Genomic DNA, 57,671 nt, shown 5'->3' on the forward strand with positions numbered 1-57,671 from the left:
CAGCAGGTTCAGCATGATGGGCGGCGAGGTCGAGGCGCCCGGCGAGGCGCCCAGCAGCGCGGCGATGGTGTTGTCCTTGTCGGTCACGACTTCGGTGCCGAACTGCAGGATCGGGCCTTTCTCGGGATCGCGCTTGATGACCTGGACGCGTTCGCCGGCCGTCACCAGGCGCCAGTCCTCGGGCTTGGCCTGCGGGAAGTACTTGAGCAGCTGGGCGTGGCGGTCGGCGTCGGTCAGTTGCGCCTGGTTGATCAGGTACTTGACCAGGTCCAGGTTCTCCAGGCCCACGTCCACCATGCTGGCGACGTTGTTGTGGTTGACCGACGAGAACAGGTCGAACGACGAGCCTTGCTTGAGGAACTTGGTCGTGGCCAGCGCGAACGGTCCGAACAGCACCACCGGCTTGCCGTCGAGCTTGCGCGCATCCAGGTGCGGCACCGACATCGGCGGCGAATCGGTGTCGGCCATGCCGTAGGCCTTGACCTCATGGCGGCCGGCGATGGCGGGTGCGTCGAAGGCCAGGAACTGGCCGCCCACCGGGAAGCCGGCGTAGTTCTTCGATTCCGGGATGCCCGACAGCTGCAGCACCTTGAGCGAGGCGCCGCCCGCGCCGATGAAGACGAAGCGCGACTTCACCGTGCGTTCCTGGTTGGTCTTCAGGTCCTTGACCGTGACGTTCCAGGTCTTGTCGTCGTTCTGGCGCAGCGCGGTGACCTCATGCTGCAGTTGCAGCTTGAAGTTGGGGTTGCGTTGCAGGCCCTGGGTCAGCTGGTTGGTGATGACGCCGAAGTTGACGTCGGTGCCCAGCGGCATGTAGGTGGCGGCGACCTTCTGGCTGGCGTCGCGGCCTTCCATCAGCAGCGGCGCCCACTGGCGGATCCGCGCCGCGTCGGTCGAGTATTCCATGCCGTAGAACAGCGGGCTCTTGACCAGCGCATCGCGGCGCTTGCGCAGGTATTCGATGCGGTCATCGCCCCACACGAAGCTCATGTGGCCGGTCGGGTTGATGAAGTCCGACGGCTGGCCCAGGCGGCCGGTCTTGACCTGGTGGGCCCAGAACTGGCGCGAGACCTCGAACTGCTCGGCGATGTTGATGGCGCGCTTGATGTCGACGGAACCGTCGGGCATTTCGGGGGTGTAGTTCAGCTCGGCGAAGCCCGAGTGGCCGGTGCCCGCGTTGTTCCAGCCATTGGAGCTTTCCAGCGCGACGCCGTCCAGGCGTTCGAACAGCTCGACGCGCCAGTCCGGCTGCAATTCCTGCAGGTAGGTGGCGAGCGTCACGCTCATGATGCCGCCGCCGACGAGCACGGCGTCCAGGGGCTTGTCGTTGTCGGCTGCCGGGACCGAACGTTGGTGCAGGGGCCAGTACAGGAACAGGGCGGCCGCGACCACCACCGTCACCACCAGGCTGCCCACGATTTTGAGAAACTTTCTCATGGGTATTAGACCTTACGGTTCAAAGGATTATGTTGTTGTCGTTGTAGGAACTACGGAGAAAACGGGCGAGGGCACCTCCGGGGCGATCAAACACGCAAACAGCGATCACGCGTCCAAGGCGGCAAGCCGGGGCGGGGGAGGTTGCGAACAGGGTTGGGTGGGCGCCTGACCGGCCCCGGCTCCCGGCCAAGCGGCCGGGCATCCCTGGGGCGGGAGCCTGTGTCAGGTCTTGCGTGCAGGCCCTAGACTAGACGAAGCGGCTTCGTCCTGCCGCAATACCCGGGTCGCGGGCATTGGTTTTGGCGCAATACGCGTTGCGCCGTGATTGTAAACACATTGGCGCCACCGGTCCCTGGCGCGACCGGATCCGCGCCGTGGGGCTATGGTGCTTCCCATTCAGGTTCCATTAATATTGGCGCGCCCGCGGTCCGGATCCTGGCCGGGGAATCCGGAGTCCATCCTTGAACCGACTATTGATCAGCGCTGTCCTGGCCGCCGTGGCGGCGTCGCCCGTCCTTGCCGGCGAACGCTGGGTGGTCTATGCCGGCGGCGACAAGCCGAACCGCATCTTCGTCACCGTCGACGAGAGCTATCTCGACGCCGTGCCCCGGGCCGAGAAGACCTACAAGCTGGAAACCCTGACGGTGCTGGAGAACGCCAAGTCGCCGGACTGGGTGTCGTCCAACATGATCATCGACTGCGGCCGGCAGACGCTCGAGGAAAAGCTGATCCAGCTGTCGCCGCGCGGCGGCAAGCTGGCCACCGCGCCCGACCAGCCGGCCCGGCCGCCGAAGAACGCCGTGGGCCAGGCGCTGATCGACTTCGCCTGCGACATGGGGCCCAAGAGCGGCGCCCAGCGCGTGGCGGCGCGCAAGGCCGACAACCGGTCGCGCGGCTGGATGTACCTGGGCCCGCTCAATACCGGCGAGATCGGCGACCTGGCCTGGAACACGATGTGGACCGACGGCACCCGGCCCGCCAGCAAGCCGCGCTCGGACGCCGAGCTGGAACGCGAGATGAAGGATCTGGAGGCGCGTCGCAAGAAAGCCCTGGCCGACGCGGGCGCCCAGGCCGACAAGAGCGTGGAGCAGGACAAGCAGGCCAGCCGCCAGATCGCCACCGTCCAGGATCCGCAGGCGCGCGCCGATGCCCGCCGCAAGCGGGAAATGTCTGCCGTGCGGCGCACGATGGATGCCTGGATCGGCCAGCCCGAGGCCGAACTGCTGCGGGTCTGGGGGCCACCCACCGGCACTACGGAAAAGAGCGGCAACCGCATGCTGCAGTACTACCGCACGGAAGCGCGCTCGACCTCGGCAAGCGGCAGCGGCAGTTGCCCGCCCGGGCAGACCCTGCAGCTGACGCATGGCCCCAACGCGCCGCCGCGCTGCGCCCCGTCGGCCGGTACCCAGAGCTATCAGTACACCTATGAGTGCACGCTGAGTTTCGAGCTGCAGGGCGGCATGATCATCGACTACTTCACCAAGGACCGCCGCACGCCCAACGACCCGTATACCCACTGCAGCCACATCTTCGGGCGTTTCGACTGATTCCTGACCGGCCGCGGTGACCGGTCTTGCCGGCTCACCTGGCCCGGCAAGGCGTCAGGCGGCGGCACGCGCCGGACGCCGGCTGGCGTGCGGCAACCGACCGCCACCAGGGCGATCCCGGATGCGGGGCGTCCAGGTCCAGCCGCTCGCCCATTTCGGGCGTGGCCAATGGCACGCCGCGTTCGGCGGCCAGCGCGGCGATGCGCTCGAACGGCTCCTGCCAGGCATGCATGGCCAGGTCGAAGGTGCCGTTGTGGATCGGCAGCAGCCAGCGGCCGCGCAGGTCCAGGTGGGCCTGCAGGGTTTCTTCGGGCTGCATGTGCACGTAGGCCCAGCGCTTGTCGTAGGCGCCGGTTTCCATCAGCGTCAGATCGAATGGGCCGAACGCGTCGCCGATGGCCTTGAAGCCGTCGAAGTAGCCGCTGTCGCCGCTGAAGAACACCCGCATCCCGCCATCGTCGATCACCCACGAGGCCCACAGGCTGCGATCGCTGTCGGTCAGGCCGCGGCCGGAGAAATGCTGGGCCGGGGTGGCCGTCAGGCGCAGGCCGTCGACCTCGGTGGACTGCCACCAGTCGAGCTGCTCGACCTTGGCCGGGTCGACGCCCCAGGTGATCAGTTGGTCGCCCACGCCCAGCGGCGCGATGAAGCGGCCGGTCCGGGCGGCCAGCCGGGTGACGGCGGCGCGGTCCAGGTGGTCATAGTGGTTGTGGGAAAGGATCACGCCGGCGATCGGCGGCAGGTCGTCAAGCGCGATGGGCGGCGCGTGAAAGCGCGCCGGGCCGGCCCATTGCACCGGCGAGGCGCGCTTGGAGAACACCGGATCGGTGATCCAGTAGCGGCCGCGCAGCTTGAGCAGAATGGTCGAATGCCCCAGCCGAAACAGGCTGCGGTCGGGCGCGGCGCCGAGTTCGGCGCGGGTCAGCGGGCGTACCGGGATCGGCTGGTCGGGCACCGTGTTCGAGGGCTTGCGGAACAGCACCGCCCAGGTGAGCTTGAGCCCTTGCCAGAATCCCATCGGCGGGCGCGGCCGGGCGTTGTGGAACCGGCCGTCGCGGTGATGCGCGGACGGCGGGGTGGGGGAGGCGTCGGGCGAGGGGAGATTCACGGCGGGATTCCTGGCGGCGAAGGCAATGACGGACCGGGATGGCGTCAAAAGTATACTGAGCAGTGTAGTTTCCTTTTTTCTGAAAGTACACTGGTGAGTGTAAAATTTTCGCTATCCCTCTGATTTAGGACGTTCCCATGGCAGAAGTTCCGCAGCGGCTCACCGACAGGAAGCGCGAGGCCATCCTGCGCGCCGCGGTTGAGGAATTCCGCACGGCGGGTTACGAGGCGACCAGCATGGACCGCATCGCCGCCGCCGCCGGCGTCTCCAAGCGCACGGTCTACAACCATTTCCCCAGCAAGGACGAACTGTTTGGGCTGATGCTCGAGGACCTGTGGAACCGCAGCATCGCCAACGACGGCGTGGCCTATCACGCCGACCAGCCGCTGGCGGCGCAGCTGCGGCAGCTGCTGATGCGCAAGCTCGAACTGCTGGGCGATCCCAATTTCATCGACCTGGCGCGCGTCGCCATGGCCGAGATCATCCACACGCCGGAACGGGCCCAGGCCATCGTCTGCCGCATGGGCGCGAAGGAGGGCGGCGAGGTCGCCTGGATCCGCGCGGCCATCGCCGACGGCCGCCTGGCCGACGTCGATCCGGAATTCGCCGGGCATCAATTGCAGGGGCTGGTCAAGAGCTTCGCCTTCTGGCCGCAGGTCACGCTGGGCCTGCCGCCGCTGCAACCGGCCGAACGCGAGCGGGTGGTGGATTCGGCGGTGGCGATGTTCCTGGGGTGCTACGGACGCGGCGTGTGAGCCAGGCGCCGGACGGTCGCGCCGACGCCGCCTGACGCCCCGCGGCGGCGCCAGGCCGGGGCTCTGTTATTGTTGGCGGGACGGCGCATCGCGCCACGCCCGACCCGCAAGACCCCGCCGCCCATGCCCGGGCAATCCGACGAGGCCTTATCGCTTGAAGACCAAGAACTATCTGTTCGGCATCATCGTTTCGTTCGTGCTGGCCGGCCTGCTGGCCGCCCTGGGCCTGATCGCCGTGTTCAGCGACAACTTCGGCTGGGGCATGGTGGCGTTGCTGTCGTATGGGGTCTTGTACGGCGGGCCGCTGGCGATCGTGCTGGCGCTGACCTGGATCGTGTACCTGGTGCGCGATCGCGGCCAGGTGCCCGGACGCATCCATGCGCTGTTGTTCCTGCCCACGCTGCTGGCCCTGATGATCGTGCCGGTCAACGAGGAGATCCGCCAGGGCCGCTCCAACCGCTTCCGCGACGCCAATCCGGCCATCGCCGAAAGCCACGTCAACTTCAGCGGGCGCACCATCTGGCTGGACTACCGCGCGGCGTCGTCCTCGTCGGGCGGCGGCTCGCCCTACATGGAACCGGCTTCCGCGGACAATATCCAGTTCTCGCGCTTTGTCCGCTATCCCACGGCCAACACCGTGGCCGCGGGCGACTTTCCCTACGACGGCGCGCGCCTGAAGGCGGACGTCAGCCGCTATGCCTATTCCAGCAGCGACGGCGCGCCGGCCACGACGCTGCCGCTGCGGCAGTTGCCGGCGCCTTCCCTGGCCGCGCTGCGGCCGGCGTTCCGCTACGGCGATGCCGGGCTGCTGCTGTATCAATATTTCCATTACGCCGACCACGTCGAGGTGGCGCCCGGCCTCGCGCGATTCGCCGCGACCACCGAGGATGAGATGACGGCGGCCCGCATCGCGGGGCTGACGATCGTCAGCCTGGAAAACTACACGCCGCAGACCATCGCGCGGCTGGAGGTCAATGGCCAGACGCTGGACCTGGCGTACGCGGCCCGCAGCCTGGCGGGGCAGCGGTGCGATCCGGTGCGGGGCGGCAGCCCGGCCATGCTCGACCTGCAGCAGGCGCTGCGGGTGCGTTGGCAGACGCTGGAAGAACCGGCGCGCTGGCATGAGGCGAGCGTGACGGTGCCGGCATTCAGCGCGGCCAGTCAGGCCGATCCCGACAAGGGGCTGATGCGCGTGCGCCTGTATGTCCTGCCCGATGGCGCGGTGGCCGCCGAGCGTTTCCGCGAGATCCGCCTGCGCGGCGGCGAGCTGGCGATCCGCGCCACGGGACTGCCGGCGGCGGCGCAGCCGCATGCGGCCTGCGGCGGCGCGTATGGCGGCGCGTATGCCGGCTACAACCCGCAGACGGTCAAATTGTTGGCCAACTGAGCCGCGGGCGGCGTGACGATCACGGCCGCCACCAGGCCTGCGCCACGGGCGACAGGACGACGAACGCGGCCAGGTTCAACGCCACCGTCGCCCAGAACTGGATCCGGAAACGCCGCTTGATGGTCTTGTGCCGCAGCCAGCGCTGCGCCAGCAGCGCGCCGGGCCAGCCGCCGGCCAGCGCCAGCGCATGCAGCGTGCGCTCGGAAATCCGCCACTGGCCGGCGCGCGCCTGCGCCTTGTCCCAGGTGTAGAACGCGATGGTAATGAGGCTGAGCGAGAGATACGCCAGCCCCACCCACAACGGCACCTGCAGCAGGTAGGTGGCCAGGCCGTAGGCCGCGAGGCAGGCAAGCAGGAACAGCGCGGTGTGCATGGAAGGCTCCTGGCGTGGCGGTGGCGGAACCGGCATGGTATTCCAGTTCGCCGCCGCCAGCGGATCCGGCAATATCCGCCGGTCAGCGAAAACAAAAAAAGCTCCTTTTACAGGGGCTTTTTTTATTTTGTCCGACACGCTTCTCGCGGCCGCGTCGCGCACTGGCGCTTATTAATACGCCACTCGGTGCATCCATTATTTCGAATATCCAAAGAAAAAACCCAAAGCCGGAAATCGAAAAAATAGCCTCCATAATCGCCGCGCGAGTTCAGGCATTAACGATTGATACGCCAGATCATTATTCGCCCGTCGGCTGGAGAACGCGATGCAAGCAGCGAAGTCGTTCACGCTCGTCCCTCGGCGCCTGACCGTCCTGGTCGGCGCGGCATTATTCGGCGGCTGGCCCGGCACGGGCGTCCAGGCCGCTTGCGTCACCACCGGTTCAGCGACCACCTGCAACACCGCCGCGCCCAATCCGGCCACGGCGCCGATCGGGCAGGGGCCGTCCACGGCGGCCGGCGCGTCGGTCACGATGCAGCCCAACGCCAGGCTCGAAGTCAATAACGCCAATGCCGTCAGCCTGGGCGACAACGCCGCCATCACGGTGGCGGCCGGCGCGGTCATTTCCAATCTCGCCACGTCGGGCGCGGGCTTGTGGAGCGCGGGCAACAACACGGTGGAATTCGGTTCCAACGGCACGCTGACCATCGCCCAGGGCGGCAAGGTCCAGGCCCTGGGCACGCAGGCCAACGCCGAGGCCGTCAACGTCATGGGCGCGGGCAACACCATCATCAACCGCGGCCTGATCTCCGGCGGCAATGCCGCCGCCATCTGGTTCGAGGACCGCACGCGCGGCGCGGCCAACACCGTCGACAACTACGGCACGATCCAGGCCGGCAACGGCACCAGCAGCAACGTGATCGGCAACAGCGGCAGCGGCAACGTCAATTTCATCAACCGCAGCGGCGCGGTGGTCAACGGCAGCCTGACCTTCGCCAGCGGCGATGACTCGCTCACGCTGTATCCGGGGTCGATCATCACCGGCGGCTTCAATGGCGGCGGCGGCACCAACAGCCTGACGCTGACCGGCGAGGCCGGCTCCAGCGACACCTTGCCCGGCACCATCCGCAACTTCCAGTCGCTGATCAAGACCGGCGATGGCAAATGGACGTTGTCCGGCTCGGTCGGCAGCAACGGCGGCGGCACGCCGCTGGCGGTGCAGGTGCAGGACGGCACGCTGGCCCTGACCGGCGACAACACGGGCTTCAACGGCTCGGTGCGGGTCGATGCGGCCGGCACGCTGGAAGCGCGCGCGCAAAGCCTGCCGCCGAGCGTGACCAACAATGGCCTGGTGCTGTTCAACCAGCCGGACAACGGCACCTACGCCGGCACGATCAGCGGCACCGGCGCGGTCAACAAGATTGCCGCGGGCATCCTGACGCTGACCGGCGCCAACACCTACCAGGGCGGCACGCGCATACAGGGCGGCACCGTCGCGATCAGCGCCGACGGCGCGCTGGGCGCGAGCACGGGCGGGGTGACGCTGGATGGCGGCGCGCTGGCGTTCACCAACAGCTTCAGCCTGGCGGGCAGCCGCAATGTCAGCGTCACCGCCAACAACGGCACGCTCAGCGCCAATGCGGGCGTGACCGGCACCGTGACGCAAGCCATCACCGGCGCGGGCGCGCTGACCAAGGACGGCGCCGGCACCGTGGTGCTGACCAGCAACGCCAACAGCTGGGCGGGCGCCACCACCATCGCCGCCGGCACGCTGCAACTGGGCAACGGCGGCGCGTCGGGCAACCTGCCGGGCGCCGCCGCCATCACCAACAACGGCACGTTGGCCTTCAACCGCAGCGACCTGTTCACCTTCGGCAACCTGATCACGGGCAGCGGCGGCATCCGCCAGATGGGATCGGGCACCACCGTCCTGACGGCCAACAACAGCTACGCCGGACCGACCTCGGTGACGGCCGGCGCGCTCTACGTCAACGGTACGCAGAGCGGCACTGGCGCGGCGACCGTGGGCAACGGCGCCACCCTGGGCGGCACCGGTACGCTGGGCGGCAGCGTCACGGTGCAGACCGGCGGCACGCTGGCGCCGGGCGGCGTCGGCGCGGCGCCCGGCACGCTCACCATCGGCGGCGACCTGACCCTGCAGAACGGCTCGGCGCTGGCGTATTCGTTCGGCCAGGCGGGCGTGGTCGGCGGACCGTTCAACGACCTGACCAATGTCGGCGGCAATCTCGCCCTGGGCGGCACGCTCAACGTGCAGACTTCGGTGGGCGGCTCGTTCGACCCCGGCGTCTACCGGGTCATCAACTACGCCGGCGCGCTCAGCGGCACGCTGGCGCTGGGCGCGGTGCCGTCGCCGGGCAACTATTTCATCCAGACCTCGGTGGACAAGCAGGTCAACCTGGTCAACACCAACGGCCTGACGCTGAACTACTGGGACGGCGCCAGCCCGCTGAACAAGAACAACAACACCATCGACGGCGGGCCGGGCATCTGGACGGCCAACGGCGCGCTCACCAACGACAACTGGACCGGCATGACCGGCGCGCTCAACGCGCCCTGGAGCCAGAGCGCGTTCGCCGTGTTCATGGGGCAGGGCGACACCGTCAGGGTGGACAGCACCACCAATGGCGCGATCCTGGCGCAGGGCATGCAGTTCGCGGCCGATGGCTACACGCTGGTGAACAATGCGGTGGGGGACGCGCTGACCCTGGTGGGCGTGCCGGCCGCGGGCGGCGGCCCCAACGAAGCCGTGATCCGCGTGGGCAACGGGGTGGCCGAGGGCGGCGGCTACACAGCCACGATCGGCGCCACGCTGGCGGGCGCGGCCAAGCTGGTCAAGACCGACCTGGGCACGCTGGTGCTGTCGGGCGTCAACACCTATACCGGCGGCACGGCCATCAACGGCGGCGTGCTGCAGGTCAGCCAGGACAGCAACCTGGGCGCGGCGGGCACGGGCCTGACGCTGGATGGGGGTACGCTGCGCGCCGCCGCCAGCTTCAGCTCGAACCGCGCCACCGAGTTGCGCGCCGGCGGCGGGCGCTTCGACATGGCGGGCGGGTCCACCTTGACGCTGACCAGCCCGGTGACGGGCGCGGGCGCCTTGACCCTGCTGGGCACCGGGACGCTGGCGCTGGCGGGCGATGCGACCTACGCGGGCGGCACCACCATCACCAGCGGCACGCTGCAGCTGGGCACGGGCGCGGGCGGGTCGACCACCGGCGGCATCCTGGGCAACGTGGCCAACAGCGGCACGCTGGCGTTCAACCGCAGCAATACGTACACCTTTGGCGGCGTCGTCAGTGGCACCGGCGGCGTCACGCAGATCGGGACCGGGACCACCGTCCTGACGGCCGACAACACCTACACGGGCGGCACCACGATCTCGGCCGGCACCTTGCAGCTGGGCGCCGGCGGCGCCACCGGCGCCACCGGCGGCATTGTCGGCAACGTGGTCAACAACGGCGGGCTGGTCTTCAACCGCGGCAATGGTTACGCCTTCGGCGGCGCCGTCAGCGGCGCCGGCACGGTCACGCAGCAGGGCGCCGGCACCACCGTGCTCAGCGCCAACAACAGCTACACGGGCGCGACCACCGTCAACGCCGGCGGCCTGTTCGTCAACGGCGACCAGAGCGCGGCCACCGGCGCCACCACCGTCAACAACAGCGCGACGCTGGGCGGCAAGGGCGTGATCGGCGGCGACGTGACGCTGACCGGCAACAGCATCCTCTCGCCGGGCGACAACAGCACCGCGCCAGGCACGCTGACCATCCAGGGCAACCTGACGCTGGGCAGCGGCACCTCGCTGAACTATGGCTTCGGCCAGGCCAACGTGGCGGGCGGACCGTTCAACGACCTGACCAACGTGGCCGGCAACGTCAGCCTGGGCGGCCAGCTCAACGTCTCGCTGTCGCCGGGCGGGCGCTTCGACCCGGGCATCTACCGCATCATCAATTACGGCGGCGCGTTGACCAACCCCGCGGGCCTGACCCTGGGCACCTTGCCGGCCGGCTCCAACCCCGCCAACTACTTCGTGCAGACCTCGGTGGACAAGCAGGTCAACCTGGTCAACACCAATGGCCTGACGCTGAACTACTGGGACGGCGACGCCGGCCCCAAGAACAACGGCCAGGTCAATGGCGGCTCGGGCACCTGGGTGGCGCCGGGCGGCGTCAACGACAACTGGACTGACGCGGGCGGCGCGCTCAACGCGCCCTGGAGCCAGGGCGCGTTCGCCGTCTTCACCGGCCAGAGCGGCACGGTGCTGGTGGACAGCGCCACCAACGGCCAGATCAACGTGCAGGGCATGCAGTTCGCCACCGACGGCTACCTGCTGCAAGGCAATGCCGCCGGCGACAAGCTGACGCTGACCGGCGCGCCGGTTGCCGGCGGCGGGCCGGCCGAAGCGATCATCCGCGTCGGCGCGGGCTCGGCCGATGGCGCCGGCTACACCGCGACGATCGCGGCCGTGCTCGATGGCGCGGCCAGGCTGGTCAAGACCGACCTGGGCACACTGGTGTTGTCGGGGGTCAACACCTATGCCGGCGGCACCGCCATCAACGGCGGCGTGCTGCAGGTGTCGCAGGACGCCAACCTGGGCGCCGCCGGCACGGCGCTGTCGCTGGATGGCGGCACGCTGCGCGCCGCCGGCAGCTTCGCCACGGCGCGCGCCGCCACGCTGGGCGCGGGCGGCGGCAGCTTCGAGGTCACGGGCGCCAACGTGCTGACGCTGAACAGCGCCGTCAACGGCGCCGGCGCCCTGGGCAAGCTGGGCACGGGCACGCTGGTCCTGGGCGCGGACAACGGCTACACCGGCGGCACCACGATCTCCGCGGGCACGCTGCAGCTGGGCGCGGGCGGCGCCACCGGCAGCCTCCTGGGCAATGTGACCAACAACGGCACGCTGGCCTTCAACCGCGGCAATACCTATACCTATGCGGGCGTGGTCAGCGGCACGGGCGGCGTGACGCAGCTGGGCAGCGGCGCCACGGTGCTGACGGGCGCCAACACCTATACCGGCGGCACCACCATCTCGGCCGGCACGCTGCAGCTGGGCGCGGGCGGCGCGAGCGGCAGCATCGTCGGCGACGTGACCAACAATGGCGCGCTGGTCTTCAACCGCAGCGACACCTATACCTTCGGCGGCCTCGTCAGCGGCACCGGCTCGGTCAGCCAGAACGGCGGCGGCGCCACCATCCTGACGGCCAACAACACCTACAACGGCGGCACCACGATCTCCGCCGGCACGCTGCAATTGGGCGCGGGCGGCGCGACCGGCGGCATCGTCGGCGACGTGGCCAACAACGGCGCGCTGGTCTTCAACCGCAGCGACACCTACACCTTTGGCGGCCTCATCAGCGGCAGCGGCAACGTCACCCAGGCCGGCGCCGGCACCACCATCCTGACGGCCGACAACACCTATGCCGGCGCCACCCGCATCACCGCCGGCACGCTGCAGCTGGGCAACGGCGGCGCCAGCGGCAACGTGGCGGGGCCCATCGTCAACGCCGGGACGCTGGCGGTGAACCGCAACGACACGTTCGCGCTGGCGGGCCCGATCACCGGCACCGGCAAGTTCGTGCAGCAGGGCACGGGCACCACTGTCTTCACCGGCAACAACACCTATAGCGGCGGCACCGCCATCACCGCGGGCGTGCTGCAACTGGGCAATGGCGGCACCAGCGGCTCGCTGACCGGCGACGTGGTCAACGACGGCGTGCTAGTGGTCGAGCGCAGCGACCAGGTGCTGCTGAACGGCATCCTCTCCGGCACCGGCGCTTTCGTGCAGAACGGCGGCGGGCAGACCGTGCTGAGCGGCAACAACAGCTATACGGGCCTGACCCAGGTGCTGGCCGGCTCGCTGTTCGTGAACGGCAACCAGAGCGCCGCCACCGGCAACACCTTCGTGGCCACCGGCGCCACCCTGGGGGGCACCGGCACCCTTGGCGGCAGCGCCTTCGTGGCCGGCACGCTCTCGCCCGGCGACACCACCGGCGCGCCGGGCACGCTGACGATCAACGGCGATCTCACCCTGGGCAATACGGCCACGCTGTCCTACAACTTCGGCCAGGCCGGCACCGTGGGCGGTCCGCTCAACGACCTGACCATCGTCAAGGGCAACCTGACGCTGGACGGCACGCTCAACGTCGCCACGCCGCCGGGCGGCAGCTTCGATCCGGGCGTCTACCGGGTCATCAGCTACGACGGCGCCCTGACCAACAACGGCCTGACCATCGGCACGATTCCGTCGCCGTCGTTCTCGCTGCAGACCGCGATCGACAAGCAGGTGAACCTGGTCAATACCGCCGGGCTGACCCTGAACTTCTGGGACGGCGCCGCCGCCGCGGGCAAGAACAACGGCACGGTCGATGGCGGCAACGGCACCTGGCAGAATTCGACCGGCAACGACAACTGGACCAATTCACTGGGCGTGCCCAACGCGGCCTACGCCGACGCGACCTTCGGCATCTTCATGGCGGCGCCCGGCACGGTCACGGTGGACAACAGCCTGGGCCAGGTGCGCAGCGGCGGCATGCAATTCGCCAGCAACGGTTACCGGCTGATCGGCGGCGCCATCGAACTGGTGCCCGACGCCGGCGGCGGCACGACCCTACGCGTGGGCGATGGCAGCAGCCTGGGCGCCGGCTACACCACGACCCTCGACGCGGTGCTGACCGGCGCCTCGCGGCTGGTCAAGACCGATCTCGGCACGCTGGTCCTGAATGCCGCTAACACCTACGGCGGCGGCACCGCGATCAATGGCGGCACGCTGCAGATCGCGGCCGACACGGCGCTGGGCGCGGCGGGCGCCGCGCTCGGCATGGACGGCGGCACGCTGCGCACCACGCAGAGCCTGACGCAGTCGCGTCCGATCACGCTGGGCGCGATGGGCGGCGGCCTGGAGCCGCTGGCGGGCACCACGCTGACCGTGGCCAGCGACATCGGCGGCGCCGGATCGCTGACCAAGCTGGGCGGGGGCACCGTCATCCTGACGGGCAACAACAGCTACGGCAGCGGCACCGTCGTCAAGGACGGCGTCACCGTCATCAAGGCGGGCACGCTGCAGGTCGGCGACGGCGGCACCCGCGGCAACATCATGGGGATCGTCAGCAACGACGGCGTGCTGGCCTTCAACCGCTCGGACCGCTATGTCCAGGCCGACGTGATCAACGGCGGCGGGCAGGTGATCCAGCAGGGCAGCGGCACCACCGTGTTCAACGCCATCAACGGCTATACCGGCGGCACCACCGTGGCGGCCGGCGGGCTGGCGGTGGGCGACGCTGGCCACGCGGGCGCGGCCATCAACAGCGGCGGTCCGGTGACGGTGCAGGCCGGGGCCCGCTTCGGCGGCTACGGCAGCGTCAAGGGCAACGTCACCAACGCCGGCACGCTGGCCGTGGCCGACGCGTTTCCCGGCCTGGGCGGCGGCGCGGGCGGCTGCGCCATCACCGGCAACCTGGTCAACAGCGGCGTGGTCGACCTGGGCGGCGCGGCGCCGGGCAACGTGTTGACGGTGACCGGCAACTACCAGGGCCAGTCCGGCGTGGTGGCGCTCAACACCTTCCTGGGCGCCGACAATTCGCCAACCGACAAGCTGGTGCTGAGCGGCGGCGCCGCCAGCGGCAGCACCACGCTGCGCATCACCAACAAGGGCGGCCTGGGCGCGAAGACGAGCGGCGACGGCATCCAGGTGGTGCAGGCGTTGAACGGCGCGACCACCACGCCGGGCGCCTTCACCAGCGGCGGCGTCTATGCCGGCGCCTATTCGTACCAGCTGTTCCGCGGCGGCGTCGCGGCCGGCAACGAGCAGAGCTGGTACCTGCGCTCGGAACTGGCCAACGGCCCCGACCCGACGCCCACCTACCGGCCCGGCGTGTCGATCTACACGGAAGTGCCTTCGCTGGCGCGCGAGCTGGCGGTGCAGCAGATCGGCACGTTCCACGACCGCCAGGGCAACCAGGACCTGCTGGGCGGAACCGGCGGCCTGCCGTCCGGCTGGGCGCGCACCTGGGGCGATCACTTCTCCGAGCGGCGCGATGGCACCGTGCGGCAGTCGTTCAGCGGCAATATCTTCGGCATGCAGGCGGGGCAGGACCTCTACGCCCGCCGCACCGACAGCGGCCACCAGGACCGCTATGGCCTGTTCCTGGGCTACGCCCGCGCCGATGGCGACGTCAAGGGGTTCGCGATGGGGCAGGAGGGCTACGGCGCCGGCAAGCTGGCCATCGACGCCTACAGCCTGGGCGGCTACTGGACCCACGTCGGCCCCGGCGGCTGGTACACCGACACCGTCATCATGGGCAGCCACCTGAAGGTCAAGCCCGGGTCGCGCGCGGGGGATACCGCGTCCACCGACGGCAAGGCCTTCACGGCGTCGGTCGAAGCGGGGCTGCCGATCGCGCTCAGGCCCGACCTGAGCCTCGAACCGCAGGCCCAGCTGATCTACCAGAACACGCGGATCGACGCGGTGCGCGATTCGGCCTCGGAGGTCTCGTTCGCGCCCCGGAACGCGCTGATCGGACGGGTCGGGGCGCGTCTGCAGGGCGAGTACCAGGCGGGCGGCGCCACCTGGAAACCCTATCTGCGCGCCGACCTGCTGCATACGCTGGGCGGCAACGACAGCGTCAGCTTCGGCGGCGGCACCACCAGCAAGTCGGCCATGGGCGGCACGCAGGCGCGCCTGGGACTGGGCATGTCGGTCAAGGCCAGCGAGCGCGTCAGCGTCTATGCGTCGACGGGCTATGGCTTCAATCTGGGCGGCGAGCGGCGCGAGATGGTGCAGGGCAATGTGGGAGTGCAGATCCGCTGGTAGGCGCGGTCCGGCCGCGGGGAAGGGGTGGCGCCGACCATCGTCGGCCCGCCTCGGCCGGGCGGCGCGGCATGCTTGCGCCGGGGTACCTTCTTGGATAATATTGACAATCATTTTTATTTGACCGTCAAGACGTTCACTTGCAGGCCGGGTTTGGGCGGACTGAATCGTGACTGCCGCCAATCTTCCGACCTCGACCCTCAAGACCCTCTACGCCGAGCATCATGGCTGGCTGCGGTCCTGGCTGCGCCGCAAACTGGGCTGCCCCGAACAGGCGGCGGACCTGGCCCAGGACACCTTCCTGCGCGTCCTCACATCCAAAGCCTCGCTGGTCGAACTGGCCGAGCCGCGCGCCTACCTGACCACCACGGCGTCGCGGCTGGTGCTGGACCGCGCGCGGCGGGAACGGGTCGAGCGGGCCTACCTCGAAGCCATGTCGCTGGCCGCGGCCGCGCTGCCGCGCTGGGCGCCGTCGCCCGAGGCCGTGATGAGCGCGGTGCAGGCGGTGGAACAGCTCGCCGCTGCGCTGTCCACGCTGGCGCCCAAGGGGCGCGAGGCCTTTCTGCTGCACTACCTGGAAGACGAAAGCCAGCCGGCCGTGGCGCAACGGCTGGGCATTTCCGTGCGGATGGTGCAGAAGTACCTGGCGCAGGGCCTGCTGCGCTGCCATCAAGTCGTCGCGCCGTGAGCGCCGGCCGCGCGGCCTGTCCCGCGGAGGGCGCGGCGGCATGAGCGCGCGCTCCGCCATTCCCGATGCCATCGCCGAAGAGGCCGCCCTGTGGGTGGTGCGCCTGAGCGCGGGCGACGCCGCCGAGCGCGCCGCGGCGCAGGCCGGACTGGACGCCTGGATGCGGCAGAGTCCCGCCCACGAGGCGGCGGTGAGCCATCTGCGGCAGGTGGTCGATTCCATGCAGGGGCTGCGCGGCGAGGACGCGGCGGCGGCCGGCGCGGCGCGGGCGGGGTTCGAGGCGGCGTTCGTCCATGCCGGCAGGAAGCGCGCCAGGCGCCTGCTGCTGTCGGTCGGGGCCTTCCTGCTGGCCGCCACGGTCGCCTGGACCGCGCTGCAAGGCGATTCGCTGCCGTACCTGATGGCCGATGCCCGTTCCGCGACCGGCGAATGGCGTTCCCAGCTGCTCGAGGACGGCACGCAGGTGACCCTGGCGAGCAACAGCGCTATCAACTTGCGCTTCGACACGCGGCGCCGGGAATTGGAGCTGGTGCGGGGCGAAGTCCTGGTGAACGTGGCCAAGGACGCCTCGCGTCCGTTCGTCGTCTCCACGCCGGAGGCCCGCCTGACCGCGCTGGGCACGCGCTATGTGGTCGAGCGGCGCGAGGGCGTGACGATCCTGACGGTCATCGAATCCCGCGTGCGCGTGGAGACGGCGGGCGGCGGGGAGGGCGCCCGCGCGGCGGCCCCGGGCGGCGCGGCGGCCACCCCGGCGCTGGTGGTCGAGGCGGGTCAGCGGGTGGTGATCGCGCGATCCGGCGCCGGCAAGGTCGAGACCATCGATCCGCGCGAGATCGCCGATGCCTGGAAGCATCACCATCTGGTGGTGCGGGACCGGCCCCTGACCGACGTGCTCGATGAGCTCGGCCGCTACCGGCCGGGCCGGATCTTCTACGACCGCGCGGCGCTGGCGGGCGTGCGGATGGTGGTGGTGCTGCCGCTGGACGACACCGACCGGGCGTTGCGGCTGTTGCAGGAGAGCGTGCCCGGGCTGACGCTGACGTCCCTGACCCCGTACCTGGTCTGGGTCGGCCGCGGCGCGCCCGTCGCGGCGCGCTAGCCCCGGAGAAATATTTTTCGCACGCGGTTCGTGTTTTGCAATCTGGCGCGTCATGTCCTGTGAAGACGACGGCCAGGGGCGTCTTCTCCGCTCTCGACCGCCCCGGGCGTTCCACCCAAGGACACGAAATCATGCACAAGCCGTACCCGGCGGGCTCACGCCACCGCTTCCTTTTCCCATCGCCTCGCCACGCCGGCGCGGCCTGGGGGCTACGGCTGGCGTTGGCCGGCCTGGCCTGCGCGTCGATCGCGCCGGCCCAGGCGCAGCAGCAGTCGCGCCAGCAGTACGACATTCCCGCCGGGCCGCTGATGGACGCGCTGAGCCGCTACGCCCAGGAGTCCGGCGTCGTGCTGTCGCTGATGGCGGACCAGGTCGCCAACCTGCAGAGCCGCGGGCTGCACGGCAGCTACGGCGTGGACGAGGGCTTCGCGGCGCTGCTCAGCGGCACCGGCCTGGATGCCCGGCGCGGCGAGTCCGGCTATACCTTGGTCGTCCGGCCGGCGCTGAAAGGGGCGACCGAACTGCCCGCCGTGACCGTGACAGGCAGCCAGCTGGAAGGCGGCGCGGACCAGGCCTATCGCGCCAGCAGCGCCAGCGTCGGGGTGCTGGGGCAGCGGTCCCTGAAGGACACGCCGTACAGCATCGACGTGATCACGCGGGATCTGCTGGACAATCGCCAGGCGACTTCGCTGACGGACGCGCTCAAGGGCGATGCCTCGGTGTCGATGCTGGCCAACGACATCAGCGGCCTGGCCTCGCAGGTGTCGGTGCGCGGCATCGGGCTGGACCTGGTCAACGGCCGCAAGATCGACGGCCTGAACGTCTTCAGCTGGAGCAGCGAGCTGCCGCTGGAACACTTCGAGAGCGTGCAGATCCTGAAAGGCGCGACCGGCTTTCTCTACGGCTTTGCGCAACCCGGCGGCGTGGTCAATTACGTCAGTAAGCGGCCGACCGCCGAGACCCGCCTGGCCCTGACGACCCAGGTCACCGATAGCGGAACCGTGCTGCTGCACGGCGACGCCGGCGGCCGGTTCGGCGGCGAGGACCGCTTTGGCTACCGCGTCAACCTGGTGGACGAGCAGGGCGACACGTATGTGGACGGCGGCAGCATTCGCCGTCGTTCGGGCTCGGTCGCGCTGGACTGGCGCATCACCCCGGACCTGGTCTGGAGCGTCGACGCGCTCAAGCAGGACCGCAAGGTCAAGGGCTCCGCCGGCTGGGGCCTGTATCCGAACGCGAGCGGCCAGACGGGCGACTATGCGCCGGCGGCCGTGCTGGACCCCATCAAGGGCAACAAGCCGATCTATTCGCCGTTCACCGGCTACGAAACCAAAAGCGACACCATCGGCACCGACCTGGCCTGGCACGTTGCGCCCAAGTGGGACGTCAAGCTGGCCTACCGCCAGTCGAAGATGGACCGGATCTACGAGAACGGCGCGCTCTACGCCAACGCGCAGGGCGACTACACCGAGGAAATGTACGCCGGCACCGACCGCTACAAGACCGCCGAAAGCCAGGCCCTGGTCACGGGGGGCTTCGCCACCGGGCCGATCGAGCACGAGATCGCGCTGGGGGCCAGCTATGGCAAGACCCGGGGCTACACCTCCAGCGTGTCCGGCTATGAAGTGCTGGGCTCGGGCAATATCTACCATCCGCCCCGGTTCGCCAATCCGCACCTGCATGCCGCGCCCGTCGACACGCAGACCAGCGAGGTCACGCAGCGCTCGGTGTTCGCGTCGGACACGCTGCACCTGGGGCAGGACTGGGACCTCATCGCCGGCCTGCGACGCAGCAACATCAAGGACCGCTACGCCGGCTACGACAGTTCGGCGCTGTCGCCGACCTATGCGCTGGTGTTCCGCCCGCTGTCCCAGCTGTCCCTGTATGGCAGCTATATCGAATCGCTGGAGCAGGGCGCCATCGCACCGATTTCCGCCGCCAACGCCTACCAGTCGTTCCCGCCGCTCAAGAGCCGCCAGGTCGAGGTCGGCGCCAAGCTCGATGGAGAGGACTGGAGCGCCACCGCGGCGCTGTTCCAGATCAAGCGCGGGCTGACCTACACCGATGCCAACAACGTCTTCACCCAGGACGGGCGCTCGCGCTATGACGGCCTGGAACTGTCGGGCAAGGCGCGCCTGAGCCGGCAGTGGGTGGTCAACGCCAGCGCCTTGTTCCTGCGCAGCAAGGTGACGCAGGGCGTGGCCGATCTGATTGGCAACCGCATCGACGGCGTGCCGCGCCAGCAGTTCGCGGCCTACGCCGAATACACGATTCCCGAGACGCAATGGACCTTGACGGCCGGCGGCCAGTACTACGGCTCGCGTTTCGTCGATGCCGGCAACACCGTGTCGCTGCCGTCCTACACGCTGTTCGATGCCGGCGTGCGCTACGTCACGCGGCTGGGCGCCACCCGCGTCACCGTGCGCCTGAACGTCGACAACCTGGCGAACAAGGCCTATTGGATGACGAGCGCGGGCACCTTGCTGCAGGGCATGCCGCGCGTGGCCAAGCTGTCGGCGCAATTCGAGTATTGAGTGCGCGGGCGGGCGGAGCTCGGCTATCATGGGCGGCGCCGCGGGCAGGGCCCGCGGTTCCCGCCAGGAGATGACGATGTTCCCCACGGAAGTCCTGATTGCCTACCTGTTCGCCTGCGGCATCATCGTGGTGTCGCCCGGACCTGACAACATCCTGGCATTGAGCCGCGGACTGAGCCAAGGCGGCGTGGCGGCGGCGGTGTCGTCATTGGGCGCCGCGGGCGGCATCATGGTGCACACGCTGGCCGCGACCTTCGGCCTGTCCCTGCTGATGCAGACCTCCGACATGCTGTTCTGGAGCATCAAGCTGGCCGGCGCCGCCTATCTCATCTACCTGGGCGTGAAGGCGCTGCGCGCCCGGGATCTCGTCACGATCCGCAAGTCCGACCATCTGCCGTTGCGCAAGGTCCTGGCGGTCGGTTTCCTTTCCAATGTCCTCAATCCCAAGCCCGGCCTGTTCGTGCTGGCGTTCCTGCCGCAGTTCGTCGACAGCGCGCGCGGCCCGGTCCAGGTCCAGATGCTGGTCTATGGCGGCATCTTCGCCGTCCTGACGCTGATGGTGTTTTCGCTGGTCGGCGCCTTCGCGGCCAGGCTGTCGGGCTGGCTGGTGTCCCGTCCCGCCGTCGCCGCGCGGCTCAACACCGGCGCCGGGCTGACGCTGATCGGCGCCGGGGTGCTGGTGCTGACGCTGCGTTCCGGCTCCCAGCGCTGATGTGACTTGGTCAATGATGATGAGGCGAGGAGGGCGGTATGGGTGAGGGCGTGGTTGGCAAGGTCGCGAAGTGGCTGTTGGCGGCGGTCTGTTGTCTGGGGTTCGGCCTGTCGGCCGCGTTGGCCGGCCCCATCGTTTCCACCCAGGATGGAAAAATCGAGGGAATCGGGCGGGGGGACGTCGAGCAGTTCCTGGGCATTCCCTTTGCCGCGCCGCCGGTGGGGCCCTTGCGCTGGGCCGCGCCCGCGCCGGTGACGCCGTGGACGGGCTTGCGGCCCGCGACGGAGTACGCCAGCAAGTGCGTCCAGAATGGCTGGGTTGCGCCCATCCGCCAATACCGCAACGAGGACTGCCTCTATCTGAATGTCTATCGCCCGGCGGCGCCGGCCGCGCAAGCGCGTCCGGTCCTGGTCTGGTTCCATGGCGGCGCCGCGGTGGCGGGATCTTCGCAGGATGTCGACGGCTCGGTCTTCGCCGCCAAGACGGGCCAGGTGGTCATCAGCGTCAACTACCGCCTGGGCGCGTTCGGCATGGCGTCGTTCGCGCAATCCGGCAGCAATTTCTGGCTGCGCGACCAGCAGGCGGCGCTGCGCTGGGTCAAGGCGAACGCCAAGGCGTTCGGCGGCGATCCCGGCCAGGTGACGATCATGGGCCAGTCGGCCGGCGCCTATTCGGTCACGGCGCACCTGGTGTCACCGGCCAGCGCCGGACTGTTCCAGCGCGCCATTGCGATGAGCCTGCCGGTCGGCCCCATCCATGATTCCATCACGGCCGAACAGGAGCGCCGCAGCGGGCCGACCGCGACGATGGTCGAGAAAGCTGGCTGCGCCAACGCCCCGGACGCGCTGGCCTGCCTGCGCGCCAAATCCACCGAGGCGATCTTCGAGGCCGGCGGCGGCGAGGCGACGCGCGCGGCCGGCTGGCGAATGGTCATCGACGGCGACAGCATCCCGGACAATCAGATGGAACGGTTTGCGCGCGGCGAATTCCACCGGGTTCCGATCCTGGTGGGCTTCGCCCGCGAAGAGAATGGCTTTTTCCTGCAGGCGCGCCGCGCCGCCGGCCAGCCCCCGCTGAGCGCGGCCGCCCTGGCCAAGCAGATCGCCGCGCTGCCCGACAGCGCGCGGGTCGAGGCGCGCTACACCATCCCGGCCTATGGCTCGCCGACGCGGGCGGCCATCGCGCTGGCCAGCGACCGCTGGGGATGTCAGGTGCAGCAGTGGGCCAGGGTGGTGGCGGCGTCGACGCCGGTCTATCTGTACGAGTTCGCCGATCCGCGGGCGCCGACGACGATCTTCCATGTCGACGAGCCCAAGGACGGGCCGTTCCACAATTCCGACATCCCGTACGTGTTCCAGAGCGGCTATCCGCACGAACAGCAGGCGGATGCGCCGGCCTGGACGCCGGCCCAGAAGGCGTTGTCCGATCGCATGCTCGGGTACTACGCACGCTTCTCGGCGTCCGGCGTGCCGGCGGCGGACTGGCCGACCTCGGGCACGATGATCCTGCATCCCGATGGCGACAGGATCGAGGCCGATCCTGCGTTCCAGCAGCGGCATGCGTGCGGGCTCTGGGAGCGCTGAGGGCCGCGCAAGCGAGGGTAATACCGCGCGCCGGGGCGGGTCCTCGCCAGCCATTCGGCACGCCACTCAATCCCGCCGCGCAAACATATTGGACGCTCCGCATCGCCTGTCCTAGCCTTGGCGCTCATCCACGGCTTTGGAATCCGCATGCTGTCCATCATCCCCACGGAGGTTCATACCGCCGTCCCCGCCCATCTGCGCCTGAATCAGGAAACCGACTGGAGCCGGGCGCGCGGCGGCGGTCCCTTGCACTCCTTTCTTGAGGGGCCGGGCTTTGACCGTCAGGGCCGGTTGTACTGCGTCGACGTATGCCACGGGCGCATTTTCCGCATCGGCCGCGACGGCGCCTGGGAAGTCTTTGCGTCCTATGGCGGGCGTCCCAACGGCCTGCGCATCCACCGCGATGGGCGGGTGTTCGTGGCCGACGCGCTGCACGGCTTGCTGGTGTTCGACCCGGACACGGGTCGGCGCATCGGCGAATTGGCGCAATGGGCGCCGGGCCAGCGGTTCTCCGGCCTGAATGACCTGGCGTTCGCCGACGATGGCACCGTGTTCTTCACCGATCCCGGCCACAGCGCGCTGGAGGATCCGCACGGCCGCGTGTTCGCCTGGCAGGAAGGTGGCGCGGCGGCGCCGGTATTGCAAGGGCTGCCGTTTCCGAATGGCGTGGTGGTGATGCCGGACCAGGCCGCGCTCTGCGTGGCCAGCACGCGGTCGCTGGAAGTCCTGCGCGCGACCCGCCGCGGCGTCCAGGTACGCAATCTTGGCGTCTACGCCCGTTTCAGTGGCGGCCTGGCCGGACCGGATGGGCTGGCCGTGTGCGAGGACGGCGGCCTGGTGGTGGCCCATTCCGGCCTGGGCGTGGTGTGGTGGCTGGATCCGCTGGGCGAAGTGCGCGGGCGCATCGAATCATGCGCCGGCATCCGCAACACCAATCTGGCCTTCGATCCCGACGATCCACACACGCTCTATATCACCGAGAGCGAGACCGGATCGATCCTGCGCGCCCGACTGCCGGTCAAGGGCCGCACGCCGTACTCGCATCGCTGACATCGCGTCGGCGCGCGGGCGCCGGACCAGGACAGGGGCCCGCACCAAAACAATAGAGGAGACCACCATGAAGACCTTGCGCAGCATCCTGGCCGCGACCGCGGCCACCTGCCTGTTTGGCATCAGTCCGTCCGCATCGGCCGCCGATCCGGCCTTTCCTTCCAAGCCCGTGCGTATCATCGTGCCGTTTGGCACGGGCGCGATGGTCGACCTGATTCCCCGCGATCTGGCGACGCAGCTGGCGGCCAAGTGGGGCCAGCCGGTCGTCGTCGAGAACAAGCCGGGCGCGGCCAGCATGATCGGCGCCGAGTACGTGGCCCGTTCGCCGGCGGACGGCTACACGCTGCTGATGGCGACGTCGAGCACGCTGTCCGTGGCGCCTTATCTGTACAAGAAGCTGCGCTTCGATCCGGTCAAGGATCTGGCGCCGGTGACGCTGGTGTCCACGGCGCCCAATATCCTGATGGTGTCGCGCGACCTGCCGGCCCGGTCGGTGGCAGAGCTGGTGGCGCTGGCCAGGTCGCGGCCGGGCGAGTTGTCCTATGCCTCGGCGGGCGTGGGCGGCATCCTGCACCTGCAGGGCGAGCGCTTTCTGGAGACAACGGGCACGCAGATGGTGCACGTGCCCTATCCGGGCTCGCAGCAGGCGGTGGGCGACCTCAGCACGGGGCGGGTGCAGATGATGATAGACATCATGGCGTCGAACATCGGCAATCTCCAGGAAGGTCGCCTGCGGCCGCTGGCCGCCATGACGCGCGAGCGCCTGCCGCAATTCCCGGACTTGCCCACCATCGGCGAAGCGGGCTATCCGGACCTGGCCACCGATCTGTGGTTCGGCCTGGCGGTGCCGGCGGGCACCGACGCGGCCATCGTCGACAAATTGCAACGCGATATCGCCGAGGTGGTGCAATCGCCGCAGATGCGCGAGAAGTACGCGGCGATGGGAATGAACATGGTGGGCAGCACGCCGGCGCAGATGCGTGACCTGGTGCGCACCGACGGCGATCGCTGGCGTCACGTGATCGAGACGGCCGGCATCCGTATCGAGTGAGGCGCGGCGGTCAGCGGCTGCGGGCCGCCTCGGCCAGGCTGGCCAGGAAGTTCTCCAGCAGGGTCGAGGTGGCCTGCTTGCGCCAGCACACGTACATCTCGGCCACCGGCGGGTCCTGCACCGCGAGGGGCCGGTAAACCACGCCATCGAGCCGGTTGCGCGAGGTCAGTTCGGGCACCAGGGCGACCCCCAGGCCGGCGGCCACCAGCGACACCAGCGTGTGGGGCTGGGTGGCGCGTTGCACCACCAGCGGCGTGTGGCCGTCACGGCCGAGCAGTCCTTCGACCATGTCGCGCAGGTAGGGCGAGTTGGCCGGCGTGAAACTGATCAACGGCAGGTCGCGCAGACTGGGCAGGTCGATGGCCGGGCGCGCGGCCAGCGGATGCTGCGCCGGCAGCACCGCCATCAACGGCTCGTCCAGCAGTTTCTGGCTCATCAGGTCGGGATGGCGGGCGTGCGGCCGCATCAAGCCCACGTCCAGCCGGTTCTCCAGCAGGCCGCTGACCTGGTCGTTCGAGATCATTTCATGCAGCGCCAGCTCCACGGCCGGGAACCGCTGCGTGAAAGAGCCGATGGCGGTCGGGATCAGATAGTAGGCGCTGGCCGCGGTGAAACCGACGCGCAGGAAACCGGCGTCGCCACGCTTGGCGGCCGCGACGATGCCCGGCGTTTCGTCCCAGCGCGCCAGCAGCGGCTTGATGTGGGCCAGCAGGACTTCGCCTTCGTGCGTCAGGCGCACATTGCGCTGGTTGCGGCGGAACAGCTGCGTGCCCAGGGTGTCTTCGAGCAGCCGGATCTGTTGCGACAGCGGGGGCTGCGAAATATGCATGCGCGCGGCGGCGCGGCCAAAGTGCAGCTCTTCGGCGACCGCCACGAAGTAGCGCAACTGGCGTAGATCCATCTTCATCGGAGGGCCTTGCAATATGGAAATCGACTCAATCTGAGTTGAATAATATATTGGACGACTAAGTCCGCGCCCTCCAGAATTTCCCTCATGGTAGACACAACGATAACGAGGGAGACATGTCCAGGGTATTGATCACCATGCCTGTGGCGGCGGCCGGTTTGCGGCGCCTGGAGGACGCGGGCCACGAACTGGACCTGGTCGAGCGCCCGGCGCCGGCCGAGTTCCGGGCCAGGCTGGCGCGCGCCGACGCGGTCATCCTGCGTTTCCAGGCCTTGTCGCGCCAGGACATCGAGGCGGCCGGCAAGTTGCGCTTCGTGGCGCGCCATGGCGTGGGCTACGACGCGGTCGATGTCGCCGCCCTGACCGAGCGAGGTATTCCGCTGGCGATCACGCCGGGGGCCAACGCCATCGGCGTGGCCGAGCACGCGCTGGCGCTGTTGCTGGCCGTCGCCCGGCGCGTCATCGGGCACGACGCAGGCGTGCGCGCCGGCCAGTGGCAGGCGGCATTGCGCGGCCCGATGTTCGAGCTGGCGGGCAAGACCGCGCTGATCGTGGGCGCCGGCCGCATCGGCCGCGCCACCGCGCAGCGGCTGCGGGCCTTCGACATGCGGGTGCTCACCTATGACCCGTTTCTGCCCGCCGATGCGGCATTGCCCCAGGGGATCGAGATCCGCACGGACCTGGCGGCCGCCCTGGCCGAGGCCGACGTGGTGAGCCTGCACCTGCCGTTGACGGACGCCACCCGGGGCCTGATCGATCCGCTGGCGCTCAAGCGCGGCGCCATCGTGGTCAATACCGCCCGCGGCGGCCTGCTGGATCCGGCGCGCCTGTTGGCGGCGCTGGAAAGCGGCCACCTCACGGGCGCCGGCCTGGATGTGTTCGATCCGGAACCGCCCGGCGCCGCCGATGCGTTGCTGCGCCGCCCGGAGGTGGTGCTGTCGCCGCATGCCGCGTCGCTGACCGACGCATCGATCGAGCGCATGGCCACGGAGTGCGCCACCAACATCATTGATTTCTTCGAAGGCCGTCCCCCACGGGACAGCATCGTCAACCTAGCCGGCATCGCCCTCTGAGGCGCTGGCGCGACCAGAGGGGCCGACCAAGAGCGGCCCCCGGAATCCAGGAGACTTACCCATGCGTATCATGATCCAGGCCGCCCGCGCGGCCAGCGCGCTGTTGTTGGCGGCGGCGCTGGCCCCCGCCGCCGGCGCCGCCTATCCCGAACAACCCATCAAGCTTGTCATGCCGTATCCGGCCGGGGGCATGACCGACGTGTCGGGTCGGACGGTGATGGCCGAGCTGGCGCGCAAGCTCGAGGGCAACATCGTGGTGGAGAACAAGCCGGGCGCCGCCTCGACCGTGGCCAGCAACTGGATGACCCAGCAAAAGCCCGATGGCTACACCTTGTATGCCGCGCCGGTGTCGCTGGTGCTCAACCCGCTGATCCAGGGCAAGGTGGGCTACCGGCCCTACGACAGCTTCGAGCCGATCTCGATGATGATCGAGTCGCCCTTCGTGCTGCAGGTCAACAAGGACCTGCCGGTCAAGAGCGTGGAGGAGCTGATCGCCCTGATCCGGCAACGGCCGGACCGCTATGCCATCGGTACGTCGGGCGTGGGGTCGATCAACCACCTTGCGGCCGAGTATTTCATGAGCCGCTTCGGGCTGAAGATGACGGTGGTGCACTACAAGGGCGGCGGCCCGGCCTCGCAGGACCTGGTGGGCAATCAGATCCAGATGATGTTCTCGGCGGCCAACGAGGCCGCGCCGCTGGTGCAGGGCGGACGCACCCGGGCGCTGGCCGTGACCACGGCGCAGCGCCTGCAATTGCTGCCGCAGGTGCCGACCATGAACGAGGCGGCCGGGCTGACGGATTTCGAAGCGGTCTTCTGGCTGGCGCTGATGGCGCCCAAGGGCCTGCCGCCCGACATCGCGCAGCGCCTGAGCGCGGCCATGCGCGCCCTGGGCGACGATGCGCCGTTGGCCGCGCGCCTGCAGGAACTGGGCGTCAGCCTGCACGTGTCGGACGGCGCGGCAGTGGTGCGGCGCATGCGCGAGGATGAAGCCAAGTGGGGCGCGCTGATCCAGCGCATGGACCTCAAGCCCGAGAACTGAGGCGGGGAGCGCGACGATGACGGGATTGAAGCGGCTGCTGTCGGTGGCCGACGTGGAGCGCGCCGCGGGGCGGCGCTTGCCACGCAGCGTCTATGAGTTCGTGCGCGGCGGCACCGAGGACGAAGCCACACTGGCCGAGAACCGGCGTGCCTTTGCCGACTATCGGCTGCTGCCGCGCGGACTCAACGACGTGGCCGGGCGCGACTTGCGCACGGCCCTGTTCGGCATCACCCATGCGATGCCGGTGGGCATCGCGCCGACCGGCCTGGCGGGCATGGTGCGCCACGAGTGCGACCTGGCGCTGGCGCGCGGCGCGCGCCAGGCGCAGGTGCCGTTCATCCTGAGCGGCTCCTCCAATGTGCCGTTGGAACGGGTCCTGCGCGAGTCGCCGGATACCTGGTACCAGGCCTATTTCCCGGGAGACCGGGATCGTATCGCGCGGATCCTGGCGCGGCTCGAGGCGGCCGGGGTCGGCACCCTGGTGGTCACCGCCGACACCTGCGTCGCGGCCAATCGCGAGAACAACGCGCGGCGCGATTTCACCATTCCGTTCCGCTTGACGCCGCGGCTGGTGGGGGAGGGGATGGCACGGCCGCGCTGGACCGTCGGCGTGCTGCTGCGCACCTTGCTGGCCGGCGGCGTGCCGCGATTTGCCAATCTGTATGAAGAAATCGGCCCCCCGGTCACGCGCGAGCCGGCGCATGGCTTTCGCACGGGCCGCGATCGGCTGGACTGGGATGACATGGCCTGGCTGCGCGAACGCTGGCGCGGCCGCCTGGTCATCAAAGGCCTGATGCACCCGGATGACGCGCGCCGAGCCGCCGCATTGGGGGCCGACGGCATCATCGTGTCCAACCACGGCGGGCGCCAGCTGGATGGCGCCGCCTCGTCATTGCAGGCGCTGGCCGCCATCGCGCCGGGGCTGCCGCCGGACGTGGCGCTGATGGTCGACAGCGGCTTCCGGCGGGGCACCGACATCATCAAGGCGCTGGCGCTGGGCGCCCGCTTCGTCTTCGTCGGCCGTCCCACGTTGTTCGGGGCGGCGCTGGCGGGGGAGGCTGGCGTGCGCCATGTGCTGGAGATCCTGCGCAGCGAGCTGGACCGCGACCTGGCGCTGTTGGGCTGCCGCGCCGTCGGCGATCTGGGGCCCGGCCTGCTGGCAGGCGCCGCATTTCAAGGCCAGGCCTAGTGAAAACCCTTATTTGCATACGTATGCATGGAACAAAAAGTGTCGCCACGACTTTCTTCTTTTTCTCCTTTTTCCAGGACCTGAATACATGATTCGCTATCTCAAGCGCGGCCGCAGCGCCGCGGTCAAGACCGACGCCGACGCCAAGGTGCGCGCCACTGTCGAGGACATCATCCGCGACATCGAAACCCGCGGCGACGACGCCGTGCGCGACTACAGCCGCAAATTCGACAACTGGGATCCGGCCGATTTCCGCCTGTCCCGCGCCGAGATCGAAGCCGCGCGCAAGCAACTGTCGGATCGCGAGATCGAAGACATCGCCTTTGCCCAGACGCAGGTGCGCCATTTCGCCCAGATCCAGCGCGACTCGATGCGCGAGGTGGAGGTGGAAACGTATCCGGGCGTGGTGCTGGGCCATCGCCATGTGCCGATGAATGCCGTCGGCTGCTATATCCCCGGCGGCAAGTATCCCTTGCTGGCTTCGGCGCACATGAGCGTGCTGACCGCCAAGGTGGCCGGCGTCAAGCGCATCGTGTCGACCGCGCCGCCTTACCAGGGCAAGCCGCACCCGGCCATCGTCACCGCCATGGACATGGCCGGCGCCGACGAAATCCTGGTGCTCGGCGGCGTCCAGGCCGTGGTGGCGATGGCGGTGGGCACGGCCAGCGTCGATCCGGTCGACATGCTGGTGGGGCCGGGCAACATGTTCGTGGCCGAGGCCAAACGGCAACTCTACGGTCGCGTCGGCATCGACCTGTTTGCCGGCCCGACCGAAACGCTGATCATTGCCGACGACAGCGTCGACGGCGAATTGTGCGCAGTGGACCTGCTGGGCCAGGCCGAACATGGCCCCACGTCGCCGGCGGTGCTGCTGACCACCAGCGAAACGTTGGCCCGCGACACGCTGGTCGAGATCGAGCGGCAATTGAACCTGCTGCCCACCGCGGGTATCGCGGCGCAGGCCTGGGCCGATTGCGGCGAGGTCATCGTCTGCGACAGCGAGGCGGAAATGCTGGCCGTGGCCGACGAACTGGCGTTCGAGCATGTGCAGGTCATGACGCGCGATCCGGACTACTTCCTGAAGAACCTGAGCAATTTCGGCGCGTTGTTCCTGGGCCCGCGCACCAACGTCAGCTTCGGCGACAAGGTCATTGGCACCAATCACACGCTGCCCACCAACCGCGCGGCGCGCTATACGGGCGGGCTGTGGGTCGGCAAGTTCCTCAAGACCTGCACCTACCAGCGCGTGCTGACCGACGCCGCCAGCGCGACCATGGGCGAATACTGCTCGCGCCTGTGCCACATGGAGAACTTCGCCGGTCATGGCGAGCAGGCCAACATCCGCGTGCGCCGCTACGGCAACCGGCCGGATCTGCCCTGGTACCAGCCCGTGGAGGCCCAGGCATGATCGCCTTGCCCCAGGGACCGGACTTCGGCTTGCACGGCCGGCGCGCGCTGGTCACGGGCGGCAGCGGCGGCATCGGCCTGGCCGCGGCCGCGGCGCTGGGCCGGGCCGGCGCGCACGTGACGGTGGCGGCCCGCCGCGAGGCGGAGCTGGCGAACGTCTGCGCGGCCCTGCGCGCCGAGGACATCGGCTGCGACGCCCTGGTGCTCGACGTCACCGATGCGCCGGCGGTCGATGCGGCGCTGGGGCAGGGCGAGGTGTTCGACATCCTGGTCAACAATGCCGGCATGAACCGCCCGTTGCCGCTGGTGGAGCAGCCGGACGCCGATATCGATGCCGTGCTGGACCTGAACGTCAAGGCGGCGTTCTACGTCAGCCGGGCCGTGGCGCGGCGCCTGCGGTCCGCGGGCCGGCCGGGCTCGCTCATCAATGTGTCTTCGCAGATGGGGCATGTGGGCAGCCCGCGACGCACGCTGTACTGCGCCAGCAAGCACGCGCTGGAAGGCTTCACCCGCGCCCTGGCGTGGGAACTCGGGCCGGACGGCATCCGCGTCAACACCCTGTGCCCAACCTTCATCGAGACGCCCATGACAGCGGGCATGCTGGCCGAACCCGGCTTTCGCGACTGGGTCTGCGCCCGCAATGCGCTGGGCCGCGTGGGCCAGTTGCACGAGGTCATGGGCGCGGTGGTGTTCCTGGCCAGCGATGCCGCCAGCCTGGTCACGGGCAGCGCGCTGATGCTGGACGCGGGCTGGACGGCCGCATGAGAACCGCCCCCCGCGCCCAGGACGTGGCCGATCTGGCCGAGGTGTCGCAGTCGGCGGTCAGCCGCACGTTCACCCCCGGCGCCAGCGTGTCGGAGGAAACGCGGCGCAAGGTGCTGGCGGCCGCGCAGCGGCTGGGCTACCGCCCCAATGCCCTGGCGCGCAGCCTGATCACGCGCCGCAGCCGCATCGTGGCGCTGGTGATGAGCTACCTCGAGAACCAGTTCTACCCGCTGGTGATGGAACGGCTGTCGCAGCGCCTGCAGCGCGAGGGGTACCACGTGCTGATGTTCATCGCCGAGGTGGGCGAGGCCGCCGACGGCGTGTTGGCGGAGATCCTGGAATACCAGGTCGACGGCATCGTGATGGCCTCGGCCATGCTGTCCCCCACGCTGGCGCGCAGTTGCGCCGAAGTCGGCGTGCCGGTGCTGCAGTTCAACCGGGTGTCGGCGCTGGGCGGCCTGGCGCGCCATGCCAGCAGCTCGGTCACGTCGGACAACTATGCCGGCGGCCAGGCGGTGGCGCGGCTGCTGGCGGGACGCGGCTACCGGCGTTTCGGCTTCCTGGCGGGGCTGGAGGATTCCTCCACCAGCCTGGAGCGCGAGCGCGGCTTTCGCGACGCGCTGGAGGCCGAGGGCCATGCGCTGCACGCCCGCGCCGTCGGGCATTACGACTTCGAGCGCGCCAAGCAGGCGGTGCGCGCGATGTTCGCGCAGGACCCGCCGGACGCCTTGTTCGCCGCCAACGACCACATGGCGATCGCGAGCCTGGACGTGCTGCGCCAGGAACTCGGCCTGCGCGTGCCCCGCGACATCGCCGTCGTGGGTTTCGACGACGTGCCGCAGGCGGCCTGGGGCGCCTACGACCTGACCACCGTGCGCCAAGGCGTCGACCCCATGGTCGAGGCCACGGTGACGCTGCTACGCGAGCAGATGCATGCCGAACTGCGACCGCGCGACGTCGTCGTGCCGGTCGAACTGGTCGAACGGGGCACCGTGCGGCCGGCAACATGATGATTCAAGAGCGGCGCAAGCCGCCCCTAACAGGAGACTATCCATGCGCAGTACTACCTTGTTTCGCACCCTGGCGACCGCCTGGGCGCTGGCCTGCGCCGCGCTGCCGGCCCATGCCCAGGGCGGGGCGGCCTGGCCGGCCAAGCCCATTCGCTACATCGTGCCGTTCTCGCCCGGCGGCGTGTCCGACGGCGTGGCCCGCCTGATGGCCGAACAGTTGAGCACGCGCCTGGGCCAGCCCGTCATCGTCGAGAACAAGCCGGGCGTGTCCGGCGTGGTCGGCACGCAGCTGGTCGCGCGGTCGGAGCCCGACGGTTACACCGTGGTCGGCGGCACCATCACCACGCACGCGGTCAACCCATTCTTCATCAAGTCGCTGGGTTACGACCCGGTCAAGGATTTCGCGCCGGTGGCGTTGGTGGGCATGGTCAGCAACGCGCTGGTGGTCCGCGCCGACAGTCCGTTCAATTCCGTGCAGCAGGTCATCGATGCCGCCCGCGCGCAACCGGACGGGCTGACCTACGGCACCGCCGGCGCCGGCACCTCGCAGCACTTGTCGGGCCAGCTGTTCCAGTCGATCTCGGGCACCCGGCTGCGCCAGATCATCTACAAGGGCGGCTCGCAGTCGATGGTGGACCTGATCGGCGGCCAGATCGACATGGTGTTTGAAACGGTGGCGGCGGCCCGGCCCATGATCGATTCGAAGCGCGTGAAGGTGCTGGGCGTGACCGCTGCCGCGCCGCTGGCCGATCTGCCGGGCGCAAAGCCGCTGGCCGAGCTGGGCCTGCCGGGCTTCGAGATGCAATCGTGGCAAGGCATTTTCGCGCCGGCGGGCACGCCCGCTCCCATTGTCGAACGACTGGCGCGCGAGATCGGCGCCGCCCTGCAGAGCCCGGACGTGCGGGCCAAACTGTTGACGCTGGGCGTGGCGCCCGACGGCCGCGGCCCGGCGCCATTCGCGCAGTTCCAGCGCAGCGAAATCGACAAATGGGGCAAGGTCATCAAAGACGCCGGCATCCAGGCCGACTGACACGCATTCCTCGACACCCACAGAGAAGACAACCCATGAATGAACCCTGCTATCCCCTCAATGGCGACCTGCCCGCGATGCTGCGCGGCGGCGGTCCAGTGCGCGGCCTGTTCAACGGCCTGCCGAGCCCGGCCGTGGTCGAAATGTGCGCCTACGCTGGTTTCGACTTCATCATCCTGGACAACGAGCACGGCAGCGCCGACCTCGACACCACCGAACACATGTTGCGCGCCGCCCGCGCCGCCGGCATCGCCCCCGTGGTGCGCTGCTTCGAGCACGATCTGCCGCGCATCCTGGACATGGGCGCCAGCGCCGTGCAGGTGCCGATGGTGGAAAGCGCCGCCCAGGCGCGACGCCTGGCCGACCAGATGCGTTATCCGCCGCTGGGCCGGCGCGGCAGCGCCTTCAGCACCCGCGCGGCTGGCTATGGCGCATTCGGCGGGGCAGGGCATACGCAACGCAGCAATGACGGCGTGGCGCTGATCGCGATGGTCGAGACGCCGCAAGCCATTGCCGCGGCCGGCGAGATCGCCGCCGTCGACGGCGTGGACGCGGTGTTCATCGGCCCCAATGACCTGGCGCACGCGATGGGCTACGGCAGCGACTGGAATGCCGCGCCGGTGCAGCAGGCCATCGAGCAGGGCCTCGGGGCCATCGTGGCGGCGGGCAAGTGCGCCGGCATCGTGGCGCTGACGCCGGCCGACGAAGAGAAGTACGGCGCCTGGGGCGCGCGCTACTTCGCCAACGTGTCCACCAGCATCATCACCCGCGCGCTGGCCCAGGCCGCGGCGGCGGGGAGGGATGCGCGCCTGCGTTACTGAGCAGCCTCCAGACCGGGCCGACCGCGAGGGTGGCCCGGTTATCATCGCCTGCTCATGCATTCGAATGCACAAAATAACGGCGACCACGATCCGGTACGCCGCGAGAGGAGACAAGCATGAAAAGAAGACAGTTCCTGGTGGCCGCGGCTGCCTGCTCCGGGTGGAGCGCCATGCCGGCCTGGTCGCAGGCCGGCCCGGACCTGAAGCCGGGCAGGCCCTATGCCGGCACGCGACTGGCGATCATGCTGCCGCCGTCGTCGCAGTTCCGGGCACAGGAGAAGCGCCTGGACGAGTTCGAGGCGGCCACGGGCATCAAGGTGGCCTACCAGTACGTGCCTTATGGCCAGTTGCTGGAGAAGCTGACGACGGAAGCGGTCGGCGGCGGCAGCGCTTATGACCTGATGGCCTACCAGGACAGCTGGCTGGCGTCGCTGTCGGGGTACCTCAGCCCGCTGGACGCGCGGCTGGCCGATGGCGTGGTGGATCTGGGGCGCTATCCCGAGGTCTATCGCAAGGCCTGCCAGTATGGCGGCGCCACCTATGGCTTGCCGGTGCGGGCCCATCCCCAATTGCTGTTCTACCGGCGTGACCTGTACGAGCAGGCCGGCGTCGAGCCGCCGCGCACCTGGGACCAGATGCTGACCGCGGCGACCGCGGTGCAGGCCGCCAGCGGCGTGCCTGGCGTGGTGATGGACTACGTCAAGGGCAGCGGCTTCCAGAACCTGTGGATCTGGCTGAATTGCCTGTGGGGCCACGGCGCCGAGGTGCTGGATGCCGACGGCAGGCCGTCCTTTCAGCTGCCGGCCGGCGTGCAGGCCACCCAGGCCTATGTCGACGTGCTGCTCAAGCACCGGATCGCCAATCCCGGTTCCAGCCAGTTCAATGAGTACGACATGGTCAACGCCATGGCGCAGGGCAACGGCGCGACCATGATGGTGTGGTGGTGGACCTATTCCGTGCTGACAGGGGAGCGTTCGCGGTTGAAGCCCGGCCAGGTCGGCTTCGCGCCCATGCTGCGCGTGGGCTCGCCGCAGTCGCCGACCGTGGCGATCGTCATGCCTTTCGGCATTGCCAGGCAGTCGCGCCAGCAGGACGCGGCCTGGGAATTCCTGAAGTGGGTGTCCAACCCGGCGCTGGAAAAGGCCATCGTCTGCGACAAGCGCGACCCGCAGAGCGCGGATATCGTCGCCACGCACACGGCGACCTATCTGGACGACGAGGTCAACCAGGTCAACCACGGCCTGCATCGCGCCGCGCTGGCCAGCCTGCAGGGCGCCCGCACCGTGCCGCAGCTGGCCAACTGGCCGCAGATCGCCACTGCGCTGGAGGCCGCCGTGTCCGAAATCGTCTCCAGCGGCAAGCCGGTGCAGGCGGCGCTGGACGACGCGGCCGCCCAGGTGGCCCGCATGAATCGCCGCGCCGGCGCACGCGGGCGAGGGTAGGGCCATGAAAGACCGTACCTTGAAATACGCCTTGCTGGCGCCTGCCCTGGCCATCTGCGCGGCGACCCTGTTGTATCCGCTTTGCCAGTCGCTCTGGTACTCGCTGCACGACTGGAACCTGGGCCGTTCGGCTACGCCCGAGGGCTATGTGGGCTGGCTGAACTATGCCGACTTGCTCTGGCATGATCCGGTCTTCCTGGACAGCGCCTGGGTCACACTGGTGTTCACCGTGCCGTCGGTGGTCCTGACCATGGCGGTGGCGCTGGGCCTGGCCGTGTTGCTGGCCGGCGACGGCCGGTTGCAGGTCAATGCCCGCACGCTGCTGGTGATTCCGTTCGCGATGTCGCCCGCGCTGATCGGCATCTCCTGGCGTTTCATGCTGAATCCGGAATTCGGCGCGGTCGACGCGCTGCTCAAGGCGGTGATGCCGGGATGGAGCGGAGCGCCCGTGCTGGCGGATCCGGTGCTGGCCATGGCGGCCCTGATCCTGGTCGATGTGTGGCATTGGGCGCCTTATTTCATGTTGACCTTCATCGGCGCGCTGGCCGCGTTGCCGCAGGACACGCTGGACGCCGCCCAGGTCGACGGCGCCGGACGCGGCCGCATCTTCTTCGAAATCGTGCTGCCGCAACTGCGGCCGGTGCTGACCATCGCCATCCTGCTCAAGACCATCTTTTCGCTCAAGGCGCTGGACCAGGTCGTGACGATGACGGCGGGCGGCCCCGGGGCGGCCACCGACACGTTGCCCCACGCCATCTACAGCACCGCCTTCCGCTTCTACGACATCGGCTATGCCGCGGCCATGGCCTGGCTGCTGGCCATCGTGATGATGGGCCTGGCGCTGGTCTATTCCCGCTTTGCCATGGGACGCCCATCATGACCCAGACTGCCATTCTCAATCCCGCCGCCGCCACGCGCCGCCGCCGCCGCCGGGGCCTGGCGCGCCGACTGGCGATCTGCCTGGTCACGCTGGCCTGGTTCGCGCCCGTGGCCTGGATCGTCGCCACCGCCTTCAAGCCGCGGCTCGACGTCTACAGCCTGGCGCTGTGGTTCCGTCCCACGCTCGACAGCATCGTCGCGGCCTTCGGCTCTCCCTACCTGCTGGGAGAGCGCCTGTTCAACAGCGTGTTCGTCACCGCGGGCACCTTGCTGATGGCGATTCCGGTGGCCACGCTGGCTGCCTATGCATTTTCGCGTTTTCGCTTCCCGGGGGGACAGTTGGGGCCGCTGCTGCTCCTGGCCACGCAATTCCTGCCGCCCGTCATCATCGTGATTCCGTTGTTCGTGGTGTTCCGCAATCTGGGCCTGCTGGATACGCCCTGGGCGCTGATGGTGGCCAATCTGTCATTCGTGGTGCCGTACGCCACCTGGATGATCAAGGCCTTCTTCGACGCCTTGCCGCCGGACATGGAAGAGGCGGCTCAGATCGATGGCGCCTCGCGGTTGCGGGCGCTCTGGGAAGTGGTGGTGCCGGTGGCGCTGCCCGGCATCGCCAGCGCCGCGATCTTTTCGTTCGTGGTGTCGTGGAACGAATTCTTCTATGCGCTGGTGCTGACGCGCGACCAGGCCGTGACGCTGCCGGTGGCGCTGATGAGCGCCCGCACGGAGCAGGGCGACGCCTGGGAAATCATGGCCAGCATGGGGCTTTTCATCATTGCGCCCATGCTGCTGATCTCGCGCTTCGTGCAGCGCTATTTCGTCAAGGGCCTGGTCACAGGCGCGATTCGCTGAGGGAAAAAATGGCTTCCGTAAAACTGATCGATATCGAGAAACGCTGGGGCGGCGTGGTCGGGGTGGCCCGCCAGTCGCTGGAGATCGCCGACGGCGAATTCGTCGTCTTCCTGGGACCGTCCGGATGCGGCAAGACCACCACCATGCGCATGGTGGCGGGGCTGGAGGCGCCCAGCGCGGGCGAGATCTGGATCGGCGGGCAGGACGTCACCGACGCCTTGCCCAAGGACCGCGACGTGGCGATGGTGTTCCAGAACTATGGCCTCTATCCGCACATGACGGTGGGCGAAAACATCGCCTATCCGCTCAAGGTGCGCGGCGTCGCGCCCTCGGAGCGGCGCGAGCGGGCCCGCGCGGTGGCCGAGAAAGTCGAGCTGGCCCACTTGCTGGACCGCCGTCCGCGCGACCTGTCCGGCGGACAGCGCCAGCGCGTGGCCCTGGCCCGCGCCATCGTGCGTCGCCCGCAGGTCTTCTTGATGGACGAACCGCTGTCCAACCTGGACGCCAAGCTGCGCGTCAGCATGCGCGCGGAAATCCGCCGGCTGCAGTGCGAACTGCGGGTGACCACGATCTACGTCACCCACGACCAGATCGAGGCCATGACACTGGCCGATCGAGTGGTGGTCATGCGCGGCGGCCTCATCCAGCAGGTCGGCACGCCCGCGGATGTCTACAACCGGCCCGCCAATCTGTTCGTCGCCGGGTTCGTGGGTTCGCCGTCGATGAACCTGCTGCCGGCGCGGGCGACGGCGGGCGGGCTGGAGGTCGAAGGCTTCCGCCTGGCCGGCTTCGACGCGCCGCCGGACACGGCCCTGGTGCTGGGCGTGCGCCCCGAAGACGTGGCGCTGGCGCCCGCGGGCGGGGGAGACCTGGACGGCGTGGTCTACATGTTCGAATTGACGGGCGATGCGGTGCTGGTCACGCTGGATGTGGGCGGCTCGCGGCTTTGCGTGCGCGGCGACCGCCACCTGCGCTATGCCATCGGCGAGCGTGTCGGGCTGTGCCTGCCGCGCGAGCATTGCCACCTGTTCGACGCCGCCACCGAAGCGCGCCTGTCCGCCTGAGCCATGACAGTCCGTTCACCCCGGCCAGGCCGCCGACGCGCGGATGATGACTTCGCCCGGCAGGCGCTGGCGGCGCGGGCGCCGCTCGGGCGTGGCGCGGCGCTGGCGCAGCAGTTCCACGGCCTGGCGCGCCATGGCGTCGATGGGCTGGCGCACCGTGGTCAGTCTGTAGGGCGCCCGCGCGCCTTCCGGGACATCGTCGAAGCCGGCCACCATGACCTCGTCCGGAATCTTCCAGCCCAGCTCATGGCGGCAGGCATCGATGACGCCCATGGCCATCTGGTCGTTGGCGCAGAATATCGCGTCAGGTCGGGCGCCCCGGGCAACCGCATCCACGAAGACGGCGTGCGCCTGGTCGTAGGAAAAGCCGCCGTCGAGCACCGCGGCCTCGGGCAGGCCGGCCGCGCGCAGGCCAGCCTGGAAGCCGTCGATCCGCAGGCGGCCCACCGGCGCCGCCGCCGGGCCGCCCAGGCAAAGAAAGCGGCGGCGGCCCGCGCCCAGCATGCCCTCGGCCAGCGCCCGCGCGCCGGCCTCGTGATCGGTCGACACCGCGTCCGCGTCCGTCTCGCCGGGGCTGCGGTTGAAGAACAGCACCGGCACGCCGTGGGCCGTGAACCCCTGCACAGCGGCCGGATCCAGCGTGGCGCAGGCGATCAGGCCATCCAGCGGATACCCGCGCAGGCCCAGCAGCACCGGCTTGACCGAGGCGTCGTCGTCGACCGCCAGCAGGATCATGTGCTGCCCGGCGCGCGCCAGCGCATCGCCCAGCGAGTAGAGCAGGGCGGGCGCGCTGCGCAGGGTGTAGCGGGTGATCAGCACGCCGACCGCATGCGAACGGCGCGTGATCAGCGAGCGCGCCAGGGCGTTGGGCGCGTAACCCAGGCGAGCCGCGACGGCCAGCACGTGTTCGCGCGTGTCGTCCGAAATATGGCTGCCCGGCTGGAAGCAGCGCGAGACCGTCGATTGTGCAACGCCGGCCGCCTGGGCCACGTCGTAGGAGGTGGCGCGGGCGGCGCGCGGGCGGGAAGCTGTCGGCATGGGCTTGGGTGGCGGTTTTTTTCGCCTGATTATGCATTCGAATGCTTTCCGTTCCAAATGTGGGGCGCCTATGCCTCTTTTCCGTTTCCGGCGCCGCCGCGCGCCGCCACAGGAGTCAAGCAATGAATGAAGTCGTTCTGGACCGCGCCGCCGCCCAGGCCCGCGCCATCGCCCGTGAGGACATGGTGGCTTGCCGGTTGGCCTTTATCGACTGCAAGCTGCCTGGATCCGACCTGAAGGAGAACTACTCCATGATCGGTCCGGGCGTGACGCAATCGGAGGAGCAGGTGGTGAACCTGCGCGAACCGCACGGTTTCAATATCGGCGCCGCCGCCATGCCGGCAGGGGTGACCAATAACCTGCACCTGCATTTCAGCGCCGAGGTCTTCTTCATCCATTCGGGCCAGTGGACGTTCCGCTGGGGCTCGGGCGAGGGCGCCGGCGAACTGCGTGGCGGGCCGGGCGACGTGCTCAGTATTCCGACCTGGATCTTCCGGGGGTTCTCCAACGATGGCGACGGGCATGGCTGGATCTTCACCGCCCTGGGCGGCGACGACACCGGCGGCATCATCTGGCACCCGGACGTGCTGGCCGCGGCGGCCACGCACGGATTGTTCCTGGGTCGCGACAACACCTTGCTGCATGGCGCGGCGGGCCAGCCTCCCGAGGCCGGGCTGATCGAGCCCCTGAGCCCGGCCGACATGGCCGCGCTGCCGCGCTACACCCCTGCGCAGATGCGCCGGCGCGCGCTGGCCGCGCAAGACCGCGACTGGTCGGCCCGGGCGTTGCTCGGCGCTCGCGGCTGCGAACTGGCGCCGGTGATCGGCCACGGCATGAGCGAAGACCGGGCGCAGGCCGCGCCCATCGCCAACCCCCATGGCTTCTCGGTCGACTGGCTGCGGTTGGCGCCCGGCGGCACCACCGGGCGCCTGCGGCTGCGCGAAAAGCAGGTGTTCATCATGATGCGGGGCGAAGCCGAACTGGTGCTCAACGGCCCGGGCCGCGAAGTGGTGGTGCCGCTGCGCGAACAGGCCATCTATTCGGTGCCGTCCGGCGTCTGGCGTGAACTGCGCCAGGCTGGCGAACAGCCCGCGGCGGTGATCTCGGTCTGCGCGGGCGACCAGCGCAAGCGCATCGAATGGCCGGCCGCCACGTTGGCCGAGGCCGCGGGGCACGACCTGGCGTTGGACCCCGACGGCTACCTTGCGCGCCGAGGCTTGCTGCCCGAGACCGCCCTCGGGGTCGGCGAAGCGCGCTTCTGACGTGGCGCCCACCTTGCTGTTGATCGGCGGCACGGCGTGCGACGAGGCCTTGTGGGCGCCGCTGCGCAAGCTGGCGCCGCCCTTGGCGCAGTGCGTCCGGGTGGCGGATTACGGCGCGCACGAATCGGCCCGCGCGGCGGCGACCGACCTGCTGGCGCGGCATCGAGGCAGACTGGTGCCGGTGGGCTTTTCGCTCGGCGGCTTCGTCGCCCAGGAAATGGCCGCGCAGGCGCCCGAACGCCTGGCCGGCATCGTGTTGGTCGCCACCAACGCCCGGGCCGATACGGCCGCCGGCGCCCAGGCGCGCCAGCGCATCGTCGATCTGGCCGATGCGCTTGGCCCGGGGGCCGTCGTCCGGCAGCACCTCTGGCCGGCGTATGTGGCGCCGGGCAGGCTGTCGGACAGCGCGTTGCAAGACGCCATCGTCGCAATGGCCGACCGCCTCGGCATCGCCGCGCTGCGGCGCCACGCCGCGATCGCGGCCACGCGCGCCGACGGGCTGGCGCGCCTGTCGGCGTGGCACGGCCCGGCGCTGGTGATCAGCGGCGCGCGGGATGCGCTGAACCCCGCGGACCGCCAGCGCGAGATGCATGGCCGGTTGCGGCAGGGCCGCTGGGTCAACCTGCCGGAGGTGGGGCATTTCGTGCCGCTGGAGGCGCCACGGGCCTTGCATGGCGCGTTGCGCCAGTGGTTGCGGGACGGTGTGGCGTTCGAAAACCTGCGGCCATCGGCGCGCAACCCGACGTCTCAGGAGCGAGCGCTTGACGACGGCCAGGGAAAGCCTTAAAGTTGCTACTAACAACTAATTGGATCCGTGGCCATGGGCCTGCCGAAAAAGCGACTGCAACGCCAGGATGCTGAAACACTCTACGAGGCCGTGAACCAGCTCATCAGGGTGCATCAGTTCCGTGATCGCGATCGCATCTGCTGCCATGACGTGTCCGTCGCGCAGTGCTACGCCTTGGAAACGCTGGTCAAGCAAGGGCCATTGCGGCTGCAGACGCTCGCGCAGGAAATGTTCCTGGACAAGAGCACGGCCAGCCGGGTGGTTGATTCGCTGGAGCGCAAGGGCTACGTCACGAGAGTCGAAGATGCCTCTGATCGCCGTGCGGTGCAGCTGCAACCCACCCCGGCGGGGCGCACGTTGTATCAGACGATCCGTGCGGATCTGGTGACTGAGGAACTGGCCATGATCAAAGACATGGATCCGGCGGTCCTGGACGCATCGCTCGACTTGTTGCGGCAACTGACGCGCGCCGCGCAGGCCCGCTGCGGTGTAGCCGGCGGCCATGCCATCGAGTCGGAGCCGTAGGGCGTATCCGGCTTTTTTTTGGACAGATAGTTGTTAGTACCAATTAATACGGGATCAACCGTGCTCCCACCACGTGAAAAGAGGTACCTGAAATGCGCCAAAACGACCTTCCCATTGCAATCATCGGAGCGGGCCCTGTCGGGCTGAGCGCCGCCGCGCAGGCGCTGGCCAGGGGGATGACGCCTATCGTCTTCGAAGCGGGAGACCAGGTCGGAACGAGCTTGCGCCATTGGGGCCATGTCCGGATGTTCTCACCGTGGAGCTTCAACATCGACAAGGCGGCCGCCGCGCTGTTGGCGCGGACCGGCTGGGTCGCTCCGCCCGGCGACGCGTATCCCACCGGGCGGGACTTGCTGGCGCGCTACCTGCTGCCGCTGTCCGAGGTCGCGCAGATCAAGCGTTGCCTGAAGACCCGTCACCGCGTGATGGCTGTCTCGCGGACCGGTCATGATGTCATGAGAAGTTCGGACCGCGCGGCCGCGCCGTTTCTGCTGCGGGTCCAGGGGCCCGAGGGCGAACGGGATTTCCTGGCGCGGGCGGTCATCGATGCATCCGGCACTTACGCCACGCCGAACTGGATGGGCGCCCACGGTATCCCGGCCCTCGGCGAAGAGGCGGCGGCCGCACAGATCGCCTATGGCGTTCCCGAGATCCTGGGAACGGCCCGCCAGCGCTACGCCGAGCGCCGCGTGCTGGTGCTGGGCGGCGGACATTCCGCGTTCAATGCCCTTCAGGATCTGGTGGAACTGGCCGGCCAGGCGCCAGGCACGCGGATCTGGTGGGCCATCCGCGGCGTTTCTCTCGATCGCGTTTTTGGAGGAGGGGAGAACGACCAGCTGGCGGAACGCGGCAAGCTGGGCAGGGCAATCCAGCAACGGCTGGCCGAAGGTCGGATCACACTTCTGACGGCCGTCAATGTCGACCGGGTGAGCCGCTCATCCGACGGGCTGCTGGTGCACAGCGGCGCAACGACGCTGCCGGCCGTCGACGAAGTCATCGTGGCGACGGGATTCCGTCCGGACCTCCGATTGCTGGCGGAGCTTCGGCTGGAACTGGACCCGGCCACGGAAAGCCCGGTGCGTCTGGCGCCGCTGATCGATCCCAACGTGCACAGCTGCGGCACGGTGAGGCCGCACGGCGCCGCCGAACTCGCGCATCCGGAGGAAGGCGTGTTCGTGGTCGGGATGAAGAGCTACGGCAGAGCGCCCACATTCCTGCTGCGGACCGGCTATGAACAGGTCCGGTCCGTCGTTGCCGCGCTGGCCGGTGATCGGGACGCGGCGGAACGCGTGGCGCTGGCGCTTCCAGAGACCGGTGTGTGCGGGGCGCGATTGCCGCGTGCGAACGACGGGGCGGGTTGCGGAGCCTGAAGCAGGAATGTTCTGGATCGGGATGGCCTGGATCCGGGATTGTCAGGGGCGGTCGGCCCCTGGCGAGTCAATTCTTTACTTTACATAATATACATTATGCGTAATTCGGACAGGGAGATGGCCGGCCTGCCTCGCCTGGCCGTCTCCCAAGCAATCTACGCGTGCGGAAATGCCTGGAATGCGGGCAAGGCTTCCGCCTGTGCCGACAGTTGCGCCAGTCCGGGATGCAGCTGGGGCTGGATGGTTCCTGGCAGCAAGGCCTGCGTGAAACGCCACGGGACCGCCGCCGTCACGGCGAACTGGCCGACTTTCTTCAAGGGCTGCGCCGGCGTCCATGTCTGCTGCAAGGCGGCCTCAAGCGCCGCGTAGGCCGCGTCCAGCTGCCCCTGCACGCGTGTCACCCAGGGCTCGTGCTGCTTCTCGGCCGGACGCAGATTGCGTTCATAGACGATCTGCACCGTCTTCTCGCACGCCGCCAATGCCAGTCCGATGACGGCCGTGGCCTGGCGCCGCTGCTCGAGGGAATCCGGCATGAGCGTGCGTCCGCTGGCATGTTCGGCGTAGTCGATGATGAGCGTGGAATCCATCAGTACCGTGCCATCGTCCAGCACCAGCGTGGGCGCCTTGACGACCGGATTGATGGCCTTGAATTCGTCAAAGGTGCTGAATACGGATAGCGGCATGTGATCGAAATCGACGCCGAGCAGGTGCAGCGATATGGCGCTGCGCCGTACGTAGGGGGAATCCAGCATGCCGATGAGCTTCACGTTTTCTCCGAGTGGTTGACAGCCTGGCCGCCCTTGGGAATGGGCGGAAGGCATCATCGCATGTCAGCACCGCGATGCGCCAGGTCGCCGCGCACTCCCTGCTTTCGTTGCGCGCCTGAAGAATGCTGAAGTCCCCATCGGCTTCGTTCCCCGGCTTGATGCGTGTAACAAAATCAAATAATTCAATTCAGCCCCGCAAAGGCGTTGCCGTGGCCGTTGAATCGATCGTTCGCATCTCGTCCCGACATCGCCCTATGACGAAGCCGCGCTTTTTCCGAACCTTGCCCCGTGGGAACCCCGGCAAAGCTGTTTTATCGCACCGGCGCCGTTGCGCGCGGGGTGTGGAATACGCGCCACACCCCCTCTCGCCATCTCCTCGAGCCGCTGGCATGATGCGGCGCGTAGGGAACCTGTCAAGCATCTGAATAAGGAAAACAAACGTGCGATTCAGTTTTTTCAAGGCCCTGCTGGCCTGCCTGTGTGGCGCCATGTTGAGCGCCTGCACGACTTGGGACGTGGCCATGATGCGCCACAAGGGCAAGCCCGTGAACGACATCGTGACCGAATGGGGCATTCCCGACCGCGTCTACGCCAGCGAAGACTTGCCGATCGGACAATTGGTCTACCAATGGCAGACCTCCGGTGAAGTCTCATGGGACCAACCCGTCGGCAGCTTTAGCTACGGTATGAACGGCGGCACCATCTACGAGCGCCGCTCGGGCATCGCGAGCTGCTACACCATGCTCCATGTCGACGAAAAGGGCATCGTGGTCGGCGGCGAGCTGGTCAACAACGGTACGACATGCAAGATGTGGTGATGGCAAAGCGCCGCGGATCGGGCACGCGTCCCGCCGGCCCGCGGCCTCTCGGATAACCCGCTCTAGAAATCCTGATGACTACCATGAAAAAAGCCACCCTCACTCCCCTGCTCGCCCTGTGCTTGCTGGCCGGCCCGGCCCTCGCCGCGGAAAAAAAGCCCAGCGCCGGCGACATCTCGCGCGCCATCGCCTATACCGACGTGATGCGCGCCTATGCGTACAGCAAGCAGGCCAACGAGTACAAAGAACGCTATGACAAGATCGGTCCCGGTCCGGACGGCCTGGAAGCCATGACCAACGCCGCCAATCTCATGAGCCTTGCCAACCAGGCCATGCGCGCGGCCTGCGCGCGCGAACCGCATTACGTGGAAAAAGGCATCGAAGCCTTCCGCTGCAGCAAGATCAAATAGGTTCCGCAGCGGCGGGCCGCGATTCCTTAGAATCCGGCCATGGTGATCTCCCCCCGCCCGGGCCCGACCCTCGCGCTCAAGTCCTGGCACGCCCATGGCGTGCTGTGGGCGTTGTTGCTGGCGTCGGCGAGCGCGCCACTACGATCTAGACCCCGGTCGACATCTGCAAGCTCAACCGGAATGACGCCGAGGCCTGATTGCATCACGCCCTGGCTCGCGCGTCGAATATCGTCTGCCTCCGCATTGATCCCCTAGCGAAAAGTAGCCATGACAAACTTGCTTCCGATCGAGAATCGGGCGGTTTACCAAGAACTGGTCAATACCTTGTACCGGCAATCGCCTCCGATCTTCCTGGGCAACATCGCCGTTGCCGGCCTGACGGTGTTCTTGCTGTGGCACGAGGTCGGGCGCGAGCTGTTGCTGGGATGGGCGGCGGCAGTCTACCTGCTCACCGCACTACGCGTTGTTGTTGTCTGGAAGGACAGACGCTCCGGCCCGCATAACCCCGAAGCCACCTCCCGGCGCTGCCGCCAGTACGTATTCTGGGTGACGGTATCGGGTTGTCTATGGGGTGCAATGGGGCCGTTGTTTTTCGAACCCGAAAACACCATCGTCACGGTGTATATCTGCATTGTGCTGGCCGGGATGACAGGCGGCTCGGTGGCCTCGCTGTCAGCGTTCTGGCCGGCGTACTACCTCTTTGCCCTGCTCACCGTGCTGCCCTTCGCGCTACGCTCGTTTGCGCACGGCACGCCGTTGTTCACCGTGTTGGGCGTGCTGTCGCTGTTCTTGCTGGGCGTGAACCTGGCCTACTGCAAGGTGATGCAGCGCACGCTGTCCGATGCCATCAGGCTGCGTTTCGAGAACGCGGCGCTGGTCCGTCAACTGACCGAAGAGAAAGATCGCGCCGAGCAGGCAAACCGCAGCAAGTCTCAATTCCTGGCAGCGGCCAGCCATGACCTGCGCCAACCCGTGCATGCGCTCGGCCTGTACATCGAGACGATGCGCATGGCGGCGCAAGCCTCGAAAATCGAGCGCGCCACCATCGAGACATTGGCGGAGCGGCTGCAATCGGCACTGACGGGTATGTCGCGGCTACTTGACGTGCTGCTGGATGTCTCTCGCCTGGACGCCGGCGTGATCCAGGTGGAAAGGCGCCGTTTCCGTTTGCAGGAAACCTTCGATTCATTGGCCAACCAGTACACCCAGTCCGCCGCTTCCAAGGGCCTCGAGCTGAAGATACGACGTACCAGCGTCCGACCCGATACGGATCCGATTCTGCTGCAGAATATTCTCTCGAATCTCCTTTCCAATGCGGTGCGCTACACGGCGCACGGCAAGATCCTGCTGGCATGCCGCCGTCGACGGGACGCACTGGATATCTGCGTACTGGACACCGGCATCGGCATCGCCGAGGATCATTTCGACAGTATCTTCCAGGAGTTCTACCAGGTCGAAAACATAGTCCGCGATCGGGAACACGGCCTGGGACTAGGGCTCGCTATCGTCAAGAGAACCGCCGATCTGATCGGCGCCGAGCTGCGCTTGCGTTCGGTCTATGGCAAAGGATCCTGCTTCACAGTGCGCGTTCCGCATCGAGACGAACCCGCCATTGCAGAGGGCCCATCGGTTCAGATGAATTCGCTACGTAAAGCCGATGGAAAACACACGGTTCTGGTGGTCGATGACGATAAACAAGTGCTCGATGGCATGGCGGTACTGCTGACCAGTTGGGGATATGCGGTCATCGCAGCGCGTTCATTGGAACAGGCATCAAGGGAACTGGACAATGCCATCCCGCAGCTAATCGTGACGGACTTCCGGCTGGCCACGGAAACCACCGGCATTGACGTGGTGCATGCCGTGCGCAAGGCCATCGGATTCGACGTTCCAGCCATCATCATTACCGGCGACACTTCGCCGCAAGGCATTAGCGAAGCCAACGCCAGCGGCTTCACAGTGCTGCACAAGCCGCTCGACATCACAACATTGAAAGATGCGATGTCAAGTGCTATCCGGCGTCATGCGCCAAACACCTTTGCTTATTAACAATAAATCGTGGAGAAAACGCTGACGATTTCTTAGGATGCCGGTTCGTTACCCCATTCAAGGCATCACCATGTTCCTCTCCGCCAAACGGCTTGTCGCCGCCCTTGCCGCCAGCGCCGCGCTGACCGCGCCCGCGCTGGCCGCCGACCCCATCAACGTCGGCTTCTTCTCGCACCTGTCGGGCAATTTCGCCGAATACGGCGCCAGCTTCAAGAACGCCGTCGAACTCTACCTGGACCGCGTCAACGCCGATGGCGGCATTGGCGGCCGCCCGCTCAAGCTGATCGTCGAAGACGACCGCAATTCACCGCAGGAAGCCGCCACCGTGGCGCGCAAGATCGTGGCCACGCCGGGCGTGGTGCTGGCCATCGGCTCCTGGTCGACCACGGCCTCGCTGGCCGCCGCGCCGATCTTCGCCGAAGCCCGGATCCCCCAGATCAGCCCGACGTCGTCGCATCCGGATTACAGCCGCCAGAGTCCCTTCCAGTTCCGCCAGAACAATACCGACGACGTGCTGGCCCAGTACAACGCCGATACGATCCACAAGCAGCTCAAGGCCAACCGCATCGTCATCCCGTACTCGCAGGACGATTGGGGCGTGTTCACGGTCAAGGCCACCAAGGCGGCCATCGAAAAGGACGGCGGCCAGGTGCTGCTGACCGAGGCGGTGTTGCCCGGCTCCAAGGATTTCCGTCCGTTGATCAGCAAGATCAAGGCCGCCAAGCCCGACGGCGTGTTCGTGGCGCTGCCGTATCAGGAAGCCTCGATCTTCCTGCAGCAGTTGCGCCAGGCGGGCGTGGACATCCCGGCCGGCGGCGGCATTCCGCTGACGTCGCCCAAGTTCATCGAGCTTGCCGGCAAGGCGGCCGAGGGCGTGGTGGTGCACAGCATTTTCTTTGCCGGCGATCCGTCCAGGAAGGCTTTCGTGGACGCTTACCAGGCCAGGTACAACAAGCTGCCCGACCAGTTCGCGGCGCTGGCCTATGACGCCGCCGGCGTGGGCGTGGCCGCGATCCGCCGGGTGGTCGAGTCGGGCCAGCCGCTGACCGGCCAGGCCGTGCGCGACGCGCTGGCCAATGGCCCGGCCTATGAAGGCGTGACCGGCGAGACCAAATACGAAAACGGCAACGTGAAGAAGGCGCCGACCTTCCTCGTGGTGCGCAACGGCGTCTTCCAGCTGCTCAAGGACTGACCGCGCCGCCGCCACCCTGGCATCGGCCGGGCCTGAGCGCCCGGCCGATGCCGTCATTTTCCTGGATTACTTGGCATGCTAGAACTCTTTGCCAGCCAGATCGTCAACGGCCTGGCCATCGGCCAGGTCTATGCCCTGATCGCGCTGGGCTTTTCGCTGGTCTTCGGCGTTTCCAACCTCATCAATTTCGCGCAGGGCGCCCTGTTCATGCTGGGCGCCTTCATCGCGTTCAGCGCGATGACGCTGCTGCGCCTGCCGCTGGTGCCGGCCGCCCTGCTCTCGCTCTGCGCGGTCACGGTGCTGGGCATGCTGCTGGAACGGCTGGCGCTGCGCCCGCTGGAGAACGCGCCCTATATCGCGCCGGTGCTGTCGACCCTGGCGATCAGCCTCATCATCGAACAGCTGGCCGAGATCCTCTGGTCGCCCGAAGGCCAGGCGTTTCCGCTGCCGTTTGAAGAGGCGACCTTCTTTTTCGGCTCGGCCTACATCACCAGCACGGATCTGCTGATCTTCGGCTTCGGCGCGTTGGCCGTGCTGGGGCTGTCACGCTTCCTGTCGCACTCCTGGCTGGGCCGCACCCTGCGCGCCACCGCGCAGGACCGCGACGCGGCGGCGCAACTGGGCATACGCACCACCCAGGTCAAGCAGATGGCCTTCGGCCTGGCCGGCGCGCTGGGCGCGTTGTCCGGCATCCTGGTGGCGCTGTATTTCAAGAGCGTGTTTCCGCAGATGGGCCTGCCGTACGGCCTGAAGGGCTTCGCCGCCGCGCTGCTGGGCGGCCTGAGCAGCACGCCGGGCGCGGTGCTGGGCGGCCTGCTGCTGGGCGTGGTGGAGACGCTGGCCAGCGCTTATGTCGGCGAAGGCTATCGCGACCTGGTGGCCTACACGCTGGTGCTGGTGTTCCTGGTGTTCCGGCCGCAGGGTCTGCTGGGCGACCGGCGCCTGGATGCCCTGGGCGGCGCCGGCGGCGCGGGCGGCGCGATGCCCAGTACCAGCGTGCTGGCCTCGTCGTCGAGCCAGCGCAAGGCGGTCAAGGCAATCGAAATGCCGCCGTGGGGCTTCCTGGCGGCGGGCGCGATCCTGGCCCTGCTGCCGCTGGCCACCCAAAGCGGCTACGTGCTGCAGGCCTTCGCCTACGCCATGATCTTCGCCTTGCTGGTGGCCAGCGTCACCCTGGTCTCGGGCGCGCTGGGCATCCTGTCGATCGGCCACCTGGCGTTCTACGGCGTGGGCGCCTATGCGGTGGGCATCCTGGCGCGCAATCATGGCTGGCCGGCCGAGGCCGCGCTGCTGGGCGCCGCCGCGGTCACGGCGCTGATCGCCGTGGTCGCGGCCTTGCCGTTGCTCAAGCTGGGCGGGCACACCGCCGCGCTGGGCACGCTGGCCGTGGGCCAGATCGGCTATCTGGTCTTCATGACCTGGCTGGACGTCACGCGCGGGCCGATGGGCTTCATCGGCATTCCCGCGCCGCGCCTGGCGGCCTGGGGCGATGCGGTGCTGTCCAGCCTGTCGCAGAAGTATTGGCTGATCGCGGCGGTCAGCGCGGTGGCGCTGGCGCTGGCGCAGCGGCTGCTGAACGCCGACATCGGGCGGGTCTGGCGCGGCATCCGTGAAGACCGCCTGGCCGCGCACGCCGCCGGCCTGCCGGTGCGGCGCTACATCCTGCTGGGTTTCGCGCTGTCGGGCGCGCTGGCCGGCGCCGCGGGCGGCCTGTTCGCCTATGTGCAGAGCGTGGTCAGCCCGGAGAGCTTCACCGTCAGCGGTTCGATCCTGTTGCTGACGCTGGCCGTGCTCGGCGGCCTGGGCAACCTGACCGGCGCGGCGTTGGCGGGGTTTGCGCTGACGCTCCTGCCCGAACTGCTGCGCTTTTTCGCCGAGTGGCGCATGATCGTCTACGGCCTGGCGCTGCTGCTCATGCTGCGGCTGCGTCCGCACGGCCTGCTGGGAGCGCGTTGAGATGACGGCCCATCACACTCCCCTGCTCCCCCGCGACGGCCTGGTCGTGGACGGACTCAGCCGCCACTTCAGCGGCGTGAAGGCGGTCGATGAGGTGAGCTTCACGCTCGATCGCGGCGCGACCGTGGCGCTGGTCGGCCCCAACGGCGCCGGCAAATCCACCCTGATCCAGTTGCTCAGCGGTATCGAAAAGCCCAGCGGCGGCCGGGTCTGGCTCGATGGCCGCCGCATCGATGGCCTGGCGCCGGAACGCATCGCCCGGCTCGGCCTGGGCCGCAGTTTCCAGACTTCGCGCGTCTTTCCCGCGCTGACGGTCTGGGACAGCGTGCGGCTGGGCACGCAGGCGCGGTTGCTGGCCACCTCAAGCGGGCGGCTGCGCAATCCGCTGGCCGAGGTGCTGGGCGAACTGGGCCTGCTGCCCGGCTGGCGGGCGCTGCGCGCGCAGGCCGATGCCCTGGCCGAAGCCGCGCTCAAGCGCTTTGGCGACCGCCTGTGGCCGCGCCGCCACCAGCCGGCGTTCAGCCTTTCCTATGCCAACCGGCGCCGCCTAGAGATCGCCCGCGTGCTGGCCGCTCGGCCGCGCTATCTGCTGCTGGATGAACCGGCCGCGGGGATGAATCCCAGCGAAACGCTGGAACTCACCGACATCCTGCTGGCCTTGCGGGCCGAGCAGCCGGAGCTCGGCATTCTGGTGGTCGAGCACAAGCTGTCGCTGGTCAGGCGCATTGCCGACCACGTCATCGTGCTCAACCAGGGCCGCATCCTGGTCACCGGCGAGCCGGCGCATGCGCTGGAACAGCCCGAGGTGGTCGAAGCTTATCTGGGGCGCACCCGCGCGCGCCCCGTCGAATCGGATGCCCATCTTGGCTGACTCCACTCCCCTCTTGTCCATTGACGCCATCGACGTGCATTACGGCGCCGTGCAGGCGCTCTATGGCGTCAGCCTCGCGGTGCATGCCGGCGAGGTCGTCTCCGTGCTCGGCGGCAACGCCTCGGGCAAATCGACCACGCTCAAGTCGGTGCTGGGCCTGGTGTCGCCGACCCGCGGCCGCATCCGCCTCGATGGCCGCGAGATCCACGGCCGGCGCCCCGCCGACGTCATCGACCTGGGCCTGGCCAGCGTGCCCGAGGGCCGCCGGGTCTTTCCCGCGATGTCGGTGGAAGAAAACCTGCTGCTGGGCGCCTATCCGCGGCGCAAGGAAAAGGCCGCCATCGCGCAGGACCTGGCCGAAGTGTTCGAGGTGTTTCCGCGCCTGGCCGAACGCCGTGCGCAGGCGGCCGGCACCTTGTCGGGCGGCGAACAGCAGATGCTGGCGCTGGGCCGGGCCTGGCTGCGGCGCGGCCGCCTGGTCTGCATCGACGAACCGTCCATGGGCCTGTCGCCGCGTTTCGTGGACACGGTCTACGACGTGCTGTTCCGCTGGAAGGCGGCCGGACAGACCATCCTGCTGGTCGAGCAGAACGCCCGCATCGCGCTGGAACTGGCCGACCGCGCCTATGTGCTGCAGCACGGCCATGTCGTCTTGGCAGGCGACGCGGCCGACCTGGCCGCCGACCCCGCCGTCCAGAGAGCCTACCTGGGCGCCGCCTGACACCCCTATCCCCTCATCATGAACGACGATACCTATCATTGCTTCGACACCGACGTCCTGGTCATCGGCGCGGGCGGCGCCGGCATGAGCGCGGCCATCGCCGCCGCCGGCGCAGGCCGCCGCGTCATGCTGGCCGACCGCAGCCTGATCGGCCGCGGCGGGGCCACCATCATGGCGCAGATGACCGTCGCCGCGGCGCTCGGCGAACAGACGCCCGACCACTGGACCCATCATTGGCGCGACACGCTGGCCGCCGGCCGCGGCCTGTGCGACGAGACGCTCGCGCGCATTTTGTGCGAGGACGGCGTGGCGGCCATCCGCCAGTTGCAGGACTGGGGCGCGGGCTGGGCCCAGGCCGATGGCCACCTGACCCAGGTGCAGGCGCCCGGCCATGACCGGCCGCGCTGCGTCTACGTGGATTTCCTCAATACCGGACCGGCGCTGGCCAAGGTGCTGCGGGCCCAGGTGGCGCGCCGTCCGGAAATCCATCGGGTGGGCGATCTGGCGGTCGTCGACCTGCTCCGGCATGGCGGGCGCGTGCATGGCGCCGTGGCGCTGCACCTGACCACCGGCAAGCCCGTGTTGATCCAGGCCGGCGCCGTCGTCATCGCCACCGGCGGACTGACGCGGCTCTACCGGCGTAACAGCGCATCGCTCAACATGGGTGGCGACGGGCTGGCGCTGGCGCTGCGCGCCGGCGCCCGGCTGCTGGACATGGAGTTCGTGCAGTTCTTTCCCATCGGCCACCTGGCCCCGCGCCTGGTCGGTTTCGACCCCATCATGTGGGACCCGTTCCGCTACAAGCTGGGCGGCCGCCTGCTCAACGCCGAGGGCGAGGAGTTCGTCGAGCGCTACGGCAACCGCACCGAGGACGGCCGCTACACCACCACCCGCGACGCGGCCACCTACGCCATTCTCAAGGAGGTGGAGGCCGGCCGCGGGTCGCCGGCGGGCGGCGCCTGGCTGAGCTTCCAGCACGTGCCGCCGGACACGCTGAAGGCGGCCTTCGGCCCCATCATCAAGCGGCTGGAAGCGGCCGGCATCGACCTCACGCGACAGCCGGTGGAGGTCGCGCCCATCGCCCACTATCACATGGGCGGCATCCGCGTGGACGCCGGCATGGCCACCGACGTGCCCGGCCTGTACGCGGCCGGCGAGGCCGTGGGCGGCGCCAATGGCGCCAACCGCCTGTCGGGCAACGCCATCACCGAGGCCGTGGCGTTTGGCCTGCGCGCCGGCCGTTCGGCCGCGGACGCGGCGCGCGCGGCCCCGCCCCTGCCGCCGGACACGCTGCGCGCCGCCGCCGCGCCCTGGATCGCGCGCTTGCTCGCTGGCGGCGCGCCGGACGCGGCCTCGCCCAACCACGCCGCCCTGATCGATGCGTTGCAGGCGCTGATGCAGCAGCACGTCGGCCCGTTCCGCAACGAGGCGGGCCTGCGGCAGGCGCTGCGGGACATCGACGCGCTCAGGCGCCGGGCCGGCGCCGCGCTGCCCGGCGGCGGTCCGCAGGACCCGCTGCGCCTGGACGCGCTGGACCTGGGCAACATGCTGCTGGTGGCCGAGGCCGTGACGCGCAGCGCGCTGGCGCGCCAGGAAAGCCGCGGCGCGCATCAGCGCGAGGACTACCCGCTGCAGGACGACGCCTGGACCCGCAACCAGACCATTGCCTGGCACGACGGCGCCTGGACGCTCGATAGCCAGCCCGTGCAACGCGAACCCCTGGCTCAGGAGACCACGCCATGACCCGCCCCGCCCCAATCGTCCAGCTGCGCGTCCAGCGCAGCGATCCTCCCGGCCGCGTCGATGCCTTCGAGGTGCCGGCCGACGCCGCCGCCTCGTTGCTCGACGGCCTGCGCTGGGTGCGCAGCCATTGCGACAACTCGCTCGGTATCCGCTATGCCTGCATCAATGCCAATGCCTGCAAGGAATGCATGATGCGGCTGGACGGCAAGACGGTCTACGCCTGTACCGCCCGCCTCGAGCCCGGCCGCAGCTACGAGGTGGGCCCCCTGCTCAACAAGCCCCTGCTGCGGGACCTGATTACCGACATTTCGCCCGGCAAGGAACGCCTGTTTCCCGACGCCGGCGGCGAAGACGATTGATCCCGCCCTGCCCGGAACCCCGCCATGACCCCTACCCTCCCCGATGCCGCCGGCAACCCTGCCCTGGAACCGGTGCGCATCCTGTCCTCGGCCCATCTGGCCAACGGCCCGCATGCCGAATTGTCCGAGCTGGAGTTCGGCCTCATCATCGCCCACAACGCCTTCAGCCGCTGGGTGGCGCGCTGCATGGCCGCGGCCGGCGAGCCGGACCTGGGCTTCAACGACATCCTGGTGCTGCACCACGTGCACCACCGCCAGCGCGGCAAGAAGCTGGCCGACATCTGCTTCACCCTCAATTTCGAAGATACCCATGTCATCAGCTATGCGCTGAAGAAGCTCGCCGCGCTGGGCCTGGTGCAGGGCGAGAAAGCGGGCAAGGAAGTGCTCTATGGCACCACGGCCAAGGGGTCGGCGTTGATCGAGGCCTTCCGCGTGGTGCGCGGACGCTGCCTGCTGGCCGCCATCGATGGCGACCTGGCCGACGGCGCGGCCCATGCCGACGCCGCGCGCCGCCTGCGCAGCGTCTCGGGCCTGTACGACCAGGCCGCCCGCGCCGCGTCGTCGCTGTAGGCGCGGCGCGCGCCTTCCGGCCGGACCGGCGTGGATGTCGACGGCCCCGGCGCGCGGGGCCGGGCGCTGCTCAGCCCGTGCGCAACCAGCGCCACAGCGTGGTCGGGCTGATCCCCAGCTGCTCGCAGGCCTTGCGCCGATCGCCGCCGCAGCGCGCCAGCACTTCGCGCACGTGGGCCGCCTGCTGGCGCCGGCCGTGCGTCGCCAGGTCGCCCGGTTCGAGTTCGGCGGCGCGTCGCGTCAGTTCCGGCGCCACGTCGGCCACGATGCGCCGCACCTGTTCGTCCGGCGGCGTGTCGGGCATCTCCGCCAGGAACACCGCCAGGCGTTCCAGCACGTTTTCCAGTTCGCGGATGTTGCCGGGCCAGGCGTAGGCCAGCAACGCGTCGCGCAAGGCGTCGGGCAACGGCGGCTCGCCGGCCAGGCCCAGGTTCTGCCGCACCCGCTGGTACAGGTTCTGCGCCAGCAGCCAGATGTCGTCGCGCCGCTCGCGCAGCGTCGGCATGTCGATGCGCAGGATGTTCAGGCGGAAGAACAGGTCTTGGCGGAAGGCGCCGGCCGCGACCATGGCCGCCAGGTCGCGATGGGTGGCGGCCATGATGCGCACGTTGACGGGCACCGGTTCGCTGCCGCCCACGGGCATCACCTGCCGTTCCTGCAGCACGCGCAGCAGGCGGATCTGCAGCGCCGGCGGCATGTCGCCGATCTCGTCCAGGAACAGCGTGCCATTGTGGGCCGCCTCGAACAGCCCGGGCTTGCCGCCGCGGCGCGCGCCGCTGAAGGCGCCGTCCTCGTAGCCGAACAGTTCGCTTTCCAGCAGGGTTTCGGGCAGCGAGGCGCAGTTGACCGCGATGAAGGGGAAATGATGGCGCGCGCTGGCCTGGTGGATGCCCTGGGCCATGACTTCCTTGCCGGTGCCGCTCTCGCCGCCGATCAGCACCGTCGAATCGACGCGGGCGTAGCGCAGGCCGAGCATGCGGGCCTTCGCCAGCGGCTCGGACTGGCCGTGCAGGTCGTCGAGCGTGTAGCGCACGGTGCGCACGCGGGTGCGGGCCCGGGTGCGCAGGCTGCGGTCGGCGCGGTGGATGGCGCCGGCTTCCTGCAGGGTCAGCACCGCGCCCGACAGGCCGGCCCCGGTCGCCAGCGGAATCCGGTTCACCACCACCATCTTGCCGCCGAGCCGGTGCACCGATTCGGCTTCGCGCTTGCCGCTGCGCAGCACCTCGTCCAGCGACAGCGCCGGCGATATCTCCTCCAGCCGTCGTCCGGCCAGGCCAGCGGCGGTGATGCCCAGCAGGCGTTCGACGGCGGGATTGAGCGCCTGCACGCGGCCGGCGGCGTCGACCGCGGCCACGCCCTCGTCGAGATTGGCCAGCACCGCGTTCAGGTAGTCGCGCCGGCCCGACTCGACGCGCTGCAGGCGGGTGATTTCGATGGCGTCCTCGATGCACGCGGCCACCGTGGCCAGCGAATACACCAGCACGCCGGCCAGCCCCATGCGCTCGGCGTAGTCGACGATCAGGCCCGAACCGACCAGGACCTCGATGCCTTCGTCCTTGAGCTGCTTGGCCTGGGCCAGCGCGTCGTCCTGGTCGCGGTAGGTGCGCACCAGGATGTCGACGGCGAAGGTCTGCATGAAGGTCTGCAGCTCCGGATACTGCGCGTGCTGGCCCAGCAGGGCCACGCGCGGCGAGATCCGGCGCGCCGTGGCCAGCGCGTTCATGACCTCGAAACCGCTGATCTTGACCTGCACCACCGGCACCGTGACGTGGCGGCGCAGATAGCTGCCGTTCAGGCCGGCCGCCACCACCACGTCGACGCGGCCCTGGCGCGCGGCCTCGTTGATGACGCTGGCGGCGGCGTCGAAACCGGCTTCGATCAGCTTGAATTCGCCGCGCTGGGCGTAACTGGGCAGGATCTGGGCGAAGGTGCGGGCGATGCGCGCCACGCCCACGGCCCAGATGCGCGGCAGCGCCGCCAGGTCGGATTCCACGGGTGTCGGGACAGTCAGCATGGCGGCATCGGGAGCGAAGGTCGAAGTGGGGATTTCATCATTGCGATGGCCGCATTTCAATTATGAAAACCCTACCCCGCCGCGCCGCCGTCCGCCCCAGGGAAGGCGCGATTGGCATGCATCTTGCTTGATGGAAAGTCATCACTCCCCTGCCCTTTCCCACCCCGGAGCCTCCCCATGATGACTTCCCCCGAACCCGACCTGCCGGCCAGCGCCGGCCTGCGGCTGCGCAAGGCGATGCAGGCCGAGCAGCCCCTGCAGGTGGTCGGCGCCATCAACGCCAACCATGCGCTGTTGGCGCGGCAGGCCGGCTTTCGCGCCATCTACCTGTCGGGCGGCGGCGTGGCCGCGGGGTCGCTGGGCGTGCCCGACCTGGGCATCGTCGGCCTGGAGGACGTGCTGACGGACGTGCGCCGCATCACCGAAGTCTGCCCCCTGCCCCTGGTGGTCGATGTCGACACCGGCTTTGGCGCGTCGGCCTTCAATGTGGCGCGCACCACCCGTTCGATGATCGCCGCGGGCGCCGCCGCCATGCAGATCGAGGACCAGGCCGGCGCCAAGCGTTGCGGCCATCGCCCCAACAAGGAGGTGGTGACCCTGCCGGAGATGGTCGACCGCATCAAGGCGGCCGTCGACGCCCGCACCGATCCGCACTTCGTCATCATCGCCCGCACCGATGCGCTGGCCAGCGAAGGCCGCCAGAGCGCGCTGGACCGGCTGTCCGCCTGCGTCGAGGCCGGCGCCGACATCGCCTTTCCCGAAGCGGTGCATGACCTGGAGGGCTTTCGCGATTTCGCCCGCGCGTTGCCGGCGCCCATCCTGGCCAACATCACCGAATTCGGCCAGACGCCGCTGCTGACGGTGCAGGAACTGGCGGCCGCCCAGGTCGGCATGGTGCTCTACCCGCTGTCGGCCTTCCGCGCCATGAACCGCGCGGCCCAGCGCACCTACGAGGCGATCCGCCGCGACGGCACCCAGCGCGGCGTGCTCGACCAGATGCAGACGCGCATGGAACTCTATGAAAGCATTGGCTATTTCGCCTATGAAGAGCGGCTGGACGCGCTGTACGCTGACAAGGCCGCCTGACACGCCATGAAGACAGCCGGGCACCGACCCGGCGACAACGGAACGGAGACAGACGTATCGTGCAGCCCCCCGAGCAAGATCCCTATCTGCAGGCCTACGACCCGGACGCGGAGTATGGCCGCCATTTCAGCGTGCCGGCCTTCGCCGCCGAGCACGGCCTGCAGGCCGGCCGCCTGCCCTACGTGGCGCGCGTGCTGATCGAGAACGCGTTGCGGCATGAAAGCGCCATCCACGGCCACCGGCCGCATGCGCTGGCCCTGCTGCGGGCCTATCACCCCGACGCGCCGGCGCCGGATGCGCCCGCCGATGTCTGGCTGCATCCGACGCGGGTGCTGGCGCAGGACGTCAGCGGCATTCCCAGCCTGATCGACCTGGCCGCCATGCGCGATGCGCTGCAGGCGCGCGGCGGCGATCCGCGCCGCATCAATCCGCTGATTCCCACCGACCTGATCGTCGATCATTCGCTGATCGCCGAGGAAGGCGGCCATGCCGGCGCGCGCCAGG

The 57,671-nt window shown here is 68.9% G+C and carries 47 protein-coding genes (1 of these 47 only partly in view); 40 read left to right on the forward strand and 7 right to left on the reverse strand.

Annotated features, from left to right (window positions below; genetic code table 11):
- On the reverse strand, positions 1 to 1,437 hold a 1,437-nt coding region (gene mqo / locus AOZ53_RS16845), incomplete at its 3' end, for a malate dehydrogenase (quinone) (RefSeq protein ID WP_054488577.1).
- 461 nt (positions 1,438 to 1,898) lie between these two features.
- Here mqo and AOZ53_RS16850 point away from each other — a divergent pair.
- A complete protein-coding gene (locus AOZ53_RS16850; RefSeq protein ID WP_156333411.1) occupies positions 1,899 to 2,984 on the forward strand; it encodes a hypothetical protein in 1,086 nt (361 codons plus the stop codon).
- A gap of 34 nt (positions 2,985 to 3,018) precedes the next feature.
- On the opposite strand, the gene AOZ53_RS16855 is transcribed toward AOZ53_RS16850, so the two are convergent.
- Positions 3,019 to 4,092 (reverse strand): MBL fold metallo-hydrolase, encoded by a 1,074-nt coding sequence (locus tag AOZ53_RS16855; protein ID WP_156333412.1) that lies wholly within the window; start codon positions 4,090 to 4,092, stop codon positions 3,019 to 3,021.
- A gap of 137 nt (positions 4,093 to 4,229) precedes the next feature.
- On the opposite strand from AOZ53_RS16855, the gene AOZ53_RS16860 reads away from it, so the two are divergent.
- Positions 4,230 to 4,847 carry a TetR/AcrR family transcriptional regulator gene (locus AOZ53_RS16860; RefSeq protein WP_054488581.1) on the forward strand — a complete coding sequence of 206 codons (618 nt, stop codon included), beginning with the start codon at positions 4,230 to 4,232 and terminating at the stop codon, positions 4,845 to 4,847.
- Between the two features lie 154 nt (positions 4,848 to 5,001).
- The gene (locus tag AOZ53_RS16865; protein ID WP_054488583.1) at positions 5,002 to 6,234 is read left to right on the forward strand and encodes a hypothetical protein; all 1,233 of its coding nucleotides are present in this window, start codon (positions 5,002 to 5,004) and stop codon (positions 6,232 to 6,234) included.
- A gap of 19 nt (positions 6,235 to 6,253) precedes the next feature.
- On the opposite strand, the gene AOZ53_RS16870 is transcribed toward AOZ53_RS16865, so the two are convergent.
- On the reverse strand, positions 6,254 to 6,607 hold the full coding sequence (locus tag AOZ53_RS16870; RefSeq protein ID WP_231690626.1) for a DUF1294 domain-containing protein: 354 nt from the start codon (positions 6,605 to 6,607) through the stop codon (positions 6,254 to 6,256).
- Here AOZ53_RS16870 and AOZ53_RS34740 point away from each other — a divergent pair.
- The 9 genes from AOZ53_RS34740 to AOZ53_RS16910 all read left to right on the forward strand — a co-directional run bounded on the left by AOZ53_RS34740 (position 6,606) and on the right by AOZ53_RS16910 (position 24,148).
- Positions 6,606 to 6,782: a hypothetical protein gene (locus tag AOZ53_RS34740; protein ID WP_197286499.1), complete on the forward strand. Its 177-nt coding sequence runs from the start codon at positions 6,606 to 6,608 to the stop codon at positions 6,780 to 6,782. The two genes, AOZ53_RS16870 and AOZ53_RS34740, sit on opposite strands and share 2 nt — an antisense overlap.
- Positions 6,783 to 6,932: 150 nt before the next feature.
- Positions 6,933 to 15,434 (forward strand): autotransporter-associated beta strand repeat-containing protein, encoded by an 8,502-nt coding sequence (locus AOZ53_RS35205; protein ID WP_054488585.1) that lies wholly within the window; start codon positions 6,933 to 6,935, stop codon positions 15,432 to 15,434.
- Between the two features lie 166 nt (positions 15,435 to 15,600).
- Positions 15,601 to 16,119 carry a sigma-70 family RNA polymerase sigma factor gene (locus AOZ53_RS16880; RefSeq protein ID WP_054488586.1) on the forward strand — a complete coding sequence of 173 codons (519 nt, stop codon included), beginning with the start codon at positions 15,601 to 15,603 and terminating at the stop codon, positions 16,117 to 16,119.
- Positions 16,120 to 16,159: 40 nt separating this feature from the next.
- Positions 16,160 to 17,218 (forward strand): FecR family protein, encoded by a 1,059-nt coding sequence (locus AOZ53_RS16885; protein ID WP_054488588.1) that lies wholly within the window; start codon positions 16,160 to 16,162, stop codon positions 17,216 to 17,218.
- Between the two features lie 131 nt (positions 17,219 to 17,349).
- Positions 17,350 to 19,752: a TonB-dependent siderophore receptor gene (locus tag AOZ53_RS16890; RefSeq protein ID WP_156333413.1), complete on the forward strand. Its 2,403-nt coding sequence runs from the start codon at positions 17,350 to 17,352 to the stop codon at positions 19,750 to 19,752.
- Between the two features lie 76 nt (positions 19,753 to 19,828).
- Positions 19,829 to 20,464: a LysE family translocator gene (locus AOZ53_RS16895; RefSeq protein WP_006395005.1), complete on the forward strand. Its 636-nt coding sequence runs from the start codon at positions 19,829 to 19,831 to the stop codon at positions 20,462 to 20,464.
- A gap of 38 nt (positions 20,465 to 20,502) precedes the next feature.
- Entirely contained in the window at positions 20,503 to 22,047 is a 1,545-nt protein-coding gene (locus tag AOZ53_RS16900; RefSeq protein WP_054488593.1) for a carboxylesterase/lipase family protein, read from the forward strand.
- A 147-nt stretch (positions 22,048 to 22,194) separates the two neighbouring features.
- Positions 22,195 to 23,097, forward strand: coding sequence for an SMP-30/gluconolactonase/LRE family protein (locus tag AOZ53_RS16905; protein ID WP_054430415.1), 903 nt, complete (start codon positions 22,195 to 22,197; stop codon positions 23,095 to 23,097).
- Between the two features lie 67 nt (positions 23,098 to 23,164).
- A complete protein-coding gene (locus AOZ53_RS16910) occupies positions 23,165 to 24,148 on the forward strand; it encodes a Bug family tripartite tricarboxylate transporter substrate binding protein (RefSeq protein WP_054430416.1) in 984 nt (327 codons plus the stop codon).
- 10 nt (positions 24,149 to 24,158) lie between these two features.
- On the opposite strand, the gene AOZ53_RS16915 is transcribed toward AOZ53_RS16910, so the two are convergent.
- A complete protein-coding gene (locus tag AOZ53_RS16915; protein WP_054488596.1) occupies positions 24,159 to 25,055 on the reverse strand; it encodes a LysR family transcriptional regulator in 897 nt (298 codons plus the stop codon).
- 116 nt (positions 25,056 to 25,171) lie between these two features.
- On the opposite strand from AOZ53_RS16915, the gene AOZ53_RS16920 reads away from it, so the two are divergent.
- The 12 genes from AOZ53_RS16920 (at position 25,172) to AOZ53_RS16975 (ending at position 37,629) form a co-directional block, all read left to right on the forward strand.
- Positions 25,172 to 26,128 (forward strand): NAD(P)-dependent oxidoreductase, encoded by a 957-nt coding sequence (locus AOZ53_RS16920; RefSeq protein ID WP_082385661.1) that lies wholly within the window; start codon positions 25,172 to 25,174, stop codon positions 26,126 to 26,128.
- 61 nt (positions 26,129 to 26,189) lie between these two features.
- Complete coding sequence (locus AOZ53_RS16925) at positions 26,190 to 27,170, forward strand: Bug family tripartite tricarboxylate transporter substrate binding protein (RefSeq protein WP_054488600.1); 981 nt, start codon at positions 26,190 to 26,192, stop codon at positions 27,168 to 27,170.
- A gap of 16 nt (positions 27,171 to 27,186) precedes the next feature.
- Positions 27,187 to 28,359 carry an alpha-hydroxy acid oxidase gene (locus AOZ53_RS16930; protein ID WP_054488602.1) on the forward strand — a complete coding sequence of 391 codons (1,173 nt, stop codon included), beginning with the start codon at positions 27,187 to 27,189 and terminating at the stop codon, positions 28,357 to 28,359.
- An 88-nt stretch (positions 28,360 to 28,447) separates the two neighbouring features.
- Positions 28,448 to 29,767, forward strand: a complete 1,320-nt coding sequence (hisD, locus tag AOZ53_RS16935) for a histidinol dehydrogenase (protein WP_054430421.1) — start codon at positions 28,448 to 28,450, stop codon at positions 29,765 to 29,767.
- Positions 29,764 to 30,531, forward strand: coding sequence for an SDR family NAD(P)-dependent oxidoreductase (locus AOZ53_RS16940; protein ID WP_054460615.1), 768 nt, complete (start codon positions 29,764 to 29,766; stop codon positions 30,529 to 30,531). Before hisD ends, AOZ53_RS16940 begins: the two co-directional genes overlap by 4 nt.
- The gene (locus AOZ53_RS16945; protein WP_035360393.1) at positions 30,528 to 31,541 is read left to right on the forward strand and encodes a LacI family DNA-binding transcriptional regulator; all 1,014 of its coding nucleotides are present in this window, start codon (positions 30,528 to 30,530) and stop codon (positions 31,539 to 31,541) included. The genes AOZ53_RS16940 and AOZ53_RS16945 overlap by 4 nt, the downstream gene beginning before the upstream one ends.
- Positions 31,542 to 31,584: 43 nt before the next feature.
- Complete coding sequence (locus AOZ53_RS16950; protein ID WP_054488604.1) at positions 31,585 to 32,571, forward strand: Bug family tripartite tricarboxylate transporter substrate binding protein; 987 nt, start codon at positions 31,585 to 31,587, stop codon at positions 32,569 to 32,571.
- Between the two features lie 35 nt (positions 32,572 to 32,606).
- Complete coding sequence (locus AOZ53_RS16955) at positions 32,607 to 33,392, forward strand: HpcH/HpaI aldolase family protein (RefSeq protein WP_006395016.1); 786 nt, start codon at positions 32,607 to 32,609, stop codon at positions 33,390 to 33,392.
- Positions 33,393 to 33,508: 116 nt separating this feature from the next.
- On the forward strand, positions 33,509 to 34,834 hold the full coding sequence (locus AOZ53_RS16960; protein WP_231690627.1) for an ABC transporter substrate-binding protein: 1,326 nt from the start codon (positions 33,509 to 33,511) through the stop codon (positions 34,832 to 34,834).
- 4 nt (positions 34,835 to 34,838) lie between these two features.
- Positions 34,839 to 35,714 (forward strand): carbohydrate ABC transporter permease, encoded by an 876-nt coding sequence (locus tag AOZ53_RS16965; protein WP_054430426.1) that lies wholly within the window; start codon positions 34,839 to 34,841, stop codon positions 35,712 to 35,714.
- A complete protein-coding gene (locus tag AOZ53_RS16970) occupies positions 35,711 to 36,565 on the forward strand; it encodes a carbohydrate ABC transporter permease (protein WP_054430427.1) in 855 nt (284 codons plus the stop codon). The genes AOZ53_RS16965 and AOZ53_RS16970 overlap by 4 nt, the downstream gene beginning before the upstream one ends.
- A gap of 8 nt (positions 36,566 to 36,573) precedes the next feature.
- Positions 36,574 to 37,629, forward strand: a complete 1,056-nt coding sequence (locus AOZ53_RS16975; RefSeq protein ID WP_054430428.1) for an ABC transporter ATP-binding protein — start codon at positions 36,574 to 36,576, stop codon at positions 37,627 to 37,629.
- A gap of 15 nt (positions 37,630 to 37,644) precedes the next feature.
- On the opposite strand, the gene AOZ53_RS16980 is transcribed toward AOZ53_RS16975, so the two are convergent.
- Positions 37,645 to 38,667: a LacI family DNA-binding transcriptional regulator gene (locus AOZ53_RS16980; protein ID WP_054430429.1), complete on the reverse strand. Its 1,023-nt coding sequence runs from the start codon at positions 38,665 to 38,667 to the stop codon at positions 37,645 to 37,647.
- Between the two features lie 122 nt (positions 38,668 to 38,789).
- Here AOZ53_RS16980 and AOZ53_RS16985 point away from each other — a divergent pair, with 122 nt between their 5' ends.
- From AOZ53_RS16985 to AOZ53_RS17000, 4 genes are all read left to right on the forward strand, one after another.
- Positions 38,790 to 39,929, forward strand: a complete 1,140-nt coding sequence (locus AOZ53_RS16985; protein ID WP_054488605.1) for a cupin domain-containing protein — start codon at positions 38,790 to 38,792, stop codon at positions 39,927 to 39,929.
- Between the two features lie 19 nt (positions 39,930 to 39,948).
- Positions 39,949 to 40,716: an alpha/beta fold hydrolase gene (locus AOZ53_RS16990; RefSeq protein ID WP_231689836.1), complete on the forward strand. Its 768-nt coding sequence runs from the start codon at positions 39,949 to 39,951 to the stop codon at positions 40,714 to 40,716.
- Between the two features lie 33 nt (positions 40,717 to 40,749).
- Positions 40,750 to 41,241 (forward strand): MarR family winged helix-turn-helix transcriptional regulator, encoded by a 492-nt coding sequence (locus AOZ53_RS16995; RefSeq protein WP_156333414.1) that lies wholly within the window; start codon positions 40,750 to 40,752, stop codon positions 41,239 to 41,241.
- Positions 41,242 to 41,333: 92 nt separating this feature from the next.
- Positions 41,334 to 42,611: an FAD-dependent oxidoreductase gene (locus tag AOZ53_RS17000; RefSeq protein WP_054474342.1), complete on the forward strand. Its 1,278-nt coding sequence runs from the start codon at positions 41,334 to 41,336 to the stop codon at positions 42,609 to 42,611.
- A 155-nt stretch (positions 42,612 to 42,766) separates the two neighbouring features.
- Here AOZ53_RS17000 and AOZ53_RS17005 read toward each other — a convergent pair whose 3' ends face one another.
- Positions 42,767 to 43,378 (reverse strand): glutathione S-transferase, encoded by a 612-nt coding sequence (locus AOZ53_RS17005; protein ID WP_054488607.1) that lies wholly within the window; start codon positions 43,376 to 43,378, stop codon positions 42,767 to 42,769.
- 440 nt (positions 43,379 to 43,818) lie between these two features.
- Between AOZ53_RS17005 and AOZ53_RS17010 the strand changes: the two genes are divergently transcribed.
- The 10 genes from AOZ53_RS17010 to AOZ53_RS17055 all read left to right on the forward strand — a co-directional run bounded on the left by AOZ53_RS17010 (position 43,819) and on the right by AOZ53_RS17055 (position 54,067).
- Positions 43,819 to 44,196 (forward strand): hypothetical protein, encoded by a 378-nt coding sequence (locus AOZ53_RS17010; RefSeq protein WP_054474344.1) that lies wholly within the window; start codon positions 43,819 to 43,821, stop codon positions 44,194 to 44,196.
- A gap of 74 nt (positions 44,197 to 44,270) precedes the next feature.
- Entirely contained in the window at positions 44,271 to 44,606 is a 336-nt protein-coding gene (locus AOZ53_RS17015; protein ID WP_054430434.1) for a hypothetical protein, read from the forward strand.
- 267 nt (positions 44,607 to 44,873) lie between these two features.
- On the forward strand, positions 44,874 to 46,655 hold the full coding sequence (locus tag AOZ53_RS17020) for an ATP-binding response regulator (protein ID WP_054488609.1): 1,782 nt from the start codon (positions 44,874 to 44,876) through the stop codon (positions 46,653 to 46,655).
- Between the two features lie 70 nt (positions 46,656 to 46,725).
- Positions 46,726 to 47,847, forward strand: a complete 1,122-nt coding sequence (locus AOZ53_RS17025) for an ABC transporter substrate-binding protein (protein WP_054430436.1) — start codon at positions 46,726 to 46,728, stop codon at positions 47,845 to 47,847.
- Between the two features lie 75 nt (positions 47,848 to 47,922).
- Positions 47,923 to 49,803, forward strand: coding sequence for an ABC transporter permease (locus AOZ53_RS17030; RefSeq protein ID WP_054488611.1), 1,881 nt, complete (start codon positions 47,923 to 47,925; stop codon positions 49,801 to 49,803).
- Position 49,804: 1 nt separating this feature from the next.
- Complete coding sequence (locus AOZ53_RS17035; protein ID WP_054488613.1) at positions 49,805 to 50,674, forward strand: ABC transporter ATP-binding protein; 870 nt, start codon at positions 49,805 to 49,807, stop codon at positions 50,672 to 50,674.
- Positions 50,658 to 51,395: an ABC transporter ATP-binding protein gene (locus AOZ53_RS17040; RefSeq protein ID WP_054474349.1), complete on the forward strand. Its 738-nt coding sequence runs from the start codon at positions 50,658 to 50,660 to the stop codon at positions 51,393 to 51,395. The genes AOZ53_RS17035 and AOZ53_RS17040 overlap by 17 nt, the downstream gene beginning before the upstream one ends.
- Positions 51,396 to 51,413: 18 nt before the next feature.
- Positions 51,414 to 53,138: an FAD-binding protein gene (locus AOZ53_RS17045; RefSeq protein WP_054488615.1), complete on the forward strand. Its 1,725-nt coding sequence runs from the start codon at positions 51,414 to 51,416 to the stop codon at positions 53,136 to 53,138.
- A complete protein-coding gene (locus AOZ53_RS17050) occupies positions 53,135 to 53,497 on the forward strand; it encodes a 2Fe-2S iron-sulfur cluster-binding protein (RefSeq protein WP_054430441.1) in 363 nt (120 codons plus the stop codon). Before AOZ53_RS17045 ends, AOZ53_RS17050 begins: the two co-directional genes overlap by 4 nt.
- A gap of 24 nt (positions 53,498 to 53,521) precedes the next feature.
- Positions 53,522 to 54,067 carry a winged helix DNA-binding protein gene (locus AOZ53_RS17055; RefSeq protein ID WP_054430442.1) on the forward strand — a complete coding sequence of 182 codons (546 nt, stop codon included), beginning with the start codon at positions 53,522 to 53,524 and terminating at the stop codon, positions 54,065 to 54,067.
- A gap of 70 nt (positions 54,068 to 54,137) precedes the next feature.
- Here the strand turns inward: AOZ53_RS17055 and prpR are convergent, their stop codons facing one another.
- Positions 54,138 to 56,081 (reverse strand): propionate catabolism operon regulatory protein PrpR, encoded by a 1,944-nt coding sequence (prpR, locus tag AOZ53_RS17060; protein ID WP_082385662.1) that lies wholly within the window; start codon positions 56,079 to 56,081, stop codon positions 54,138 to 54,140.
- Between the two features lie 177 nt (positions 56,082 to 56,258).
- Between prpR and prpB the strand changes: the two genes are divergently transcribed.
- Entirely contained in the window at positions 56,259 to 57,167 is a 909-nt protein-coding gene (gene prpB, locus AOZ53_RS17065; protein ID WP_054474351.1) for a methylisocitrate lyase, read from the forward strand.
- Positions 57,168 to 57,226: 59 nt separating this feature from the next.
- A protein-coding gene (acnA, locus tag AOZ53_RS17070; RefSeq protein ID WP_054488617.1) for an aconitate hydratase AcnA crosses the window boundary here: on the forward strand, positions 57,227 to 57,671 show its start. 2,225 nt of this gene lie beyond the right edge of the window; the window shows 445 of its 2,670 coding nt (coding positions 1-445); the start codon lies at positions 57,227 to 57,229; the stop codon falls past the right edge of the window.

Source organism: Achromobacter sp. 2789STDY5608621 (genome assembly GCF_001299375.1).
Lineage (GTDB): Bacteria > Pseudomonadota > Gammaproteobacteria > Burkholderiales > Burkholderiaceae_B > Achromobacter > Achromobacter insuavis.

Coding starts and splice junctions, on each gene's coding strand:
- AOZ53_RS16860 (WP_054488581.1), top strand. CDS start 4,230: ATGGCAGAAGTTCCGCAGCGGCTCACCGACAGGAAGCGCGAGGCCATC.
- AOZ53_RS34740 (WP_197286499.1), top strand. CDS start 6,606: ATGGAAGGCTCCTGGCGTGGCGGTGGCGGAACCGGCATGGTATTCCAG.
- AOZ53_RS16870 (WP_231690626.1), bottom strand. CDS start 6,607: ATGCACACCGCGCTGTTCCTGCTTGCCTGCCTCGCGGCCTACGGCCTG.
- AOZ53_RS35205 (WP_054488585.1), top strand. CDS start 6,933: ATGCAAGCAGCGAAGTCGTTCACGCTCGTCCCTCGGCGCCTGACCGTC.
- AOZ53_RS16885 (WP_054488588.1), top strand. CDS start 16,160: ATGAGCGCGCGCTCCGCCATTCCCGATGCCATCGCCGAAGAGGCCGCC.
- AOZ53_RS16890 (WP_156333413.1), top strand. CDS start 17,350: ATGCACAAGCCGTACCCGGCGGGCTCACGCCACCGCTTCCTTTTCCCA.
- AOZ53_RS16895 (WP_006395005.1), top strand. CDS start 19,829: ATGTTCCCCACGGAAGTCCTGATTGCCTACCTGTTCGCCTGCGGCATC.
- AOZ53_RS16900 (WP_054488593.1), top strand. CDS start 20,503: ATGGGTGAGGGCGTGGTTGGCAAGGTCGCGAAGTGGCTGTTGGCGGCG.
- AOZ53_RS16905 (WP_054430415.1), top strand. CDS start 22,195: ATGCTGTCCATCATCCCCACGGAGGTTCATACCGCCGTCCCCGCCCAT.
- AOZ53_RS16910 (WP_054430416.1), top strand. CDS start 23,165: ATGAAGACCTTGCGCAGCATCCTGGCCGCGACCGCGGCCACCTGCCTG.
- AOZ53_RS16915 (WP_054488596.1), bottom strand. CDS start 25,055: ATGAAGATGGATCTACGCCAGTTGCGCTACTTCGTGGCGGTCGCCGAA.
- AOZ53_RS16920 (WP_082385661.1), top strand. CDS start 25,172: ATGTCCAGGGTATTGATCACCATGCCTGTGGCGGCGGCCGGTTTGCGG.
- AOZ53_RS16925 (WP_054488600.1), top strand. CDS start 26,190: ATGCGTATCATGATCCAGGCCGCCCGCGCGGCCAGCGCGCTGTTGTTG.
- AOZ53_RS16930 (WP_054488602.1), top strand. CDS start 27,187: ATGACGGGATTGAAGCGGCTGCTGTCGGTGGCCGACGTGGAGCGCGCC.
- hisD (WP_054430421.1), top strand. CDS start 28,448: ATGATTCGCTATCTCAAGCGCGGCCGCAGCGCCGCGGTCAAGACCGAC.
- AOZ53_RS16940 (WP_054460615.1), top strand. CDS start 29,764: ATGATCGCCTTGCCCCAGGGACCGGACTTCGGCTTGCACGGCCGGCGC.
- AOZ53_RS16945 (WP_035360393.1), top strand. CDS start 30,528: ATGAGAACCGCCCCCCGCGCCCAGGACGTGGCCGATCTGGCCGAGGTG.
- AOZ53_RS16950 (WP_054488604.1), top strand. CDS start 31,585: ATGCGCAGTACTACCTTGTTTCGCACCCTGGCGACCGCCTGGGCGCTG.
- AOZ53_RS16955 (WP_006395016.1), top strand. CDS start 32,607: ATGAATGAACCCTGCTATCCCCTCAATGGCGACCTGCCCGCGATGCTG.
- AOZ53_RS16960 (WP_231690627.1), top strand. CDS start 33,509: ATGAAAAGAAGACAGTTCCTGGTGGCCGCGGCTGCCTGCTCCGGGTGG.
- AOZ53_RS16965 (WP_054430426.1), top strand. CDS start 34,839: ATGAAAGACCGTACCTTGAAATACGCCTTGCTGGCGCCTGCCCTGGCC.
- AOZ53_RS16970 (WP_054430427.1), top strand. CDS start 35,711: ATGACCCAGACTGCCATTCTCAATCCCGCCGCCGCCACGCGCCGCCGC.
- AOZ53_RS16975 (WP_054430428.1), top strand. CDS start 36,574: ATGGCTTCCGTAAAACTGATCGATATCGAGAAACGCTGGGGCGGCGTG.
- AOZ53_RS16980 (WP_054430429.1), bottom strand. CDS start 38,667: ATGCCGACAGCTTCCCGCCCGCGCGCCGCCCGCGCCACCTCCTACGAC.
- AOZ53_RS16985 (WP_054488605.1), top strand. CDS start 38,790: ATGAATGAAGTCGTTCTGGACCGCGCCGCCGCCCAGGCCCGCGCCATC.
- AOZ53_RS16995 (WP_156333414.1), top strand. CDS start 40,750: ATGGGCCTGCCGAAAAAGCGACTGCAACGCCAGGATGCTGAAACACTC.
- AOZ53_RS17000 (WP_054474342.1), top strand. CDS start 41,334: ATGCGCCAAAACGACCTTCCCATTGCAATCATCGGAGCGGGCCCTGTC.
- AOZ53_RS17015 (WP_054430434.1), top strand. CDS start 44,271: ATGACTACCATGAAAAAAGCCACCCTCACTCCCCTGCTCGCCCTGTGC.
- AOZ53_RS17020 (WP_054488609.1), top strand. CDS start 44,874: ATGACAAACTTGCTTCCGATCGAGAATCGGGCGGTTTACCAAGAACTG.
- AOZ53_RS17025 (WP_054430436.1), top strand. CDS start 46,726: ATGTTCCTCTCCGCCAAACGGCTTGTCGCCGCCCTTGCCGCCAGCGCC.
- AOZ53_RS17030 (WP_054488611.1), top strand. CDS start 47,923: ATGCTAGAACTCTTTGCCAGCCAGATCGTCAACGGCCTGGCCATCGGC.
- AOZ53_RS17035 (WP_054488613.1), top strand. CDS start 49,805: ATGACGGCCCATCACACTCCCCTGCTCCCCCGCGACGGCCTGGTCGTG.
- AOZ53_RS17040 (WP_054474349.1), top strand. CDS start 50,658: ATGCCCATCTTGGCTGACTCCACTCCCCTCTTGTCCATTGACGCCATC.
- AOZ53_RS17045 (WP_054488615.1), top strand. CDS start 51,414: ATGAACGACGATACCTATCATTGCTTCGACACCGACGTCCTGGTCATC.
- AOZ53_RS17050 (WP_054430441.1), top strand. CDS start 53,135: ATGACCCGCCCCGCCCCAATCGTCCAGCTGCGCGTCCAGCGCAGCGAT.
- AOZ53_RS17055 (WP_054430442.1), top strand. CDS start 53,522: ATGACCCCTACCCTCCCCGATGCCGCCGGCAACCCTGCCCTGGAACCG.
- prpR (WP_082385662.1), bottom strand. CDS start 56,081: ATGCTGACTGTCCCGACACCCGTGGAATCCGACCTGGCGGCGCTGCCG.
- prpB (WP_054474351.1), top strand. CDS start 56,259: ATGATGACTTCCCCCGAACCCGACCTGCCGGCCAGCGCCGGCCTGCGG.